We start from the raw sequence: 53,460 nt of genomic DNA on the forward strand, positions 1-53,460 counted from the left end.
GACCCGCCGGACCACACCCGGCTGCGCAAGCTCGTCTCCCGGACGTTCACGGTGCGCCGGGTCGCTGACCTGCGCTCCCGCGTGGAGGCGATCACCGCGGCGCTGCTCGACGACCTCGCCGCGGCCGAGGTACGCGCGTCCGGCGCCTCCGCTGTCGCCCTGACCCGCTCCGCGATCTCCGGGGCGATGGTCTCCGCCGGATCGGCCAGCAGCCGGCCGATGCTGCGGTCCAGCACGGAACGCGTCGTGCTGAGCTGCTCGAGGATCCGGTTACGTAGGGCAGTGAGCTCGGTGACGCGTCGCTCCGCGTCGGCCACGATGCGCTGCGCCTTGTCCTCGGCGGCCGCGATCTGGCGCCGGGCCTGCTCGGCGGCGTCGTCCAGGGTCCGCCTGGCCTGGCGCCGGGCCTGGTCGCGCTGGGCCGCCAGTTCGGAGAGGGCGTCCGACCGCCGGGCGTCCATGGCGATGGTGAAGTCCTCTTCGACCAGCGCGCATCTCGCCTCGGTCTCCGCCTGCAGCCGCTGACGCTCGTGCTGGGCCTCGCGCGCCGCACGGGCCAGCTCGTCCTCGGTCTCGGCCCGTCGCCGGGTGATCTCCTGCTGAGCGGCGGCGCGCTGCGCGTCGAGCTCGGCGCGCTGGGCCTCGGTGCGCGCGTCCATCTGCTGAGCCCGTGCGGTCGCCGCTCCGGTGATCGCCGCGGCCCGCTGCTCGGCCTCGCGCAGCCGCTCGGCGACCTCCGCGTTCGCCCGGCTGCGCATCTCGGCGATCTCCGCGTTGGCGCGGCTGCGCATGTCGGCGACCTCTTCCTCGGCCAGCCGCAGCATCGAGCGGAGTCGCTCGCTCATCCCCTGGATGTTCTGCGGGGGAGCGGACAGCTTGCGCACCTGCAGACGCAGGCTCTCGGCGCGGGCGCGGGCGTCGTCGAGCTCGCGATTGAGCTGGGCGGCCTGGGCGACCGCGGCGTCACGATCGGCGGCCAGGATACGGATCTGAGCGTCGATACGGCTCAGGTGACCGTCGACTTGGGCCTGGTCGTAGCCCCGCCGGACAATCGCGAAACCGGAGTCGGACGTGGACATGTCCAGTTTCCGGGCCATGGCGTCACCGTACCGTTCGGGGCCGGACCAGTCGTCTCGAGCACTGTGCGTGGTGGCTCTCGTCACCCGCTCGTATGGCGAGGTACCCGAAAAGAAGGGGGCGGACGGCTCTGCCGTCCGCCCCCTTCGGGCAGGGCTCAGACGCCGCGGAAGCGGTTGATCGCGTCGAGGTGCCGTTCACGCTTCTCGGTGTCGACGACGCCAAGGCCCTCCTGCGGGGCGAGGCAGAGCACGCCGACCTTGCCCTGGTGGGTGTTCTGGTGCACGTCGAGTGCGGCCTGGCCGGTCTCGGCGAGCGGGTAGACCCGCGACAGCGTCGGGTGGATGAGGCCCTTGGCGATGAGCCGGTTGGCCTCCCACGCCTCGCGATAGTTCGCGAAGTGCGAGCCGACGATCCGCTTGAGGTTCATCCACAGGTAGCGGTTGTCGTACTGGTGCTCGTAGCCCGAGGTGGACGCGCACGTGACGATCGTGCCGCCCTTGCGGGTGACGTAGACGCTGGCGCCGAAGGTCTCCCGGCCCGGGTGCTCGAAGACGATGTCGGGGTCGTCGCCGCCGGTCAGCTCACGGATCTTGGCCCCGAAGCGCTTCCACTCCTTGGGGTCCTGGTTGTGCTCGTCCTTCCAGAACCTGTACCCCTCGGCGCTGCGGTCGATGACCAGCTCCGCGCCCATCTTGCGGCAGATGTCCGCCTTCTCCGGCGAGGAGACGATGCACACCGGGGTTGCACCGCCGTTGAGGGCGAACTGGGTCGCGTAGGAGCCGAGGCCGCCCGAGGCACCCCAGATCAGGACGGTGTCGCCCTGCTTCATGCCGGCGCCGTTGCGGGAGACCAGCTGGCGGTAGGCGGTGGAGTTCACCAGCCCGGGGCTGGCGGCCTCCTCCCAGGTGAGGTGCTCGGGCTTGGGCATGAGCTGGTTCGACTTCACCAGCGCCAGCTCGGCGAGACCGCCGAAGTTGGTCTCGAAGCCCCAGATGCGCTGCTCCGGATCCATCATCGTGTCGGAGTGACCGTCGGGGCTCTCCAGCTCGACCGACAGGCAGTGCGCGACGACGCGGTCGCCGGGCTTCCACGCGTTGACGCCCGGCCCGGTGCGCACGACGACGCCGGCCAGGTCGGAGCCCACGATGTGGTACGGCAGGTCGTGCCGGCTGGCCAGCGGAGAGGTCCGGCCGTAGCGCTTGAGGAACCCGAACGTCGACAGCGGCTCGAAGATCGAGGTCCACACGGTGTTGTAGTTGATGGCACTGGCCATCACGGCGACGAGCGCCTCCCCGGGGCCGACCTCGGGGGTCGCGACCTCGTCGAGGTGCAGGCTCTTGCGCGGGTCCTTGTCCCGCGAGGCCAGTCCCTCGAACATCGTCACCTCGTCGGCGTGGACGGTGACGCCCTGGTAGTGCTCCGGGACGGGCAGCGCGCCTACGGCGTCGTACTGCTCGGCGAGGATGGCGTCGAGGATCTCCTGCACGGCTGGCCTCCGATGGCTGAAGTCGTGGTGTCCTGCTGCGTTATATACCAAACCCTACTGCTCAGTATGGTATCCGTGAAGTCTTAACGGACAGACAGCGGCCAGGTCATGGTGACCCATGCCACCTCAGGACACCCCGTCTGAACGGACTTGATTTCGCAGTTCACCGCATCAGGGTGAGCACCCGGGCGGAACCGGTCCGTCCCCGGCCGGCTGCGTGGCCGGGGACGGAAGGCACGTCAGTGTGAACCCGCGGCCGCCGGCTCGACGAGCTCGAGCAGGACGCCACCGGCGTCCTTCGGATGCACGAAGTTGATCCGTGAGTCGGCGGTGCCACGGCGCGGCTCGTCGTAGAGCAGCCGCAGCCCCTTCGCGCGCAGGGCGGCGCACGCGGCGTCGATGTCGGTCACCCGGTACGCCATCTGCTGGATGCCAGGGCCGTTGCGGTCCAGGAACTTGCCGATCGGCGAGTCGGCACGCAGCGGCGCCAGCAGTTGCACCGCGGCGCCGGCGTCGCCCGGTGCCGAGAGCATCGCCTCGCGGACGCCCTGCTCCTCGTTCGTCTCGGTGTGTGTGGCGACCAGGCCCAGGGTGTCGGAGTACCAGGCGATGGCCTCGTCCAGGTCCGCCACCGCGATGCCGACGTGGTCCACCGCCGTGACCAGCGAAGTCAGGGCGTTCTGATCAGCTGTCGTGTCCGTCATGGCCGGAAATGTAACCGCGGCGGGACGTGTGCGTGCTCTCACTCCACCTCTCCGCTCCGACGGGGCGTCGGACCTGCGTGCGCAGGTATGGTCACCGCGTTCCGCCGTCGCAGTCGCTGGAGGTCGAAGTGTCCGGATCCGTCATCGTCGCCGGTGCCCGTACTCCCATGGGACGGCTGCTCGGCTCGCTCAAGGGTTTCTCCGGGGCGCAGCTGGGCGGGGTCGCCATCAAGGCTGCGCTCGAGCGCGCCGGGGTCGCGCCCGAGCAGGTCCAGTACGTCATCATGGGCCAGGTCCTGACCGCCGGGGCCGGTCAGATCCCCGCCCGCCAGGCCGCGGTCGCGGCCGGCATCCCGATGAACGTCCCCGCGCTGACCATCAACAAGGTGTGCCTGTCCGGCATCGACGCGATCGCGCTGGCCGACCAGCTGATCCGTGCGGGCGAGTTCGACATCGTCGTCGCGGGTGGCCAGGAGTCGATGACCCAGGCGCCGCACCTGCTCGCCAAGTCGCGCGAGGGCTTCAAGTTCGGCGACGTCTCGATGCAGGACCACATGTCCTACGACGGCCTGTTCTGCGCGTTCGACCAGGTCGCGATGGGTGCGTCCACCGAGAAGTACAACGCTCGCTACGAGCTGACCCGCGCCGAGCAGGACGAGTTCGCGGCGCGTTCGCACCAGCGTGCGGCTGCCGCGGCCAAGAACGGCGTGTTCGCCGAGGAGATCGCCCCGGTGGAGATCCCGCAGCGCAAGGGCGACCCGGTCGTCTTCGATACCGACGAGGGCGTGCGCGGCGACACCACCGCGGAGAGCCTGGGCAAGCTGCGCCCGGCGTTCTCCTCCGACGGCACCATCACCGCCGGTTCGGCGTCGCAGATCTCCGACGGGGCCGCGGCTGTCGTCGTCATGAGCAAGGCGAAGGCCGAGGAGCTCGGCCTGAGCTGGCTGGCCGAGATCGGCGCGCACGGTGTCGTCGCCGGACCGGACGCGAGCCTGCACGAGCAGCCGGCGAACGCGATCGAGGTCGCCTGCAGCAAGGAGGGCATCAGCCCGTCCGACCTCGACCTCGTCGAGATCAACGAGGCGTTCGCCGCCGTGGGCGTGGTCTCGGCGCGCAAGCTCGGCATCGCCGACGACAAGGTCAACGTCAACGGCGGCGCCATCGCACTGGGGCACCCGATCGGCATGTCCGGTGCGCGGATCGCGCTGCACCTGGCCCTCGAGCTGCGTCGCCGCGGCGGCGGTGTGGGCGCGGCCGCGCTGTGCGGCGGCGGTGGCCAGGGCGACGCGCTGGTGCTCCGGGTCCCGGCGTCGGCGAGCTGACTCCGGCCGAGGAGCTTTCGACATGGCACCGCAGCTCGACCCGGGCGACCTCGTCGTCCGGGCCCAGCGCGGTGAGCCCCGGGCCGTCGCGCGGTTGATCTCGCTGGTGGAGAACGCCGGCCCGCAACTGCGCGACGTCGCCGCGGCGCTCGCCCCGCACACCGGCCGAGCGCAGGTCGTGGGGTTGACCGGTTCCCCGGGCGTCGGCAAGTCGACGTCGACGTCCGCCCTGGTCGGTGCGCTGCGCAAGCAGGGCAAGCGGGTCGGCGTGCTGGCTGTCGACCCGTCCTCGCCGTTCTCCGGGGGCGCATTGCTCGGGGACCGCGTGCGCATGCAGGAGCACGCCACCGATGACGGCGTCTTCATCCGGTCGATGGCCACCCGGGGGCACCTGGGCGGGCTGGCCTGGTCGACCCCGCAGGCGCTGCGGGTACTCGACGCAGCCGGATGCGACGTGGTGCTCATCGAGACGGTCGGGGTCGGCCAGTCCGAGATCGACGTCGTCTCGTTGGCGGATACGACCATCGTGCTGCTGGCACCCGGGATGGGCGACGGCGTGCAGGCGGCCAAGGCGGGCATCCTCGAGATCGCCGACGTCTTCGTCGTCAACAAGGCCGACCGGGACGGTGCCGACCAGACGGTGCGGGACCTGAAGTACATGATCTCGCTCGGCGACCGGCGCTCGCCGGACGGCGCCGCGTGGACGCCGCCGATCCTCAAGACCGTCGCGGCACGGGGTGAGGGCGTCGAGGATGTCGTGGCCGCGATCGACTCGCACCGCGACTGGATCGACCGTAGTGGTGAGCGGGACCGCCGCCGGCTGCAGCGGGCGGAGTCGGAGATCCAGGCCATCACCCTCGAGCAGGTGCGGGCCCGGCTGGGTGACGTCGGCGGCTCGGCCGCCCTGCCGGAGCTCGCAAAGCGCGTGGTCGCCGGCGAACTCGACCCGTACCGCGCGGCCGACGAACTGATCGCCGCCGTCGGCTCCGGCTGACCAGCTTCCACCGGCCGCTCCTCCCCGAGACCGCCGTCAGGCCGGGCCGGTCGCGGCCCGGTCGAGCCGGCTGTGCACGCGGCGCGAGCCGATCCGTTCGGCCAGCAGCCGCGCCGAACGGGCGTGCTCCGCCGCCTCGGCCGCTTCGCCGTGGGCCGCCAAGGCGATCGCCAACTCGGCCTGGAGAGCGGCGCGCTCCCGGACCGGGCCGGCGCCCCCCGCCACGACCTCGTCCAACTGCGTGATCGCCGCGGAGTCACCCAGGCCGGCCAGGGCGGCGCAGCGCCACCGGTGCACGCCGTCGTAGTCGAGCGCGAGGCCGGGCCGAACGACGTCGGGTGTCGCGGCGCCGCTGGTGCGCGCAGCCCGTTCGGCGGCGTCGAAGGCACGGCGCGAGCCGGCCAGGTCGCCGGCGGCAGCCCGGGCCCTGCCCAAGGCCGCGGCCGTCCACGCGGTGCCGGGCTCGTCCTGCGCCGGGTCGAGCAGCTCCGCCGCCGCGCCGGTTCGGCCCAGCTCGACGAGCACCGCCGCCAGGCCGGCGAGGGACTGTGCCAGCAGATCGGGCTCCTCCGCCTCCCGGGCCGCGGCGCGAGCGCGGTCGTGTTGCGCCCAGGCCTCGTCGGGCCGGTCGCGGTCGAGGGCCTGCCACCCGGCGAGCAGTGCCGCCTCGGCGAGCACCGCGGCGACCGCTCGTCGCCGGGGGGCCGCCGTGGTGTGCACGAGCAGCCGGTCCAGCTGCTCGACCTGGGCGCGTACGGTGTCGGCGGTGCCGGCGGCGCCCAGCCGGACGTCGAGCCGCCGGGTCGCCACGAGCTGGGCGCGCAGCAGGGACACGGCCGCCTCGTCCACGGCGTCGGCCTCGTCGAGCAGCGTGCGGAGCCTGCCGGCGGGCCCGGCGTCGTCACCCTCGCCCGCCGGCGTCGTGGGTTCGAACCCGAACGAGACCTCCGCGCGCCCGTAGAGCTCGGCGAGCAACCGCCGATACGGCGGCTCGGGGAGGGAGTGGCCGTTCTCCCAGCGGGAGAGCTGGGTCTTGAGGCTGGCCGGTGCGGCCGTCGGTGCTCCGCGGACCCGGCCGAGGGCGGCCAGCTCCCGGGCCGCGTCGGCCTGCGACCAGCTCTTCTCGAGGCGGGCCGCACGCAGGGCGGCGCCGGGGCCTGCGTCCTGCTCGGTGCTCATGCGGCCATGTTGTCGGTGCCCCGCCGTAGTGTCAACGGTGTTGACGCAACACATCGTCAACGCCGAGTGGTGGGAGCGGTGGATGGATCCGATGACGTGTTCGGTGTGCGTGATGGCGGGATCCGCAGGCGGCGGTCTCGCGGCCTACTGCGTCGGGCGACGACGAGCGGCCCGGAGGCGCCGACGGCGGGCGGGCCGGCGGTCCGGCCCGGGGCAGACGATGCGGTCCTGGCCGGGCGGCGGCGGCCCTGGACATCACCCGCACGACCGTGGCCGGCGGTGATCGGGGTGGCTCAGCCGAAGTCGCCTGCGGCCCGGCGGACCTTGCCCAGCAGGTCGGTGAGCTGGCCCTCCTGGGCCGGCGAGAGCCCGTGCAGGCCGAAGTTCACGTCGGTCACCGACTTGGTCGCGTCCTCCAGGAGGTTCACGCCGTCCTCGGTGATCTCGACCAGTGTGGCGCGGCGGTCCGTCGGGTGCGGGACGCGGCGCACGAGGCCGTCGGCCTGCAGCCGGTCGACGATGTTGGTGACGCTCGTCGGGTGCAGTTGCAGCCGCTCGCCCATCACGCGCATGGGCAACCGGCCGCTCCGGGAGAAGTTGAGCAGCACCAGCGCCTCGTACCGGGCGAAGGTCAGCCCGTGCGGCTTCAGCGCGCCGTCCACGGCGGAGAGCAGGATCTGCTGCACCCGCATCACGCTGGTCACCGCCGCCATCGTTCCGCTCGGTCCGATGCGCTCGGACCACAGCTGCGCAGCCCGGGAGATCGGGTCGAACGGCAGCGGGTCGTGGGACGCCATGGCACGGGACGCTAGCAGTGCGCCCGGGTGACCAGGGCGGGCGCGGCGGGTGACAGGGCCGTGAGGAGGCCCGCGGTGATCCACGTCGGGTCGCGCTCGGGGCGGGCGGTGCGGCAGGCTGCCCCCATGCTCGTTGCCTTCAGTGTCGCGCCTTCGGGCGGTGGGTCGGACAGCGTCGGGGACGTGGTGGCGGAAGCGGTGCGGGTGGTCCGGGAATCCGGATTGCCCAACGAGACCACCTCCATGTTCACCACGATCGAGGCCGAGACGTGGGACGAGGCCATGGACGTGGTGAAGCGGGCGGTGGAAGCCGTGCAGGCTCGCGCCCCACGGGTGAGCCTGGTGCTCAAGGCCGACATCCGCCCGGGATTCAGCGGCCAGTTGCAGGCCAAGGTGGAGCGCGTCGAGCAGGCCCTCGGCGAGGACGCGTGACCGGGCTCGTGGGGTCGCCGTCGGACACGGCGCCGTGGGGTACGGCGCCATCGGATACGGGGCCGGCGAGCGTCGGTGGGGAGGCTCCATGACCGGCTTCGTCCTGGTCCACGGGGCCTGGCACGCCGGGTCGTGCTGGGCGGGGGTGGCGGCGGAGCTCACCGCCCGGGGCCACCAGGCCCTCGCGGTGGACCTGCCCGCCGACAAGCCGGGCCTGGGTGCCGGCGCCTACGCCGACACGGTCCTCGACGCGGTCGCAACCCTGCCGGACGCCGAGCCGCTGGTGCTGGTCGGGCACTCGCTGGGCGGGCTCACCGTCCCGGTGGTGGCCGAGCGGCTCGGCCCGGAACGGGTACGGGCACTGGTGCTCGTCGCGGCCCTCGTGCCCAGGCCGGGGCTGTCCTACAACGACCAGCTGCGCGCCGATCGTTCGATCATGGCGCCCGGTTTCGGGGTGGGACAGGAGCGGCACGAGGACGGGACGACCTCATGGTCGGCGGCGGCCGCGGTGTCCGGGCTCTACCGGTACGTCGACGCCGAGGTCCCGGCCGACGAGGTGGGGGCCGCGGTCGGGCGGCTGCGCCGTCAGGCCTGGGACATCGGCAGGGAGATCACGCCCCTGACCGCGTGGCCCGCGGTCCGCACGGTGTCGGTGGTCTGCGCCGATGACCGTGTGGTCGACGCCGGTTGGTCGCGTCGGGCGGCGGCCGAGATCGGAGCCGAGGTGGTCGAACTGGCGGGTGGCCACTTCCCGATGCTCACCCGGCCCGCCGAGCTGTCCGACGTGCTGGTCGCCGCCGGCGGCTGAGCGCGCGGCCTCGCGGTCCGGGCCGGAGACGACGACGGCCGGCGCCACCCTGGACCGACATCCGGGGTGACACCGGCCGGCGCCGACGTCGTTGTGGCGTCAGCTCACCTCGTGGCGATGACCAGGGTGAAGAAGAAGGTCGCCACCACGAGGGCCGCGAAGCCCAGCACCATCGCGATCTTGGCGTGCTTGGCAGCGGCCGGTCGGCGAACGGCCGCCCCACCCAGGCCGAGCGCGGCCACGCCCAGGATCCAGCCCGCGAGCGAGATCGGGCTGGCGAGTACCGCGATGATGCCCACGATGAGTGCCGCCTTGCCCAGCGCCGGGCTCTCCTGCTTCGCGGTCTTCTTGCGGGCGTCTTCGAGCAGGCGGTCGGCGACGGTGTTCTCCGTGCTCATGTGGGGGGTCCTCCGGTTGGGGGCGGCCGCGCTGTGCGGCCTGTTGGTCGTTACACAGAGCGACGACTGCTCAGGTTCGGCGTCACTCCCAGATCTTCAACGAGCCGACGAGACATCTGGTGCTCCGCCAGACCGGTGATCAAGTACCCGTCGCGACCGGTCGGTCGGCTCCTGGGGCGTGCTCGCGCGGGAGTGGCCGGAGGCGGGGCACTGGTCGAATTTAGTTGGACGTCCTACTATCTGTGAGAGCGGTGGAGCCCGCGAGTGAGCGGTCGGCCACCCCTCGGGAGCCGGATGGAGGAGCGCAATGAGCGATCAGGACGACCACCGAGCGCGACGGATGTGGCGGGCTCTGGAGCCCGTCCATGCGGTGACCTACTTCGCTCCCGAGTCGAAGGCGGCCTGCGATGCGCTGGGCACCAAGGGCTACTGGATGAGCTACTGCGCTTTGCGGGGCGCGCCGCTCGGGGAGGCGTCGCCGCAGGTCGTGACCGCGCTGTTCTACAACTTCGCCCCCGGCCTGATCGCGCGGGCGCTGCCGGCGGCCTGGCAGGTGGCCTCCGCGGAGCGCTTCCGCGCGGTCCGCCTGGAAACGGTGGACGCGGCACTGCACCGGCTGCTCGGCGCCGACCTGCTCGCTTCGCCCGAGGTCGTGGAGGCCGCCGAGCTCGCGCGGGAGGCGGCGCTCGCGGCCCCGACCGCCGGCCGGGCCCTGGCCGCGGCCAACGCCGCCCTGGAGTGGCCGGACGCGCCGCATCTCGTGCTGTGGCACGCACAGACGATCCTGCGTGAGCACCGGGGGGACGGGCACGTCGCCGCCCTGCTCACCGCCGGCCTCGATCCCGTGGAGACGCTCGTCGCCTTCGCGGCCGGGGCCGGGCTCGACGCACAGTGGCTACGCGAACGTCGTGGCTGGTCCGAGCAGGAATGGGCGGATGCCGCTGACCGCCTCGTCGAACGCGGCCTGCTCGACCCGGCCGGGTCGCTGACCTCCGCCGGGGAGGACCGGCGCCGAGAGGTCGAGGCGCACACCGATGCATTGGCCGACGTGCCATGGGCGGCGCTGGGCGACGAGCGGGCTCAGCGGCTCACCGAACTGGTGGCGCCGGTGGTCTCGGCGATCCTGGCCGGCGACGGACTGCTGCTGACCAACCCGATGGGCCTGCGGCCGCTGGTCGCCCAGCCGTCCGCGGGAACCTCGTGACCTCGCGGTAGCGCTCCGGCCGCGGGGGTCGATCATCGGGGAGAACATCTGCTGGCGGTCATGAGCGCGTCATGTCCCAGGATCCCTATCAGCAGTGGCGCGAGGACGACGCCACGGGCGCGCAGATGTCCGGCACGGGGGAGCCGGCCCGGCCCGACCCGCCGACCAGCCGTTACCCGGCCGGGTACGACCCCGTCGACCCGGATCCGACGAGTGCGGTCCCGGCGGGCTCGGATCCGGCCGGACCCGATCCGACGGGGCCGGGCGCGGCCGGCTCGGGTCCGTCCGGTGGCGCGGTCCGCGACCCGAGCCCGAGGTACCCGGGGCAGTCGATGCGGGGGCGTCCTGCCCGGACGCAGGTTCGTAGGGCACGTCGTATCCCGGTACCGCCGATCCGGGAGCGTCGTACCCGGCTGCCGGTCGTCCGGGGACGCCGTACCCGTCGGCCGTCCCGCCGTCCGTGTCCTACCCGCAGCAGCCGGGCCACCCGTTCCAGCCGGGCCGTCCCGCCCCGTCCGGATACGACGTCCCGCCGGCCGGCTACGGGCCCTACCCGCCCTACCCGCCGGGCCCGCACGCTTGGTACGTCGGCCGGCCCACCAACGCGATGGCGATCGTCTGCCTGGTCTTCGGAGTGCTCCGGCTGTTCTGGCTGGGTAGCGTGCTGGCGCTGGTGCTCGGCTACGTCGCGCGCAGCCAGATCCGGCAGACGGGCGAGGGCGGCGACGGGCTGGCGGTCGCCGGCATCGTGCTCGGCCGGATCGGGATCGGATTCCTCGCGATCGGCATGTTCTTCGCCGCTCTCTGAGCCGCGGGGTGGATCACGCCGCAGCTCGGATCGGGGACCGCGCCCTCGACATCGGATCCACGCCGGGGGAGTCCTCAACGGGAGCCGGACCGTGCCAGGATGAAGAGCGTGTCCCGACCCGATCCTCGTCAGGCGGCCCAGTCGGCTGCGCTGTCCTCCGCAATGGCCGGAGCTGTCGATCTCTCGGCGCTCAAGGCCCGCTCGGAGGCGGCGGCCCGGCCGCAGCCCGCCGCCGGCGGCGGCAACGCGTCCAGCGATGGCCAGTGGGTCATCGACGTCACCGAGCAGACCTTCCAGTCCGACGTTCTGGAACGGTCGATGCAGGTCCCGGTGGTCGTCGACCTGTGGGCCACCTGGTGCCAGCCGTGCAAGCAGTTGTCCCCTGTCCTCGAGCGGCTCGCCGAGGCCGGCAACGGCGCCTGGGTGCTCGCCAAGGTCGACATCGATGCCAACCCGCGCATCGCCCAGGCCTTCGGCGTGCAGTCCATCCCGATGGTGGTGGCGGTGGTGGGCGGCCAGCCGGTCGACGCGTTCAACGGTGCCCTGCCCGAACCGCAGGTCCGGCAGTGGATCTCCTCGCTGCTCGACGCCCTGCGCGACCGGATGCCGGCCATCCGGGAGGCCGAGGAGCGCGCCGCGGGGCAAGGAGGGGGCGAGGAGGTCGAGGAGCCCGAGGACCCGCGCTTCACCGCCGCGGAAGACGCTCTCGAGCGCGGCGACTACGCCGCGGCCGAGGCCGCCTACCAGCAGATCCTCGACGTCGAGCCGGCCAACGACCAGGCCGCCGCAGCGCTGGCCCAGGTCCGGTTCCTCGCCCGCGCGGAGAACGTCGACCCGTCCGCGATCGCCCGGGCCGACGCCGACCCCGACGATCTGGACGCGCAGCTCGCGGCGGCCGACGCGGAACTGGCGGCTGACCGGGTGGAGGAGGCGTTCTCCCGGCTCGTCTCGGTCGCCGGCCGGACCTCCGGTGAGGACCGCGACCGTGCCCGCGAGCACCTGGTGGGCCTGTTCGACCTGTTCCCCCCCGACGACCAGCGCGTCAGCGCCGCCCGGCGGGCCCTGGCCCGCGTGCTGTTCTGACCCGCCTCGCCGGCTGAGGTCCGACTAGAGGCCACAGCTACCGGGCCCGCCCAGCAGCCCGGTGCGGAACCGCTGCACGCGCTCGTAGCCGTGCCCGGTGGTCTCCGGCTGCCCGCGGGCGTCGCGTTCGGCCCAGTCCCCGGCCAGCAGTACCTCGACGGCCTCGTCGAGGTCGCCCGGGGAAAGCCCGAACCCGCCCGTGGGGTCGATCAACCGCCCGGCGTACGCCCCGGCCAGGCACACCGCCGCGCGTCCCGCGGCCGGGCCCTCGGCCGGCGCGCCCAGGGCCCGTAGCGCCGCCAGGCCGTAGCGGCTCGCGATCAAGGTCGCCCCGGCATAGTCACCGAACTGCTCCTGCAGCGGCGTGAGCGTGTCGAGGTCGACCGACACCGAGCCGTCGGCCGCGCAGAACCGGGCGGGACCCTGGGCGGCGAGCTCGGCCGGGTCGCACTGCGCCCGGGTGGAATCGGCCGTCAGCTCGGGCGCCCGCCAGCCGTTGCCGGGTTCCTGTTGCGCCACCACCTCGCCGAACCACGCCGGGGCGTCCCCGCCGACGGACTGCAGCAGCCGGCCCAGCGGGAGGTTCCCGCCGCGGGCACGATCGGCCGCCGAGCCGAACCGGCGCTGGGTGAACTCACGGTTGTCGAGGGTCATGGCCGCGCACCGCACGGGCCCGTCGGCGAAACCGTCCTGGAACGCCGACACCCGGTCGAACGCGTTGCCGTGCGCGCTCCGGTCGCCCGACTCGATACCGAGTGGATCGCGGAAGCCGATGAGCGCCAGCAATGCGGAGTCCCGCCCGGCGGGACCGACCGGCAGCCGCGCCGAACCGTCCGTGGTCGTGTCGACGAGGTGGCGGACCGACGCACCCGCATGGCAGTCGGCCATCGCCTCCAGCAGGATCGTGGGATAGCGCGCCGGTTCGCGGCGCTGCGCCGCATCGATGCCGAGCCGGGCCGACACGGCGTGGCCGATCTCGTGGGCGAGCACCACAACCGGGCCCACCGGACCGAACCGGTTGCGCAGCGACGGCAGCAGACCTTCGGCATCCCAGACCACCGCGTCGGCGGCCGGGCAGTAGAACGCCTGCCCGCTGAGGTCGGCGGCCCGGCTGACGCACGGCGGCGCGGTGGCGCCGGCCTCGCCGGGGCGGACGGCTGCGAACTCACGGATGCCGGTCCAGGCCCGGCCGAAGTCGGCGGGGAACCGCGACCTCCAGTAGCCCTGCAGCGCCTCGACGGTCAGGGTCGCGACCTCATCGGTCGACAGGTCGTCGACCGGTGGGCCGGCCGGGCCGGGTGCGGCGGGTGTCCCGCCGGGCGGCACGGTCCCGTCCGGTACGGCCGAGGTGGGCGCAGCGGGAGCCGCGCCCGGCCGGCCGGGAAGCACCTGTGCACAGCCGGCCGCGACGACCAGCACCGTGACGACCAGCACCGTGACGACGACGGGCGCGACGATCCGGGCCGCGACGCGGGCGCCGCGCGGCGATCTCCCCCGAGCGGCCCGCACGTCGTCCATTCTGACCTGCGCCGGGTCGCCGGGGGAGTGGTTCACGACGGCCCTGCGCCGCGGGCTACGGTCGGGAGTCGTGTCGCACCCCTCGCCTGCCCCTGCTCGGTGCCCGCAGGCCGGGCGGCCGGTGCGCCGCCGGATGACGCCCGCGCAGCCGGTCGCCGCGCTGATCGTGCTCACCGCGCTCGCCGTGACGGCGTGGCTCACCTGGTCGTATCCCGGCGGGCTGCTCACGCTGCTGCCGTCGACGGACATGCGTGAGCTGCACCCGGACTTCGACACCTTCTGGCACTCGGCGGTCGCGCTGACCCAGGGGACCGACATCTACGAGACCCCGGCGAAGCTGACCAACCTCAACCCACCGCTGCTGTCGGTGCTGATGACTCCCCTGACGCTGCTCGATCCGCTGCCCGCCTACCGGCTCTTCGCCGTGCTCACCGCGCTGCTGGTCGTCGCCGTGGTTCTCGCGGTCGCTCGGGAGCTGCGGCTGTCCCGCGGCTGGACGGCCGCCGCGACGATCGCCCTGATCGTCTCCTCCCCGCTGCACGGGACGCTGCTCCTGGGCCAGATCTACGGACTGCTGCTCGCAGGCCTGGCCGCCGGGTGGATCGCCGAACGGCGGGGCCGGCCGGTGGTGGCCGCGGTGTTCTACGGCGTCACGGTCGCCCTCAAGCCGTCGCTGGCCCCGGTGCTGCTGCTGCCGCTCGTGCAGCGGCGCTGGCTCGCGCTGCGGGCGGGATTCGCCTCCGCAGCGGGCGCCACGCTGCTCGGCGTGCTCGTCGCGGGCCCGGCCAGTGGCCCGGAGTGGCTCCGGATCGCGCTGGCGGAGCCGGTGCCGGACGTCGTCGACAACGCCGCGTTGCCCGGGCTGGCCCTGCGGCTGGGCCTGCCCTCCGCGGCCGGCTCGGCACTCGGTGTCGTCGTGCTGCTGGGCACGCTCGCCTGGTTCGCGGCGCGGACCCGGCAGGGCCGTGGGGTCGACCCGGTGGGCACGGCACCGTGGGCCGTCGTCGCCGCGGGTCTGCTCCTCGCGCCGATCGCCTGGCACAACTACCTGCTGCTGCTCTGGCCCGGTGTGCTCGTGCTGGCCGGCCAGGGCTCCGGCCGGCGGGCAGCGGCCGCGGTGCTGCTCGCCCTGCCGGTGATCCCGGTGTCCTGGGCGGAGCTGTGGACGGCGGAGAACCCGTGGTCGCCGCTCGGCCGGTCGCTCTACTGCGCGATCCTGATCGGCTACTGGGTGGTGCTGCTGTCGTCGGCATCCACGTCGCGCGGCGGTTCAGGGGCGACCCCCGGCGCCGGGGCCGCCGGTGGCTGCGCCGGCGCGGGCGGCTCGGCCACCTCCGGTGACGGCGCGGCCGGGGACGCAGCGGCGGCGATTTCGTCGGCGGAGTCCGAGGTCGGCGCAGCGGGTCCGGGCCGGGACGGCTCGGTGTCTGCCGACGTCCGCTCCGCGGGTTTCTGACCTGCGATCGCCGTGGCCTCCGCGGCGGCGGCGTCGCCGGTCGGCGCGCTCGTCGCGGGCGCGGCCAGGCCCCGCCGATGTACCGGGCCGCCGGTGTCGTCGGGCGCCAGCCACAGCACACCCGACGGGGGCAGCCGCAGCGCCGCGGACGCCGGCCGGCCGTGCCACCTGGTCTGGTCCGCCTCGACCACACCGAGGTTGCCCACGCCCGACCCGCCGTAGCTCTCGGCGTCGGTGTTGAGCACCTCGCGCCAGCGTCCCGCGAACGGCAGACCGACCCGATAGTCCTCGTTGGGCGTGCCGGAGAAGTTCGCGATGCAGGCCAGCACGGTGGGCCGCCCCTCGGCGTCGACGCCGTGGCGCAGGAAGCTCAGCACGTTGCCCGAGGCGTCGTTGGCGTCGATCCAGGAGAATCCCTCCGGGGTGGTGTCCCGGGTCCACAGCGCCGGGTTCTCCCGGTAGGCGCGGTTGAGGTCACCGACGAGCCGGCGCAGCCCGCCGTGCAGCGGGTCGTCGAGCAGGTCCCAGTCCAGCGAGCGCTGCTCGGACCACTCCCGGACCTGCCCGAACTCGCCGCCCATGAACAGCAGCTGCTTGCCGGGGTGCGCCCACATGAACGCCAGCAGTGCGCGCACGCCCGCGGCCTTGTTCCAGTCGTCGCCGGGCATCCGGGTCCACAGGGAGCCCTTGCCGTGCACCACCTCGTCGTGGCTGAGCGGCAGCACGTAGTTCTCGCTGAACGCGTACATCAGCGAGAACGTCATCTGGTTGTGGTGGTAGCTGCGATGGATCGGGTCGTGCCTGGTGTAGCCGAGCGTGTCGTGCATCCACCCCATGTTCCACTTGAACCCGAAGCCCAGGCCGCCGAGATGGGTCGGCCGGGTCACCCCGGGCCACGCGGTGGACTCCTCGGCGATCGTCACCACGCCCGGGTGGTGGCGGTAGACGGTCGCGTTCATCTCCTGCAGGAACGAGACCGCGTCGAGGTTCTCCCGGCCACCGTGGATGTTGGGCAGCCACTGCCCTTCGGGGCGGGAGTAGTCGAGGTAGAGCATCGAGGCGACGGCGTCGACGCGCAGCCCGTCGATGTGGAACTCCTCGAGCCAGTACAGCGCGTTGGCGACCAGGAAGTTGCGCACCTCGGGGCGGCCGAAGTCGAACACGAGGGTGCCCCAGTCGGGCTGCTCCCCGCGGCGCGGATCGGCGTGCTCGTAGAGCGGGGTGCCGTCGAAGCGGGCGAGCGCCCACTCGTCGCGGGGGAAGTGCGCGGGCACCCAGTCGACGATCACGCCGTAACCGGCCTGGTGGAGCCGGTCGACGAAGTACCGGAAGTCGTCGGGGCTGCCGAACCGCGCGCTCGGCGCGTAGTAGGAGGTGACCTGGTAGCCCCAGGACCCGCCGAACGGATGCTCGGCCACGGGCAGCAACTCGACGTGGGTGAAGCCGGTCTCGTCCAGGTACTCGATGAGTTCGTCGGCGAGCTCGCGGTAGTTCAGACCCTGCCGCCAGGAGCCGAGGTGCATCTCGTAGACGCTCATGGGCTCCGCGTGCGGTTGACGCCGGGCGCGGGCGGCCATCCACTCGGCGTCGCCCCACTCGTGGCGCGAGGCGTCGACGACCGACGCGGTGGCCGGCGGGATCTCGGTGGCGAAGGCGAGCGGGTCGGCCTTGTCCCGCCAGCGGCCGTCGGCGCCGAGGATGCGGAACTTGTAGCGGGTGCCCGGCCCGACGTCCGGCACGAAGATCTCCCACACGCCGGAGCCACCCAGCGAGCGCATCGGGTGCGTCCAGCCGCCCCAGCCGTCGAAGTCGCCGGTGACCCGCACACCCTGCGCGGTGGGCGCCCAGACGGCGAAGCTGGTGCCGGTGACGGGGCCGGACGCGGTGTCGTAACGGCGTTCGTGGGCCCCGAGGACGTCCCACAGCCTCTCGTGGCGACCCTCGTTGATCAGATGCAGGTCGACCTCACCGAGGGTGGGCAGCCACCGGTACGGGTCGTCGACGGTGTCGATGCGGTCGCCGTAACGCACCGAGAGCTTGTAGTCCCCGGGCGGACCCGGGACCACACCGGACCACAGCCCCGCGTCGTGCACCTTCGCCAGCGGGTACGCGTTCTCCGGGTCACCGCCGAGCAGCACGTGCACCTCGTCGGCGTGCGGGCGCAGCGTCCGGACCACGGTGCCGTCCGGGTGGGGGTGGGCGCCGAGCACACCGTGGGGGTTGTGGTGGGCGCCGCCGAGCACCTGGTCGATCGTCGCCGGATCCGGCGGGCTGGCATCGACCGGGCGGGGGTTGATCGTCTGGGTCTGGTTCTCCTCGCGATCCACCCGTGAACCCTATTGCGACCGGGCCCGGATCGCCGACCCTGGTCAACCGTTCGGACCCGGATGGGCGCTTTCGGGGCGGCATCGGGATCCGGCTGTCGCGCTCCGCCGCTCAGCCCACGGCGTCGGTGTCGGTGTCGGTGTCGGAGGTGATGCGCGCGATCGAGGCCAGTGGGATCGGCACCCACGCGGGCCGGCTGCGGGTCTCGTAGAGCACCTCGTAGACGGCCTTGTCCAACTCGAACGCGCGCAGCACGAGGCTGTGCGCCCGTGGGTCCGTACCGGCCCGCTTGGCGTAGCCGTCGCAGAACGCCGACCGGTTGCGGGCCGACCACTCGTTGGCCCGCCAGGTCAGCTGTGCTTCCTGATGGGCCTCGTGATCGGGGTCGGAGAACCCGCCCGGCTCCCAGTCCGACACCTGGTGAAACGCCGCGTAGTCGAACGAGCGCAGCATCCCCGCGACGTCGCGCAGCGCGGAGTCCGGCCGCACCCGCTCCTCCAGCGGCTTGGCCGGCTCGCCCTCGAAGTCGATGAGAAACCAGCCCAGCGGCGTTCGCAGGGCCTGCCCCAGGTGCAGGTCACCGTGGATGCGCTGGACCGGCACCGGTGTGCCCCAGGCCGCCAGCGCGTCGTAGGCGGCCTGGATCCGGTCGACGTGCTCGGTGAGCTGGGGGACCTCAGCGGCGGCGGAGGCGAGCCGGGCGGTCATCCCCGCGGCCAGCTCGGCCGGGTCGGACTCGGACACGCCGAGGGCGCGGGCGAGCTCGTCGTGCACGAGCGCGACGGTCTCGCCGAGCCGGAACGACTCCCCGGCGAAGTCACCGCCGACCTCGTCGGCGCGCAGGTCGGCCTCGGCGAGCAGGTCCCGCACGCTGGCCAGGGCCATCGACCAGCCGTTGGCGGAGTTGGCGGCGAAGTCCTGCAACACGCCCAGGGTGACCGGCTCGCCGTCCAGGGTGCCCTCGACGGCGCCCTGCAGCGCGGCCACCTGCTCGCTGCCCACCGTCCGCAGAGCCCGGTGCAGCTCCAGGTCCGGGTTGATGCCCGGCGCGATCCGGCGGAACAGCTTGAAGATGGCCTTCTCGCCGTAGGCGACCGAGGTGTTGGACTGCTCGACGCCGAGCACCCGCCCGCTGACCCCCTCGGGGATCTCCGCGCCGGGCTCGGGCACGAAACGCACGTCACCGTGCTCACCGCCCACCGTGAGCCCGCCGCGGATCGCGTCGAGCAGCCAGTCGCTGACCTCGTGGTCCCAGAGCCCGTCGTAGGCGATCCGGTCGCCGACCCGGCCGATCGTCATGTGGTCGAGCTCGGTGCGCGTGTCGGAGCGCCGGGCCACGAGCAGCTGGTAGTACTGCACCGGCCCGCCGTCGGCGAACTCGACGGCGAGCACGGTGTGGTCGAGCAGCAGGTCGCCCGCGCCGTCGCCACCGATGAGCGGGGTGTTCGCAGCCACCCCGACCGAGCGCACCTCCCGGCCCTTGGCCGCGAACCACCGTTGCCGGGGCAGCCAGTCGGCCAGCAGCGCGGAGAGCTCCGAGGACGGCAACGCCAGACTCACGTGGTCTCCTCCGGGGGGGTGATCGAGAACCAGTAGAACCCGTGCCCGGGCAGCGTGAGCAGATAGGGCAGCTCGCCGATCTTCGGGAACGGCACGCTGCCGGTCAGCTCCCGCGGAGAACAACCCTGCCAGGGCGAGAGGTCCAGCTCCACCGGTTGCGGGAACCGGGACATGTTGTTCACGCACAGCACGGTGTCGTCACCGTAGGAGCGCACGTAGGCGAGCACCGACGGGTTCGAGCCGCCGAGCTCGTGGTACTCGCCCATCCCGAACGACGGGTGCCGCTTGCGGATCTCGATCATGTGCCGGGTCCAGTGCAGCAGCGACGTCGTGGAGTTGACCTGCGCCTCGACGTTGACGGCCTGGTACCCGTACAGCGGGTCCATGATGATCGGCAGGTACAGCCGCCCCGGGTCGGCCGTGGAGAACCCGGCGTTGCGGTCCGGGGTCCACTGCATCGGGCTGCGCACGGCGTCCCGGTCGCCGAGCCAGATGTTGTCGCCCATGCCGATCTCGTCGCCGTAGTACAGGACCGGCGAGCCGGGCAGCGACAGCAGCAGCGCGGTGAACAGCTCGAGCTGGTTGCGGTCGTTGTCCAGCAGCGGGGCCAGCCGGCGGCGGATGCCGATGTTGGCCTTCATACGCGGGTCCTTGGCGTACTCCGCGTACATGTAGTCGCGCTCTTCGTCGGTGACCATCTCGAGGGTCAGCTCGTCGTGGTTGCGCAGGAAGATGCCCCACTGGGCGCCCGACGGGATGGCCGGCGTCTGGGCCAGGATCTCCGAGATCGGGAAGCGGTTCTCCCGGCGCACCGCCATGAAGATGCGCGGCATCAGCGGGAAGTGGAACGCCATCTGGCACTCGTCGCCGCCGGTCTCGGGGTCGCCGAAGTACTCCACGACGTCCGACGGCCACTGGTTGGCCTCGGCGAGCATGACCCGGCCCGGGTACTCGTCCTCCATCACCTTGCGGCAACGCTTGAGGAACGCGTGCGACTCGGCGAGGTTCTCGCAGTTCGTGCCCTCGCGCTCGAACAGGTACGGCACGGCGTCGAGCCGGAAACCGTCGATACCGAGGTCCAGCCAGAACCGCAGGACCTCGAGCATCTCCTCCTGCACGGCCGGGTTGTCGTAGTTCAGGTCCGGCTGGTGGGAGAAGAACCGGTGCCAGTAGAACTGCCCGCGCACCGGGTCGTAGGTCCAGTTCGAGGACTCGGTGTCGACGAAGATGATCCGGGCGTCGGGGTAGCCGGAGTCGTCGTCGGCCCAGACGTAGTAGTCGCCGTAGGGGCCGTCGGGGTTGCGCCGCGACTCCTCGAACCAGGGGTGCTGGTCGGAGGTGTGGTTCATGACCAGGTCGGTGATGACGCGGATGCCGCGCTTGTGCGCCTCGTCCAGGAACGTCACGAAGTCCTCGACGGTGCCGAACTCCGGTAGCACCTCGCGGAAGTCGCGGATGTCGTATCCGCCGTCCCGCAGCGGGGAGTCGTAGAAGGGCGGCAGCCAGAGGCAGTCGACCCCGAGCCACTGCAGGTAGTCGAGCTTGTCGGTGAGGCCCCGCAGGTCGCCGGTGCCGTCGCGGTTCGAGTCCGAGAACGCGCGGACCAGCACCTCGTAGAAGACCGCACGTTTGAACCAGTCGTGGTCGACTTCCAGGGTGCGCGCGTGCGAGTACTCCTCCGAGGAGTGCACGGCCAGCGTGTGCTCGGTGGTGTCCTGGGTGGCGGGGTCCGTGGTCGAGTCCGGGGCGGAGCCGGCCGAGGTGTCGATCGACATGGAGGTATCGCGTCCTACACAAGAGGGATGAATGGCGGAGGGGGCATCGGGCAGTCGTACCGCTCCCGGTGTCCCTGGTCAAAACGTGAGCGGGCCCTTATCGAGGGTATCCGGATGAACGCCGGCCGGGACGGCCGCGCTCACCCGCGACGGGCACGGCCGTACCGGCTGGCACCGGTGTCGGCGAAACAGTGGGCCGCCGAACCTTTGCGCTGCTCAGCGGCCCGCTGGGGTGTCTAGACCGCAGCCGGTACCGCGGGCCTGTCGACCCGCAGGATGTGCGCGACCGCATTCCACGGCTCGAGGCGGACGTAGTTCCGCTCGCCCCAGTGGAACGTCGCACCGCTGACCTCGTCGTGGACCTCCACCGGGTCGCCCCAGTTCAGTCCGAGCGCGGGCAGGTCGAGCGAGACCATGCCCTCCGCCGCGTTGTACGAGTCCAGCGTGACGACCACGAGAACCGTGTCGCCCGTGGCCGGGTCGGTTCGTGAGTACGCCATGAGGTTGTCGTTGTCGACGTGATGGAAATGGATGTCGCGCAGCTGTTGCAGCGCCGGGTGCGAACGCCGGATCTCGTTGAGCCGGGTGATCCACGGCTCCAGCGATTCGCCCCGGTTCAGGGCCGCGTGGAAGTCACGCGGACGCAACTCGTACTTCTCGGAATCCCGGTACTCCTCGCTGCCCGGCTTCACCGGCTCCCACTCGAACAGCTCGAATCCGGAGTAGACACCCCAGGTCGGTGACATCGTGGCCGCCAACGTAGCCCGGATGGCGAACATTCCGGGGCCGCCGGTCTGCAGCGACTCGTGGAGGATGTCCGGAGTGTTGACGAACAGGTTGGGCCGGGCCTCGTCGGCGCGCTGGGCGTGCATCAGCGCGAACTCGGTCAGCTCCTCCTTCGTCGTCCGCCAGGTGAAGTAGGTGTAGGACTGGGTGAATCCGAGGCGGGCGAGCCCGAACAGCCGCGCCGGGCGGGTGAACGCCTCCGCCAGGAACAGCACGTCGGGGTAGCGGGCCTTGACCTGCCAGATCAGCCAGTGCCAGAAGTTCGGCGGCTTGGTGTGCGGGTTGTCGACCCGGAAGATGCGCACCCCGTGCTCGACCCAGTGCAGCACCACGCGCAGCACCTCGGCGTACAGGCCGGCCGGGTCGTTGTCGAAGTTGATCGGGTAGATGTCCTGGTACTTCTTCGGCGGGTTCTCCGCGTACGCGATCGTCCCGTCGGGGCGCACGGTGAACCACTCCGGATGCTCGGCGACCCACGGGTGGTCGGGCGCGCACTGCAGCGCCAGGTCCAGCGCAATCTCCATGCCCAGGTCCTGGGCCCGGGCCACGAACGCGTCGAAGTCCTCGAGGGTGCCCAGCTCCGGGTCGATGGCGTCGTGCCCGCCGTCGGCCGAGCCGATCGCCCACGGCGACCCGACGTCACCGGGCTCGGCGTGCACGGAGTTGTTACGGCCCTTGCGGTGCACCGTGCCGACCGGGTGGATCGGCGGCAGGTAGACCACGTCGAAGCCCATCGCCGCGATCCGGTCGAGCTCCTTGGCGGCGGTCACGAACGAACCGTGCACGGCCCGGCCGGTCTCGTCCCGGCCGCCGGTCGAGCGCGGGAAGAACTCGTACCAGGAGCCGTAGAGGGCGCGGGGCCGGTCGACGTAGACCTGGTAGGCGCGGCCGCGGGTGACCAGCTCCCGCACCGGGCGCTCGGTCATGATCGCGTCGACGGCGGGGAACAATGCCGGGGCGACCCGGGCGTGCAGGGGCAGGGCCGGATCGCGCAGCGCATTGGCGGCGCCGAAGAGCAGGTCGCGGTTGGCGCTCTCGGCCGGGCGCCGGCCGACCCGCTGCAGCAGCCGGGCGCCGGTCTCCAGGTCGTTGGCGAGTTCCTCGGCGCTCTGCCCGGCGTCGAGCTTGGCCTGCACGGCGTGGCGCCAGGTGGCCCACGGGTCGCTCCAGGCGTCGACGCGGTAGGTCCACAGGCCCGGTTCGTCGGGGGTGACGGTGGCCACGAACCGATCGGTGCCGACACCATCGGGGACCATCCGCACGTGCTCGCCGGCCCCCCGGCTGCCGAGCTTCTTCCAGACCACATTGGCCGCGACGGCATCGTGCCCTTCGCGCCACACGGTGGCCCGGATCGGGACCACCTCGCCGACTACGGCTTTACTGGGATGACGACCGTTTCCGACTACCGGGCTCACATCATCGATTCCGAGCCGACCGGTCATCGGCGCCACCCCCACTGCCCGCCCGTCGCCTGAGTCACAACGGTACCTACCCGATTCATCCCTGCTCATAACGGGTGCCGCGTTCCACGACACGTTTACGTGCAGTTCATCGATCGGTACCAACCGTTCGTCGTTCAGCAGCCGCTGAGGCGCCTTTCGACGTCTTCGAGCGGTGGACCGATCCCACCCGATCGTGCTCCAACTCGCACGTCGGCTTCCGCACTCCGGAAGTGGAACGCCGAAATGGCAGCGGGAATTCCCGGGCCCGGCTCCGCCGGCCGCCCGGCGACGAGAGGTGCGCCTCGGATGCGCCGCGTACCAGCCGGTCCGGCACCGGCGGGCCCCGGACCGGGCCTGACGGCCGGGACTGAAACGATCTCGGCACCGATTCACGTACGCTGCTTCCGCGTGAGAGCCCTGCGCCGCTTCACCGTCCGCGCCCAGCTTCCGGAGCAGCTCGCCCCGCTGCACGCGCTGGCCACCAACCTGCGCTGGAGCTGGCATCCGCCGACCCAGGACCTGTTCGCCCGTCTCGACCCCGACGCCTGGGAACGCTCCGGCCACGACCCCGTCCGGTTGCTGGGGGAGATCTCCAGCGCGCGGCTGGCCGAGCTCGCCGCCGACGCCGAGACCGTCGTGACGATCCGCGAGCTGGCCGACGACCTCGCCGCCTACCTCAGTGAGCCCCGCTGGTACCAGGGCGAGCGGGAGGACGACCCGTCGCTGCCCGCCGCGGTCGGCTACTTCTCCATGGAGTTCGGCGTCAGCGAGGTGCTGCCGAACTACTCCGGCGGCCTGGGCGTGCTCGCGGGGGACCACCTCAAGGCCGCGTCGGACCTCGGCGTCCCGTTGATCGGCGTCGGGCTGCTGTACCGCTCCGGCTACTTCCGGCAGTCGCTGTCGCTGGACGGCTGGCAGCTCGAGCACTACCCGGTCCTCGACCCGCAGGGGCTCCCGCTGCAGCTGCTCACCGACCGGTCCGGGGCGCCCGTGCTGGTCGAGGTCAGCATGCCCGAGGGCCGCACGCTCAAGGCCCGGGTCTGGCAGGCCGCCGTCGGCCGCGTCCCGCTGCTGCTGCTCGACTCCGACATCGAGGACAACGACCCCGACCTGCGCGGCGTCACCGACCGGCTCTACGGCGGCGACCAGGACCACCGGATCAAGCAGGAGATCCTCGTCGGTATCGGCGGGGTGCGCGCGGTGCGCGCGTTCTGCGCGGCCACCGGGCACCCGGAGCCGGAGGTCTTCCACACCAACGAGGGCCACGCCGGCTTCCTCTCGCTGGAGCGCATCCGGGAGCTGTCCGCCGCCGAGGGCCTGAGCTTCGACGAGGCGGTCACCGCGGTGCGCGCCGGCACGGTGTTCACCACGCACACGCCGGTGCCCGCCGGCATCGACCGGTTCCCGGTGGACCTGGTGCGGCACCACTTCTCCGACCGCCTCGTGCCCGGGGTGCCGATGGACCGGGTGCTGGCGCTCGGCGCCGAGGAGAACCCGAACACGTTCAACATGGCGCACATGGGGCTGCGGCTGGCCCAGCGGGCCAACGGGGTGTCGAAGCTGCACGGCGCGGTGTCGCGCGGCATGTTCGGCGGGCTGTGGAGCGGGTTCGACGCCGACGAGGTGCCGATCGGCTCGGTCACCAACGGCGTGCACGGCCACACCTGGGAGGCGCGTGAGGTCACCGAGCTGCTCGGTGACCCGACCCCGGGCCGCTCGGGGGCGCCGGCCACCGAGCCGGTGTCGGACGCGACGCTGTGGGCGCTGCGCGGTGCGCTGCGGTCCCGGCTCGTCGACGAGGTCCGCCGCCGGGTGCGCGCGGCGTGGCTGGAGCGGGGGGCGTCCGCCCCGGAGCTGGGCTGGACCGACCACGTCTTCGACCCCGAGGTGCTCACCGTCGGGTTCGCCCGGCGGGTGCCCACCTACAAGCGGCTCACCCTCATGCTGCGCGACCCCGACCGGCTGCGGGACCTGCTGCTCGACCCGCACCGTCCGGTGCAGCTGATCGTCGCGGGCAAGTCGCACCCGGCCGACGACGGCGGCAAGGCGCTGATCCAGCAGATCGTGCGGTTCGCCGACGACCCGGCGGTCCGGCACCGGATCGTGTTCCTGCCCGACTACGACATGTCGATGGCCCGGTACCTGTACTGGGGCTGCGACGTCTGGCTGAACAACCCGCTGCGCCCGCTCGAGGCGTGCGGCACGTCGGGCATGAAGTCGGCGCTCAACGGCGGGCTGAACCTGTCGATCCGCGACGGCTGGTGGGACGAGCTGTACGACGGCGCCAATGGCTGGGCGATCCCGACGGCCGACGGCATCGACGACCCGACCCGGCGCGACGACCTCGAGGCGAATGCGCTCTACGAACTGCTCGCCACCCAGGTCGCGCCCGCGTTCTACGAGCGCGACGGCGGCGTGCCGACCCGCTGGGTCGAACTGGTCCGGCACACGCTGGACACGCTGCGCCCGCAGGTGCAGGCGACCCGGATGGTGCGCGAGTACGTCCAGGACTGGTACGTCCCGGCCGCCCGCGCGGCCGCGGAGATCGTCACGGACGACTTCGCCGCGGCGAAGGAGCTCGCGAGCTACCGGGCGCGGCTCAACACCGCCTGGCCGCTGGTCAAGGTGGGCGGGGTGGACGCCTCCGGGCTGCCCGACACCCCGGTGGTGGGCGCGCCGATGACGGTGCGCGCGGCGGTCGACCTGGCCGGGCTGGATCCGGCCGACGTGTGCGTGGAGGTCGTGGTCGGGCGGGTGGACGACAGTGACGAGCTCGACGACTCGGTCAGCGCGCCGATGAAGCACGTCGGCACGAGCGACGGCCGGGACCGCTTCGAGGCGATCGTGCCGCTGCCGCACGCGGGCCTGACCGGGTACACGGTGCGGGTTCTGCCGGCGCACCCGCTGCTGGCCACGCACGGCCGGGTCGTCGGTCCGGGATGACCGGCTGTGGACGGACCGGCCGGGGCCGTCAGCCGCAGCAGCCGCCACCGCAGCAGCCGCCACCGGCCGGGGCGGCGGCGCGGGGAGCACTGCGCGAGCCGGCGCCGGCGATCGCCACCGTGCTGAGCAGCTTGACGGTGTCGTTGTGCCCGGTGGGGCAGGGTGCCGGGTCACCGGAGGCGCTCATCGGGCGGTTGACCTCGAAGGTCGTCGAGCATTCCCGGCAGCGGAACTCATAGCGAGGCACGCACCGCAGCGTACCGGCCTTCCACCCGGTCGTGAGTGGATGACGCCGTTCCGACGGCGTTGTGCACTCACGGGCGGCAAAGCCCCAGGAAGAGCACCGAGTGCGGGGGCAGGGTGATCGTGCTGCCGCCGGGCAGTGCGCGGGTCGAGACGGGCTTCCCGTCGCCGACGCTCGTGTCCAGCACCGGCCGGAACCGCCCGTCGGGCGGCAGCGTGTACGGCGTCGCGGTGTCGCCGGCGTGCAGCAGCAGCAACCCGTCGTTGACCAGCAGCCCTACCGTGCGGGCACCGCCGTCGTGCCAGTCGCCGTTGTCCATCAGCCGCCCCGACGGGTGCCACCAGGACGCCTCGGTGTCGGCGAAGAACCGGTCGCGGTGCAGGTCGGGGTAGGAGCGGCGCAGCTCCGCCACGCGCGCGGTGAACGCGGTCAGCTCGGCCCCCTCGGGGGAGTCCGACCAGTCCACCCACGAGGTCTCGTCGTCGAGGCAGTAGGCGTTGTTGTTGCCGCCCTGGGTGCGCCACCGCTCGTCGCCCGCGACGAGCATCGGGGTGCCGGTGGACAGCAGCAGGGTCGCCAGTATCGCCCGGGCCGTCGCCAGCCGCCGCGCCCTGATCACCGGTGAGCTCGTCTCGCCCTCGGCCCCGAAGTTCTGGGAGCGGTTGTCGTCGGTGCCGTCCCGGTTGTTCTCGCCGTTGGCCTCGTTGTGCTTGCCCTGGTAGGAGACGAGGTCGCGCAGGGTGAACCCGTCGTGGGCGGTGACGAAGTTGATCGACGCCCACGGTCGGCGGCCGGACAGCGCGTAGATGTCGGAGCTGCCCGTCACCCGGGACGCCAGTTCGCCGATCCGGCCGTGCCCGCGCCAGAAGTCGCGCACCGCGTCGCGGTAGCGGCCGTTCCACTCCGACCACGCGACGCCGAACCCGCCGACCCGGTACCCCTCGCCGGTCGCGTCCCACGGCTCGGCGATCAGCTTGACCGTCGACAGCACCGGATCGACGGCGATCGCCGTGAGCAGTGAGGCGTTCGGGTCGAACGCCCCGGAACGCGGACGGCCGAGCACGCTGGCCAGGTCGATCCGGAAGCCGTCCACCCCGAACGCGGTCACCCAGTGCCGCAGCGCGTCGCAGACCAGCCGGATCACGGTCGGGGAGCCGGAGTCGAGGGTGTTGCCGCAGCCGGTGATGTCGGCGTCGTGCCCGCTGCCGCCCAACGAGTAGTACGACCGCGCGTCGAGGCCGCGGTAGGACAGCGTGGTCCCGCCGACCCCGCCCTCCGCGGTGTGGTTGGGAACCATGTCGAGGATGACCTCGATGCCGGCGGCGTGCAGGGCGTCGACCATGGTCCGGAACTCGGTCAGCTCCGCCCCCGGGACGCTCGCGTAGCCGGCGTGCGGAGCCAGGAACCCGAGCGTCGAGTAGCCCCAGTAGTTCGTGGCACCCCGTTCGAGCAGCGACGGCTCGTCGGCGATGGAAGCCACCGGGAGCAGTTCGACCGCGGTGACCCCGATCCGGCGCAGGTGCTCGATGACCGCGGGATGGGCCAGCCCGAGGTAGGTGCCGCGGTGCTGCGGCGGCACCTCCGGATGCAGCTTGGTGTAGCCACGGACGTGCAGTTCCTGGATCACCGTCTCCGACCACGGCACGTCCGGACGGGCGCCGGGTGGCACGGCGAGCGGGGCCGTCACCACCGACAGCGGCACCGACCCCAGCGAGTCGACCGTGCTGGGCGGTCCGGTCATCGGGTCGTCGCACCAGCCGCGGGCGGCTGCGAGATCGGTGACCCGCCCGGTGATCTGCCGCGCGTGCGGGTCGACGAGGATCTTGGCGGGGTTGGTGCGCACCCCGTCCCACGGCCGGTACGGCCCGTGCACCCGGTAGCCGTAGCGCTGGCCGGCCCGTACACCCGCAACCGTGCCGTGCCACACCCCGAAGGTGTGCTCGGTCAGTTCGACGCGGCGCTCGGTCAGATCACCGTCCGGACCGTCCACGAGGCACACCTCGACAGCGTCCGCGCTGGTCGAGGCGACGGCGAAGCGGACCCCGTCGGCGTCGACATGGGCACCCAACGGGAAGACCGGCACGATCGGCCAGGATAGAGCTCGTGGCCTCGACCGGATCGCTCCCTGAGTCCATCGTCACCGACCCGTCGGGAGGCGGTGCCGAACCCGATCTCACCGACCTCGTCGTCCACATGGACGGCGTCGCGGTGCGCCGTGGCGCCACGAGCCTGCTCGCCGACGTCCACTGGGCCGTCGAGCTGGACGAGCGCTGGGTCGTCCTCGGCCCGAACGGCGCAGGCAAGTCGACGCTGCTGCGGCTCGCCGCCGCCGAGTTGCACCCGTCCGCGGGCGCGGTGCACGTGCTCGGCGAGCGGCTGGGCCGGGTGAACGTGTTCGAGCTGCGCACCCGGATCGGGCTGTCGTCGGCGAACCTGGGTCTGCGTGTCCCCGGCGACGAGACCGTCAGCGATGTCGTCGTCAGCGCCGGCTACGGGGTGCTGGGCCGCTGGCGGGAGCGCTACGACGAGACCGACACCGGCCGCGCCCGCTACCTGCTGGCCGCGCTGGGCGTCGAGCGGCTCGCCGACCGGGAGTTCCGCACCCTGTCCGAGGGCGAGCGCAAACGGACCCTCATCGCCCGCGCGCTGATGACCGACCCCGAGCTGCTGCTGCTCGACGAGCCCGCGGCCGGGCTCGACCTGGGCGGGCGCGAGGACCTGGTCGGCCGGCTCTCCGCGCTCGCGCTGGACGCGAGTGCGCCCGCCTCGGTGCTGGTCACCCACCACGTCGAGGAGATCCCACCCGGCTACACCCACGGGCTGTTGCTGCGCGAGGGCCGGGTGGTCGCCGCCGGGCTGCTCGATGACGTGCTGACCGACGAGAACCTGAGCACCACCTTCGGTCTGCCGCTGGCCGTGCAGCGCCGCCGCGGCCGCTACACCGCCTGGCTCCGCTGACCACGCACCCGGCGCCCCACGAACGGCACCTTCGTTCGAACCTGTTGATCGAACCTGTTGATCGAAAGTGCCGTTCGTGACAACACGGCGGGCGGGGTGGGGACGTTAGGGTCCATGGCGTGACTGAGTTCGTGAGCCTCGAGGTCGACAACGGTGTGGGCACGATCCGGCTGAACCGGCCGCCGATGAACGCGCTGAACCGCCAGGTGCAGGAGGAGTTGCTCACCTGCGCCGACGAGGCGACGCGGCGCGACGACGTCCGCGCCGTGATCGTCTACGGCGGCGAGAAGGTGTTCGCCGCCGGCGCGGACGTCAAGGAGATGGCCACCATGTCGTACTCCGACATGGCCCCGGTCGCGCGGCGGCTCTCCGCCGGGCTCGGTGCGGTCGCCTCGATCCCGAAGCCGACGATCGCCGCCGTCACCGGCTACGCCCTGGGTGGCGGCCTGGAGGTCGCGCTGAGCTGCGACCGGCGCATCGTCGGTGACAACGCCAAGCTCGGCGTCCCGGAGATCCTGCTCGGCGTGATCCCCGGTGGCGGCGGCACCCAGCGGCTGGCCCGGCTGATCGGCCCGTCCCGGGCGAAGGACATGGTCTACACCGGCCGGTTCGTCGGCGCCGAGGAGGCCCTGGCCATCGGGCTCGTCGACGAGGTCGTCGCGCCCGACGAGGTGTACGACCGCGCGGTGGCCTACGCCTCCCAGTTCGCCAACGGCCCGGCCCTGGCCTACGCCGCCGCCAAACGGGCCATCGACGGCGGTCTGGACACCGACCTGCGCACCGGGCTCGACATCGAGTCCGACGGGTTCGCGGGGCTCTTCGCGAGCGAGGACCGCACCATCGGCATGGAGTCCTTCGTCGAGAACGGCCCGGGCAAGGCGAAGTTCATCGGCCGCTGAGGCGGTCCGGCCCCGCCCTCGGGCGGTCGGATGCCGGTGTCGGGCCCGGGCCTCGGCCGTGCCGGGCCCGCCCCGGCATGCCGCGACGGCTGGCTACCCTTCCTACTCATGAGTACGGACCCGGCGCCCAACCCGCATGCCACCGCCGAGCAGGTCGAGGCAGCCCGGCACGACCCGAAGCTGGCCAACGTCCTCTACCACGACTGGGAGGCCGGCTCCTACGACGACAAGTGGTCGATCTCGTACGACGAGCGCTGCGTCTCCTACGCGGCCGACCGCTTCCGGCTCGTCGCGGGGGACACCGGCTGGCCGTACGAGCGGGCGCTGGAGCTGGGCTGCGGCACGGGGTTCTTCCTGCTCAACCTCATGCAGGCCGGGGCGGCGACGAAGGGCTCGGTGACCGACCTGTCGCCGGGGATGGTGCAGGCCGCACTGCGCAACGCGAAGGGCCTCGGGCTCGATGTCGACGGCCGGGTCGCGGACGCCGAGCGCATCCCGTACGACGACGACTCCTTCGACCTGGTCGTCGGACACGCCGTGCTGCACCACATCCCCGACGTCGAGGGCGCGCTGCGCGAGGTGCTGCGGGTGCTCGAGCCGGGCGGCCGGTTCGTCTTCGCCGGTGAGCCCACCATGATCGGCGACTTCTACGCCCGCCGCCTCGGTGCGCTGACCTGGAAAGCCACCACGACGATCACCAAGCTGCCTGCGCTGCAGGGCTGGCGGCGCCCGCAGACCGAGCTCGACGAGTCGTCGCGGGCGGCGGCGCTCGAGGCGCTCGTCGACATCCACACCTTCGACCCGGCGGACCTGGAGGCGATGGCCCGCCGTGCGGGGGCGCCGGACGCGCGGGTGGCCACCGAGGAGTTCGCCGCTGCCATGCTGGGCTGGCCGGTGCGCACGTTCGAGGCCGCGGTCCCCCCGGGCAAGCTCGGGATGGGCTGGGCGATGTTCGCCTACCGAAGCTGGCAGCGGCTGTCCTGGCTCGACCAGAACCTGCTGTCCCGGGTGGTGCCGCGGGCCTGGTTCTACAACGCTCTGATCACGGGAACGAAGCCGGTTCGGTAGTCCTACTGATCCGACGGCGCCCGGCCGGCCGCACGATGGCGTAGTGACAGGCACACTGTCCGACATGGACCGCCCGCTCGAACCCCTCTGGCGCGGGCTGCTGGTCTATCGCGTGCTGACGCTGATCAGCGTCTCGGTGCTCGCGCTCTTCCGGCTCGATGAGTACGCGGCACCGGCCGGTGCGCTCACCGTGATGGCGGTGATGGCGGTGTGGACGGCCGTCACGGCCTACGGCTACCTCGGCGGACCGCCCGACCGCCGCGGGCGACTGGCCGTCGCCGATCTCGTCGTCACCACCGGTGTCATGGCCACCACCCCGTTCGTCCTGACCCCGGCCCAGCTGGACGCCGGCATCCCCGGCATGGGCTCGATCTGGACCCCGGGCGCGGCCCTGGCGTCCGCGATCGCCTTCGGCCTCCGCGGCGGCGTGGCCGGGGCGCTGGTGATCTCCGCGGCGCTGCTGCTGTCGAAGGGACGCATCGGGACGGCCGAGCTGGGCGACGTCCAGCTGCTGGTGCTGGCCGGACTCACGATCGGCTTCGCCTCCACCGTGCTGCGACGCTGGGCCGAGCGGGTACGGCTGGCGGTGGCGGCAGAGGCCGCGGCGGCGGAGCGGGAGCGGCTGGCCCGCTCGATCCACGACGGCGTGCTGCAGGTGCTCTCCCACGTCCGGCGCCGCGGGGCGGAGCTGGGTGGTGGCGCCGCCGAGCTCGGGGTGCTGGCCGGGGAACAGGAGGTCGCCCTGCGCACCCTGTTGACCGGCGGGTCCGCCGCCGTCGACGGCGCGGGCCGCAGGGATCTGGCGGCGGCACTGCGGGCGCTCACGTCGTCGCAGGTCACGGTGTCCGCGCCCGCCCATCCGCTCGAGCTGCCCGCGGCGACCGTCGACGAGCTGGTCGCGGTGGTGCGCGCCGCGCTGGCCAACACCGCCGCGCACGTCGGTCCGGACGCCCCGGCCTGGGTGTTCGTCGAGGAGGGCGACGACACCGTGGAGATCAGCGTCCGCGACGACGGGCCGGGCATCCCGGACGGCCGCCTCGCGGAAGCCGAGCAGCAGGGACGGCTGGGGGTCGCCCGCTCGATGCGCGGCCGGGTGCACGATCTGGGTGGCACGATCGACTGCGACACCGGGCCCGGCCGGGGTACCGAGTGGATCATCCGGGTACCGACGGCGGGGGTGCGCACATGATCGAGCAGACGCCGGTGACCGTGATGGTCGTCGACGACCACCCGATCTGGCGCGAAGGCGTGGCCCGCGACCTCACCGAGCGTGGCTGCCGCGTGGTCGCCACCGCCCCGGACGCCGACGCCGCGATCCGGATCGCCCCCGCCGCGAATCCCCGCGTGGTGCTCATGGATCTCAACCTCGGTGCCACCTCGGGCGTGGCCGCGATCGCCGGGATCCTGGAGAAGCTGCCCGACACGAAGGTGCTGGTGCTCTCGGCCAGCGGAGAGCACGCCGACGTGCTGGACGCGGTCAAGGCGGGGGCGAGCGGCTACCTGGTGAAGTCCGCGAGCGCCGAGGAACTCCTCGACGCCGTGCACCGCACCGCTGACGGCTTCCCCGTCTTCACCCCAGGGCTGGCCGGGCTGGTGCTGGGGGAGTACCGCCGGCTGGCGGGGGAGCCGTCGCATCGGGACTCCCCGGCCGTGCCCGCACTCACCGAACGGGAGACCGAGGTTCTCCGGCTGGTGGCCAAGGGGATGACCGCCAAACAGATCGGGGAGCGGCTGGTGCTGTCGCACCGGACCGTGGAGAGCCACGTGCAGAACACGCTGCGCAAGCTGCAGTTGCACAACCGCTCGCAACTGGTCCGCTTCGCGATCGAGCAGGGGATCGCCGGCGCCGAATGAGGCTCCGGGAGGGTGGCCCGCGAAGGGCGAGGGGCTCTCATCATCACTCACAGTGTGCGAATGCTGACTTTCTGATGAGCAGAGAGGGTCTATCGAGACGGCGACCGAGTGAAGTCGGTGACTGAACGTTCAACACTGGGACGTGATCGTCGTCACTAGATATGGTGACGAGCATGGTCGTCGTCGGGCAGGAAGCGCCTCGGTGGGCCCCGTCCTTCGCCACGGTCCGCCGGGGCTACGACCCCGCGCAGGTCACCGCGCATCTACGCCAGATCGAGCTCGAGTTCGAGATCCTGGTCGCTGATCGAGACGCTGCGCTGGGGCAGGCCGCCCAGTTCCTCCGCGAGCTCGACGCAGCACGTCGGGAGATCGAGCGACTGCGCTTCCAGGTCCCGCGTCTGAGCCTTCCCCCCGAGAGCGTCGAGAGCATGAGCGAGCGGCTGCAGTTGATGCAGCGGCTTGCCCGCGACGAGTTCGGCACGATGCAGGCGGAAGCCGCCGCGTACACCGCCGAGATCATCGCCGAGGCCCGGGAAAGGGCCCGCCAGGACGCCGCCCCGGCAGAGCGGGAAGCCGGCAGTGCGCCCGGAACCGCCACCGGGACGCCGACCGCCGCTGCCGAGATGCCGACCGTCGCGGCCGCAGAGGTGTCGGCCGGCGCCGCCGGAACGCAGACGACCGCCGGCGGCGCCGGGACGCCGGCGACAGCCACCGCCACCGGGACCTCGACCGCTGCCGGGACCTCGACGGCTGCCGGGACCTCGACCGCCACCGTGACACCGACCGCCACGGCGACACCGACCACTCCCGGGTCGCCGAGGGCGGCCGGCGCCGCCGGGGGGCCGACGACCGGCACAGCCGAGGCGCGCACGGCTGCAGCGGCGCCGCCGATGGCTGCCGACGCGGCCTCGGCAGCCGAAGCCCAGCTGCATCCCGGCCGCGAGGACGACTCCGGGCCCGATGAGGATTCGTCGGCCGAGCCTCAGGCCGGTGAGGGTGGGTCTCATCAGGGCGTTGCGGAAGCCGAACGGACGGTGCGCCGGCTGCGCCGGGAAGCCGCCCGGGAACGGGCTCGGCTGCACGAAGTGGCGGTCGCCAAGCGGGCCGCGGCGGACGAGGAGTTCCGCACGACACTCGCTCTGCGGTGCCGCGAGGTGCTGGTGCAGCTGACCGCTCTGCAGGCCGAGAACCTGCGCACCGCGCAACGCCTGATCGCCGAGGCCAACGACGCCGCACGCCGCGTCGTCGAGGAGGCCCAGCGGCAGGTCGACGAGCTGCACTCGGTGCGGGCTCAGCTCGTCCAGCAGCTCACCCGCAGCCGGATGATGATCGACCGGACACTGCCCGAGCTGGTCATACCGGCACCGCGCGACAAGCATTAGACCGGCGGCCCGGGCCGCGACCTCCCCCGTCCAGGTGGTAGCCGCGCAACCGCGTCCCGGCGGTGATCATCGATGGGAGACTGCCCCTCGGGTGCCGGCACGGGCCGGCCGCGGGCGGTACCAGGAGGTCGCCGGAATGGGCGGGCCGGAGCGGATCGGATCAGGGCCGGCCGCGGTCGTGGTGGGCCCCGGGGCGGGCGGCGGCGACGGTCGGGGCGCCGACGCGGCGCTCCTGGTCGCGGCGGGGATCGACGTGGTCGGCACCGCCGTCGACGTGGACGAGGCGGTGACGTTGATCGTGGCCCGTCGGCCGCAGGTCGCCGTGGTCGATGTGGCAGGCCCGGACGCCGCGCCGCTCGTCGACGCGATCGTCTCGGCTGCCCCCGAGATCCCGGTGCTGGTCCTGGTGACGGGTGAGGACCACGGGGGCGTGCTGGCCGCGGTGCGGGCCGGGGCCGCCGGTGTGCTGGTCCACGACGGCGCCGGGGCCGCGCTCGCCGCGGCGGTGCGCCGCACCGCCGCGGGGGAGGCGGTGTTCAGTCCGGGCCTGGCCGAGGTGATCCTGGAGGAGTACGGCCGAGCGGGAGTGCAGGCAGGAACGACTCCGCGGCTCACCGAGCGGGAGGCCGATGTGCTGCGCCTGGTCGTGGCGGGGCTGACGGCACGCCAGATCGCGGTCCGGCTCGTGCTCTCGCCACGCACGGTGGAGAACCACATCCAGCGCACGCTGCGGAAGTTCCGGCTCCACGGGCGTGCGGCACTCGTCCGCTACGCGATCGAACACGGACTGGCCTGAGCTCCTGAGCGGCGATCGCCGCTCACGGCGGCGTCAGCCGAAGGAGACCAGGCGGCGCAGCACCTCGGCCAGGACCGCCTCGGTGTCGGCGTCCAGTGCGACGTGCACGGGCGGGCCCTGCGCCTCGGGGCGGCGGTCCGCGACCGTGGCGCCGCGGGCCGGGCCGAGGTCGCAGGCCACCTGGATCGGCAGCGCCGTGGTGCGCAGCGTCCCGGGCAGGATCGCCTCGAGCACCGCGAGAGCATCGTGCAGGGCCACCGCATCGATGCCGTAGCGCTCGAGGAACGCCTCGCGGTAGAGCGCGATCACGCCGGCCAGGGCGGCGCAGCGCGGCCCGCCGGCGATGAGCTTGGAGATCCAGGCGCCGTCGGCCAGGCAGCGCATCGTGATGTCCAGCGGCACCATGGTGACGGGCACCTCGAACTGGTTCAGCACCCGGTGCGCGGCCTCGGGATCGGCGTACACGTTGAACTCGGCCACGCCCCGGGTGTTGCCCGCCCCCAGCGAACCGGCCATCGCCACGATTCGGTCGATCTTGGTCACGAGGTCGGGATGCGCGCCCAGCAGCAGCGCGCTGTGGGTCAGCGGCCCGATCGAGACGATGGTGACCGGCTCGGTCGCCTCCCGGAGCACGTCGGCCATCAGCGCGACGGCGAACCTGGGGTCCGCCGCGATCGGCTCCGGGAACTCGGCCGCGCGGCCGCCCAGCCCGTCGGCCCCGTGCCACTGCGGCGCCCGCTCCTCCTGCAGGTGCACCAGCGGCCGGGCCGCCCCTGCGGCCACGGGGATGTCGGTCCGGCCGGCCAGCGCGAGGACGCGACGGGCGTTGGCGAAGGTCTTCTCGACGCCGACGTTGCCGAACGGCACCGTCACCGCACGCACGTCGACCTCGGGACTCTGCAACGCCAGCACCAGCGCTACGGCGTCGTCCACCCCGGTGTCGGTGTCGATGATCAGCGGGATGGGCACGGCGGGGCTCCCGTCGGTCGGTGAGGCGGGGATGCGGATCAGATCACGGTGTCGGTGGCCTCCCGATCGGCGAGGCGCGGTGGCGCCGACGATAGCTCGGCGGCGTCAGCGACAGCTCGATCGGGTTGCGGGTAAGCGACACCGTACTGCCGTCCTCCCGCGGGATGTCGATCACGGGTCGCAACCCGAGCTCGGTGGCCGGCCGGAAGGCGCCCGCCACGTCGTTGACGACCCCGGCAGGCACCCGCGCCGCGGTCAGGTCCGCCGCCCACCGCGGCCGGCCGGGCCGCGAGCAACCGTTCGAGCTCGGTCCGCAGCTCCGCCCGGTGGCCCGCCCGGCCGGTGTTGGTGGGCCCCGCCGGAGCGGCCGATGATCGGCTACAACCGGGTCGTCGCGACGCCGGACGCCACCGTCATCGCCGGCGCGGAGGACGACCCGTTGCTGGTGGTCGGGGAGTTCGGGGCCGGTCGTGCGGTAGCGTTCACATCCGATCTGTACCGCACTGGTCGCCGCCGGAGTTCGTCGGATGGGCGCATTACCGGGAACTGTGGGCGTCCATCCTCTCGTGGGCGGCCAACGCCCGCCCCTAGGGAGGTCGTCGCCATGACGGCGCGCCGTCGGCCCACCATGAAGGACGTCGCGGAGCACGCCCGCGTCTCGGTCAGCACGGTCAGCTACGTGCTGAACGACAGCGGCCCGGTCGCGCCCGAGCGGCGCAACCGGGTGCTCGACGCCGTCAGGGTGCTCGAGTACTCGCCCAACGAGTCGGCGCGCAGCCTCAAGCGCCGCTCGGCGTCGACGATCGGGCTGGTGGTCCCCGAGCTGACCAACCAGTTCTTCGCGACGGTGGCCGAGGGCGTGCAGAAGGCGGCGTCGGCGCGCGACGTGCTCGTGGTGCTCTGCGTGCCCGACGCGACCGGCCAGCCCGAGGAGAGCCACGCGAAACTGCTGCGCGGCCAGCGTCTGGACGGGGTGGTCTTCCTGTCGGGCACCGGGACGCTGCCGGCCTCGATCCTCGAGCTGTCCCGGTTCGGTCCGGTCGTGCTCGTCGACGAGCAGATCCCGGGGTTCGACCTGCCCGCGGTGGCGTGCGATTCGCGCCGGGGTGCTCGGGAGGTTGCTCGTCACGTGCTCGACCAGGGCCACCGGCGGATCGCGGTGATCAGCGGCCCGTCGGCGCTGTGGACGGCGCAGCAACGTCTGGCGGGCTACCGCGAGGCGGTGGCGGGCGCCGGGATGGATCCCGACGAGGTGCCGATCCTGGTCGGGGACTACCGCCAGGCCTCGGGTACGGCGCTGGCCGATCAAGCGCTCTCGAGGCCGGTGGCGCAGCGGCCGACGGCGCTGCTGTGCGCCAACGACCTGATGGCCATCGGCGCATTGGAGTACTGCAAGTCAGCGGGGATCCGGGTACCGGAGGACGTGAGCATCGTCGGCTTCGACGATCTCCCGCTCTCCTCGCTGATCACGCCGCGACTCACCACGGTGCGTCAGCCGGCGCACGACATGGGCTACAAGGCGGTGACGGCGTTGTTCGATCTGCTGGAGAACAAGGAAAGCGAGTTGCTCGGGTTGCTGCCCACCACCGTGCAGTTGCGCGACTCGGTGGCCCCGCCGCCGGCGGGGTCGCCGTGAGCGGCGCGGAGGGTGGCCAGGCCGGCGACACCGTCGTCGTGGTCGGCGCGATCAACGTCGACTTCGTGGTCCCCACGGACCGCCTCCCCGGGCCGGGGGAGACGGTCGTGGATGCCGGACTGGTGCGCCACGGTGGCGGCAAGGGTGCCAACGCCGCGGCCGACGGGACGGACCGTCGGCCGCGCCGGCGGCGCTGCCCGTGCCCGACACGGTGCTCGACCGCGCGCCGCCTCACGGTTCGGACCGGTGCCCGGGCGTCGTGACGCCGGGTGGGGACGGGGTGCTCATGACGACCACTGACGGGCAGGCCGCCCACGTGCCGCCCGGGAAGACGACGGTGCGCGACACGACCGGGGCCGGTGACACCTTCAACGGGGCCCTCGCGGCCCGCCTGGCAGCCGGGGACGATCTCGCCGGCGCCGTCCGTATCGCAACCGTTGCGGCCTCGCTGTCGGTGCCCCAGATCGGCGCGCGCGCCGGGCTGCCCTCCGTCGCGGCGATCGACGCCGCCCTACAGGACTGACCGACCGACTGCTTCGACACGTCGCAGCGGAGCGCATCGCCGGCGACGCCATAATGGCTTACACCCCTTCGACTTGCGATTCCGGCCGTAAGCGTTCCGTGTGTCCGGAGATGAAGCACGACGTTCACCCGGGTGGGCACTGTGCTGGATCAATGCTTCCCATCAGTCACCGTGCGATGGCGTCCAGGTGAACGGAAAGGCTGGGGCCTGGCCTTTCACAACCCGGTCGGGCTCGGGCCGGGATCGTCCGATTCCTGTGCGTCTGGGCTCCGAAAGCCCCTTCGGACGCTCCGGTCCGTTTCGATGATCGGCCGCCGGCATCGGAGCCAATGCGCCAACGAGGGCGAATCACTCGGTCGAATGCGTTGACCATCGCATTAGAATCGTTACAATCGTGCTGCTCCACCGCGGAACCTCTGGTGGCGATCGCCCCCGTAGGCCAAGGTGCTCGCAGTACGGAACGTCAGGTTTTACGGCCACGGCTCACGCAGGTCGAAAGACCTCGGACGCAGTACTTCCCCCCGTTAGAAACGACTCTCGAGACAAGGGCGGGCTCTTCATGGGGTATCTCGACAACCTGATCATCAACACGGACAACTACAAGCACTGCCACTACCCGCTGTACCCCCCGGGCACTGAGTACGTCTCCAGCTACATCGAGTCCCGTGGCGGCGCCTTCCCCGTGACGATGTTCGTGGGGCTGCAGGCCTACCTGCGCGAGTACCTGATGCGCCCGATCACGCTCGAGGACATCGACGAGGCCGAGTTCGTCGTCCGCGAGCAGGGCATGCACTTCAACCGCGAGAACTGGATGGGCATCCTCAACGACTACGACGGCTACCTGCCCGTCGAGATCGAGGCCGTGCCCGAGGGCACCGTGCTGCCGGCCAGCAACGTACTCGTCCAGCTCATCAACACCGACCCGAAGTACTGGTGGGTCACCAGTTTCTTCGAGACCGCCCTGCTGCGCGCGGTCTGGTACCCGACCACGATCGGCACCGTCAGCTGGCTGTCGAAGCAGGTCATCAAGGAAGCGCTGCACCGCACCTCCGACCACCCCGAGCTGCTCCGGTTCATGCTGCACGACTACGGCGCCCGTGGCGTCAGCTCGCAGCAGTCCGCGGCGCTGGGCGGTCTCGCGCACCTGGTCAACTTCAACCAGAGCGACACGGTTCCCGGCATCCTCGCGGCGAAGCGCTACTACAACGCCGGCAAGGTCTCCAACTCCGGGCCCAACTCCGAGCACGCCGGGTTCTGCGCCTGGGGCCGCGACGGCGAGGCCGCGGCGATGCGCAACATGCTGGAGACCATGGCTCCCGACGGCTGCGCGCTGCTGCTGACCGACACCTACGACCACGAGAACGCGGTCAAGAACATCATCGGCAAGGAGCTCAACGACCAGATCCGGAACTTCCCGGGCCTGGTCGGCATCCGGCCGGACTCCGGTGACCCGGTGCAGGTCACCGCGGACACCACCGAGTGGCTGATGGACGCGTTCGGCTACGAGACGAACAGCAAGGGCTTCAAGGTGTTGCCCCCGTTCATCCGGACGGTCCAGGGCGACGGCGTGACCTTCACCAGCCTGCGCGCGATCTTCATCGAGATGGAGCGCCGTGGCCTGTCCGCCGAGAACGCCGTGTTCGGCATGGGCGGTGGGCTGCTGCAGCACTGGAACCGCGACACGATGAACTTCGGCCAGAAGGCCAACGCGGTCCGGGTCAACGGCGAGTGGCGCGACATCGCCAAGTCGCCGACGGGTTCCACGTTCAAGCTGTCCAAGAAGGGCCGGCTCGCGCTGAAGTACGAGAACGGCGAGTACTCGACCGTTGCGCGCGACTCGATCCCGCCGGAGCAGAACGTGCTGAAGCCGGTCTTCCGCAACGGCAAGCTGCTCAAGAAGTGGGACTTCACCGAGGTGATCGCGAACAGCGAGCGCGAGGTGCCCGAGTCCTACTACATCGACATCGTCGGACCGATGCGCGCGGCCGACAACGGAGCCGTCGCCGCCGTCGTCTAGATGCGATGACACCACGCCGCGCCGCACCCGGCCCGTCCGGGTGCGGCGCGGCGGGCACCGTCGGCCCGTCTGCCCCGAACAGTCCCGACGCGAGGAGTGCGCCGCGAGATGACGCAGTTGCCGAGCACCGACGGCCGGAAGTGGGAACCGCGGACATGAGCAGACTGCACATCTTCGACATGGACGGCACGTTGTTGCGCGGCGCCGCGTCGGTCGAGCTGTCGCGCTACCTCGGCAAGTTCGATCTGGCCAACGCCGTCGAGGAGGCCTGGGTACGCGGCGAGATCACCGACATCGAGTTCTTGGACCGAGTGCTGCCGCTCTGGGAGGGGATCAGCGAGGAGCAGATCGACCAGGCCTTCGAGGCGTCCCCGTGGATCGACGGGGTGGCCGAGGTGATGGCCGACATCGCCGTGCGCGGCGAGTACAGCACGGTGATCTCGCAGTCGCCGCGGTTCTTCGTCGAGCGCCTCATCCGATGGGGAGTGGGATCGGCCCACGGGGCCGGTGTGGTCCCGGGCGGGCGTTCCGGACACGACCTGCTGCTCACCGCGGAGGACAAGGTCACCATCGCCGATGTCCTGATGGCCGACTACGGGCTGACCGCGGCCGAGTGCGTCGCCTACGGCGACTCCACCTCCGACGTGCTGCTGTTCCAGCGGCTGCCGCACACCGTCGCGGTCAACGGCAACGCGAAGATCCGTGGGCTCGCCGCGGTGTCCTACGAGGGCACGGACCTGCGCGAGGCGTACGCGGCCGGGCGGGCGTTGTTCGAGTCCGCGAACGGGGCCGGAGCGGGCGGTTCCCCGCTGCGACGGCAGCAGGCCCGGTCGTGACGGCCACGGTCGACGCGGCGATCGGTGCCAGCGCGCACCGGGTGATCGCGGTGGGCCGATCGATCGCGGCCTCCTGCGCGGCCCGCAGGATCCCGGTCCAGGCCGAGATGGACGGCAAGAACGCCTCGGTGGTGCTCGCCGACGCGGACCTGAAGCTCGCCGCCGAGCAGGTGCTGCTCGGGGCCTTCCGCTCGACCGGGCAGAAGTGCACCGCGACCTCGCGGCTGATCGTGGAGCGCGCGGTCGCGGACGACCTGGTTTCGTGGCGCCGATGGTGCTGGAGTTGCCGTCGCGCGAGGTCGACCTCTGGCGTGACGAGCTGTTCGGCCCGGTCCTCGGTGTGCTGCGGCCGACGACTCCGGCGCCGCGTTCGCGCTGGCTGACGACAGCGCCTACGGCCTGTCCGCGGCGGTGTTCACCAACGACCTCGACCGGGCACTGCGGCCGTCGACCACCTGGACGTCGGGGTGCTGCACGTCGACTCCGAGCCCGCCGGGGCCGATCCGCACGTCCCGTTCGGCGGCGCCGAGCACAGCGGCTACGGGCCCGAGGAGCAGGGCCGCGCCTCGCGCGAATTCTTCACCCGCAGTACGACGGTCTACCTGCGGGGCGGCCGGGCGAGTCGGCCGAGGGGCCGGCCCGGCCTCATTCCGAGCGGCTGGGCTCGCTGTCGTCGTCGTCGGCGAGCTCGCGGCCGGCGCGTTCGGTGGTGCCGCCGCTCTGCTCGCCGTCCGTCCGGGTCGAGGTCGCAGCGCGGTCGTCGGGCTGGACCGGGCTCCCGGGCTCGGCCGGTCCGGTACCGGCCGCGGGGTCCGCCGCCCGGTACGCACGCCGGTCCTCGTCGCTCGCGGTGGTGCCGTGGTCGACCCGGCGGGAGACGACCCGGTCCTCCTCCTCGAGGTTGTCGGTCCGGGAGCTCTCGGTCGTCATGGGGTCCTCCGGTGGTCGGGTCGCTGCCGCGGACGGCCGGGCCGGCTCTGACCCCGGTGCTTGCCCACCGTTACCGCCGGGCAAACGTGGGCGATCACGCGCGGCATAAGGTGCCTGTCCATGACCAGCATGTGGGGCGCTCCGCTGCGGCAGCGCTGGGGCCGACGGGCCCGCAGGGACCCGCGGCAGGCCCGATTCCTCACCCTCGCCTCGCTGCGCTGGGTGCTGCGCAACCGGGCCTTCACACCCTGGTACCTGGTCCGCTACGCGCGGCTGCTGCGGTTCCGGCTCGCGAACCCCCATGTGGTCCTGCGGGGCATGGTGTTCCTCGGCAAGCGCGTGGAGCTGCACGCCCGGCCCGGCTACGGACGCCTCGAGATCGGCCGGTGGGTGCACATCGGTGACGGCAACTCGATCCGCTGCCACGAGGGCTCGCTGCGGATCGGTGACAAGGTCGTCTTCGGCAAGGACAACACGGTCAACTGCTACCTCGACGTCGAGATCGGTGCCGCGTCGATCATCGCGGACTGGGTCTACGTGACCGACTTCGACCATGTGACGAGCGACGTGCACCGGCCGATCAAGGACCAGGGCATCGTGAAGACGCCCGTGCGGATCGGGCCGGACTGCTGGCTCGGGGCCAAGGTCACGGTGCTGCGGGGCACCCGCGTCGGGCGGGGCAGCGTGCTCGGTGCGCACGCCGTCGTGCGGGGCGACATCCCTGAGTTCTCCATCGCCGTCGGTGCCCCGGCGCGGGTGGTGCGCAGCCGGATCGCCGACTACGAGGCGGACGCGGAGCGCCGCGCCGCGCTGGCCGACATCGCCCGCAAGACCGAGGCCGCCGTCCAGGAGCGGCTGGAGCGGGCCTGACCGGCGTGACGCGGGCCCGAATCGGAAACACCGTTGATCGCGACCGCGTTCGTATGGATGGGCGGGTGCGATCGGCGCCGTCGTCCACGGAGGACGAGGAAAGGACCGACCGTGTCGCGGGAGATCGAGAAGCGCCTGCGGATGCTCGCCGACGACTACGCCGAGGCCCTCAACCGGGCCGTCGCCGAGGGCCGTGAGGACCTCGTGGAGCAGCTCGCCGCGGAGTACCCCGACGCCGCGCTGCGCGTGCTGACCGAGGCCGCCTGACCGCGATCAGTCCGCCGGGCCGAACACGTTTCCCGTCGGGATCTTGGGCCGCTCCAGCTCGAGCGGGCCGCCGGCCGGCGTCTGCGCATAGACCGCGGCGGTCCGGGACGCGATGACCGACCAGTCGAAGTCGCTGCCCAGGCGGGAGCCGGCCGCGCGGGCCCGCACCGTCGCGGCGGCGGGGTCGTCGAGCACGGAGCCGACCGCCCGGGCCAGCCCCGGCACGTCCCCCGGAGTGAACGACACCCCCGTGATCCCGTCGAGGACGACCTCGCCCAGCCCTCCCGCCGACGACGCGACGAGCGGTGCGCCGGCTGCGGCGGCTTCGAGCGCCACGATGCCGAACGGCTCGTAGCGGCTCGGCAGCACGACGGCGTGGGCGGCGGCCAGCAGTGCGGCGAGCTCGGTGTCGGGCAGGTGCCCCACGAAGTCGATGCTGCGCCGTACCCGGTGCCGCCGGGCCTCGCCGACCAGGAACTCCTCCTGCGTGCCCCGCCCGGCGACGACCAGCCGGGTGCCCGGATGGCGGCGACGGATCCGCGGTAGCGCCGCGATCAGGTCCTGGACGCCCTTCTCGTACTCCAGACGTCCGAAGTAGAGCAGCAGCGGCTCGCCGGTGGGCGCGTACCGCTCGCGGGTGGCGGCCACCCGGCCCGCGCTCACCCGCCAGCCGCGCGGGGTGATCCCGTTGTGCACCACCGCGATCGCGTCGGGGTCCAGCTCGAACAGCGTGGCCACCTCGTCACGCATCGAGCGCGAGCACGTGATCACGGTGTCCGCCCGGTGGGCGAGCCACCACTCGATCGAGTGGACCTGCCGGTTCAGCGGTGCGGACAGCCATCCGGCGTGGCGGCCGGCCTCGGTGGCGTGCAGCGTAGCCACCAGCGGGGCGCCCAGCACGTCGGCCAGTGCGATGGCCGGGTGTGCCACGAGCCAGTCGTGGGCGTGCACGACGTCGGGACGCCAGTCCCCGAGCCGGGTCAGCGCGGCGCGGACCATCGCGTGGCCCATCGCGAGCGTCCAGGCGATCATGTCCCGCTCGAACTCGAGGTGCGCCGGATCCTCGGCTGCGCGCAGCACCCGGATCCCGTCCACCCGTTCGTCGACGGTGGGGTGCGTGGCGGCGTCGGAACCGGCGGGCCGCCGCGACAGCACGACGACCTCGTGGCCCGCCTCCGCCAGCTCGCGGGCCAGCTCATGGACGTGCCGGCCGAGCCCGCCGACCACGACCGGGGGGTACTCCCACGACACCATCAGCACCCGCATCCCGATGATCCTCGCAAACCCACGCCCTCCTGTTACCCGCGGGTAGGTCTTGATCCTCACGGGGAACGACCGCTCCGGCTGGGAAGCGCTAGCGCAACCCGCGGGCGTCGAGGTGGCCGAAGACGGCATCGCCGTCGCCCCAGCGCGCCACCCGTCGCGCGGCGGCGGTGCGCCGACCGGCGGTCAGCAGCCCGCTGAGCTCGGTGACCCGCGCGGCGTGCTGCTGTGCCCGTGCGCGGGCGTAGTCGGCGGCGGAGTCCTTGCTGACCATGAACGCCCAGTCGCTGGACAGCGCGAGGAGCGCCTGCCCGGCGACCGCGTCGAGCAACGGGTCCCGAACGGCCGCCCGGGTAGTGTGGTCGACCGCGGCGAGCAGCGCCCGCTGCACCCCGGCGTTCAGCTCCACCAGGTCGGAGACCTGCGCCCCCGCCCACACCCGCCAGTCCTTGCCCGATCCCCACGACGACGCGTTCAGCTCCACCGGCGCGCCGACCAGCCCGGCGTCGATCGCTCCGGCCAGCGTCGTCACCCGCACCCCGGCCTCCGGAAGTGCCCGCAGCACCGCCTCCAGCCACGCCGGGCCCTCGTGCCACCAGTGCCCGAACAGCTCCGTGTCGAACGCGGCGACGGTGAGTCCGGGACGGCCCAGTTGCGCGCGCAGGTCCAGCAACCGGTCCCGGACCGTCGTCACGAAGTCGGTGGCGTCGCGCTCGACGGCCGCTGCCGCCCGCGCCGGGTCGTAGGGCCGCTTGCGTTCCGGGGAGACCGTGCGCCCGGTGACCCGCGCCGGCTTGAGGCCCGACGGGTGGTCGTAGGTGTGGAAGTCCCGGTAGTCGCGCCCGCCCGGGTAGCCCTTGCGTGGCGACCACACGCGGTACGTGACGTCGAGGTCGCGGCCGAAGCACACCACGTCGGAGTCTCCGACGGTCCTCCCCAGCCCGGTCTCGCCGCGCAGCGCGGGCCCGTCCACCAGGAAGCGCCGCACCCCGGCCGCCGCGTAGCCGTGCTCCATCCCCGGCGCGTACCCGCACTCGGGCGCCCAGATCCCCTCGGGCCGGTCGCCGATCCGCCACCCGGTGTCGGCCAGCCCGGTCTCCAGCGCGAACGCGCGCACCCGCTCGTCGAGCAGCGGGCTGAACGGGTGGGTCGCCGGGCCGCCGATCAACTCCAGCGCGCCGGCATCGGTGAGCTCTCGCAGCACCGGAGATCCGCCGTGCCGCCATCGGTCCTCGAACTCGCTGAGCGCGGCGGAGGCGAGGCGGTGCTCGTGCGCGGCGAGGTCGGGCAGCCGCGCCGACGCCCCGTGCGCCCGCAACTGCCAACCGCCCAGCCAGTCGTGCATGCCGCGCAGGCAGTGCGGGTCGTCGAGCTGGGCGGCGAGGACAGGGGTGACCCCGAGGGTGAGCAGGTCGCGGCGGCCCTCGGCGGCCAGCCTCCGGACGACGTCGAGCACCGGCAGGTACGAGTGTGCCCACGACTGGTAGAGCCATTCCTCGCCGACCGGCCAGCGCCCGTGGTTCGCCAGCCAGGGCAGGTGGCTGTGCAGCACCAGGCAGAACGTGCCGACCGGCTCCGATCGGGTCGGGACCGCCCCGGGCGTCGGTCCGGACGGCTCCGGAAGCCTGCGCGCGCCTACCACCGGAACGGCGTCGATGCCCACCGCTGCCGTCCCCTCGTCACCCGATCCGAACCCGATCCGAACCGCGGCCCACGCTAGCCCGCGTGCCACGGGGCCCGACCGGCGCCCGCCGTGGCGTTGTTTCACTGCTGCGGCCCGGGCCACCCTCACCGGTCCGTCGCGGCAGCTGATCGGGGAGGAACGATGAGTGGTCCGGGTGCGCCGATGGACCCGACGACACGGTGGCTGGCCGGCCTGGCTGCGGCGCTCGTCGGGCTGCTCGCCATCGGGCTGCTGGGCACGGGCGCCCTGCTGATGTGGGCGCAGAACCTGCGCGAGGACGACGGCTTCTTCACCACCCCCATCCAGCGGTTGGGCAGTGACGGTGTCGCCGTGAGCAGCGGCGAGGTGAAGCCCGAACTGAGCGCCCTACCCCTCGGTGTCGCCGACCTGGCCGGCGACAGCGGCACGGTCCGGCTCCGGGTCACCGCGCTGCTCGGGGACCCGGTCTTCGTCGGCATCGGCCCCCGGCAGGTTGTCGCCGACTATCTCCGGGGCGCGCGCTACGACGAGATCGTCGAGATCGGCACGGAACCGAACTCGGCCGTCACCCGGCAGCACGACGGCACGACGGTCGTCCCGCCACCTGGCCGCCAGCTGTTCTGGGTGGCCGCGGCGGAGGGGCTGGGGACGCAGACCGTCCTCTGGCCGGTGCAGGGGAGCGACTACTCGCTCGTGGTCATGAACGCCGACGGCGAGCGCCCGGTGAGCGTCGACGCGATCGCCGCGAGGCGGGTCCCGTTCCTCACCCCCATCGCGGTCGCGCTGATGACCTTCGGCATGCTCCTGCTCGGTGGGAGCCTTCTGCTGGGCCTCAGTGCCTGGACCGGACGCCCCCTCGTGCAACCCGCCGGGCGGCCGCCCGAAGCGGCCGGCTGGGCCTACCCGGCCCGCGTGGAGGCGCGGTTGGACGAGCCCCTCAGCCGATGGTTGTGGCTGGTCAAGGGGTTGCTGCTGATCCCGCACCTGATCGTGCTCGCCGTGCTGTGGAGCGTTTTCGTCGTGCTGACGCTCGTGGCCGCCGTCTCGATCGTGGCCACCGAGCGCTACCCCAGACCGATCTTCGACATCAACGTGGGCGTGCTGCGCTGGACCTGGCGGGTCGCCTACTACGGCTACTGGGCCCTGGGCACGGACCGGTACCCGCCGTTCACCCTCGCCCCGGTCGACTACCCGGCGATCCTCGTGATCGCCTACCCGCCACGGCTCTCGCGCGCGCTGGCGATCTTCGCCTGGCTGCTGGCCGCTCCGCACGTCCTGGTCGTGGCGTTCCTGGTGGGCCTGTGGGGGCCGTTGAGCAGCGGCGTCCCGCCGTTCGGGGTCGGGGGCCTCGTCATCCTGCTGACCCTGGTGGCCGGCGGCGCGCTGATGGTGCATGGCCGCTACCCGCGGGATCTGTTCGACCTGAACGTCGGGTTCGACAGGTGGACGTTCCGGGTGCTCGTCTACCTCGCACTGATGACCGACGAGTACCCGCCGTTCCGGCTGGACGGCGGCGCCGTGGAACCGGCCGCGGTGGGGATTCCCGCGCAGCGGCGGTCCGCAGAGCCGGCACCGGGACCGTCCCGGGGGGTGCCGCGCTCGTCCCAGGCCGATCCGCGGCGGTCCGGGACCGGGCCGCGAACCCAGGCCGACCGGTAGCGCGGTCAGGGCCGCACGGCCAGCGCCACCAGATCCAGGCTCGCGTCGAGGTCGTCGGCCCTCAGCTCGAAGTCGTCACAGCGCACCGACGCGACGTCGAGGCACAGCGCCTCCGGCCACGGCGCACCGGCCACCGCCAGCTGCACCTGGGCGTCGATCAGCGACCCGCCGTGCCGGGCGTCGAGCTCGCGCAGCCGCGGCCCGTGGTGCAGCCCGAGCAGTTCGATGTCGGCGAACCCGGCGTCATGCACCAGTCCGGCGAGCTCGGCCGGGTCCAGCTCCCGGGTGTGGAACGGGTTCAGCGGGGTGTCCCGGCCGGGGGAGAAGGTGATCCGGTTCGGGGTGCTGATCAGCAGCGCGCCGCCCGGCCGCAGCGCCCGCGCGCACTCGCGCAGGAACCGGTCCTGCTCCCAGAGGTGCTCGATGACCTGCAGGGACACCACGGCATCGACCGAGGCGGTGCCGACCGGCAGCGCGACGAGGTTGGCCCGGGCCACCGCGACCCGCGGGTAGCGGTGGGCGACATGGGTGGCGGTGAGCGCGTCGTAATCCAGCCCGAGGACCCGGCGCGCGACGCCGGCGAGCCGGTCGGCGCCGTAACCCTCCCCGCAGCCGGCCTCGAGCACGGTCGCTCCCACGCACCGCGGCGCGAGGGCGTCGTAGACGACCTCGTGGCGGCGGAACCAGTAGTTCTCCTCGGCGATGCCGGGGACCGTCCGCTCACCGGTGAGCGGGAGCCCGTCGGTGTGGCCGTCGTGGACGCGGGTCATCGCCACCACGTCCGGGCGCTCGGTACGACTCTCACCGGCAGGGAACCTACCGGCGGCTCGCGGCCGGCCCGGGCGGGCCCCGGGGACGGCCGGGCGGCTACTCCGGGTCGGGGGCGCCCTCGACGGTGATGACGCCGCCCACGTTGTAGCGCAACCAGTCCAGCACCGTCGGGTCCTGCAACGTCAACGGCACCTCCGGTCCCGACCAGCCGAGCAGCGCTACGGGCCGGTGGGCCAGCGCGTCGCGCAGCATCGCGGCCAGTTCCGGGGTGGCCACCACGCTCAGCCCGTCGTGGCTCACGGTCTGCGTGCCCGGTGCGTCCGCGTCGGCGTGCGGGCCGGTGCGCACCACGTAGCCGCATCCCTGCCGGTCGTCGTATCCGGTCACCAGCACGGTCGCCTCCTGTCCGGCGACGGGCCGCTGCTGCAACCCGGGTGCGCTCGGGCTCTGCCGCGCAGGTGCACGCCGCTGGGGCGACCCTATCCAGCCCACCGGCGGTGTCCAGTGGAGCCGGGTCGCCTCCGGTGGCCGCCGGGCAGTCCCGCTGCGGGGCCCTGTTCGCGATGGTCAGCGGCGGCCCCGGAACCGGGCGAGCAGGCTGCGGGCCCGCTGCTGGTTGCGCGGGTCGCTCGCGAGCCGGCGCCCCTGCTCGGTGAGCCGGCGACCCTGGGGGCTGCTCAGGAACCTCGTGATCCGGCCGAGGAGTGGCACGACATCCTCCGCTGTTCTCGTGCGCATGGGCGTGACCGACCAGCCAAACACGTGCCGGCGACGACCGCAGGACGGGCGAACAGTTCCATCATCTGACGGATACGGTGAGGACTCTCACCTCCACCCCGATTGCCGTGCGGATACCCCCCGGTAACAATGCTCCAGAGGTCGCCCGCCCCGCCGCTCCGCGGCCGTGGCTGGCAGAGTCGACACATCGACGGGTGCCGTGCGACACGCCCCGGGGCAACCCGGGGGCCGGGCCGCGATACCCGGAACCCGTGCGACAAGGTTCGACAGACGAGAGCGGCGCGCCCGCCCGGGCGTCGCCGGCACCGGCAGGAGGTCGAAGAGGTCCGATGAACATCGTCGTGCTGGTCAAGCAGGTGCCGGACACCTACTCCGAGCGCAAGCTGTCCGACTCCGACCACACACTCGATCGGGATGCCACCGACGCGGTGCTCGACGAGATCAACGAGCGGGCGGTCGAGGCGGCGCTGCAGCTCAAGGAAGCGAACGGCGGCGAGGTGACCGTCGTGACGATCGGCCCGGACCGGGCGACGGACGCGATCCGCAAGGCGCTGTCGATGGGCGCGGACAAGGCCGTGCACCTGTCGGACGAGGCGATCCACGGGTCGTGCGCGGTGCAGACCGCGAAGGCGCTGGCCAAGGTGATCAGCACTGCGGTCGGCGCTCCGGGTGAGGGGTTCGACCTGGTGCTGGCGGGCAACGAGGCGTCGGACGGGCGCGCGGGTGCGGTGCCGGCGATGGTGGCCGACGTGCTCGGGCTGCCGGCCCTGACCCACGCCCGGGAGATCACGGTCTCCGGTTCGTCGGTGTCGGTGAAGCGGGAGACCGACGACGGGGTGACGCACCTGACCGCGGAGCTGCCCGCCGTGGTGAGCGTGGGCGAGAAGATCAACGAGCCGCGGTACCCGTCGTTCAAGGGGATCATGGCGGCGAAGAAGAAGCCGGTGACCACGCTGTCGCTGGCCGACGCCGGGATCGACGCCTCCGAGGTGGGGATCGCGAACGCGCTGACGTCGGTGACGTCGTCGCAGCCCAAGCCGCCGAAGAGCGCGGGCGAGAAGATCGAGGACGAGGGCGACGCCGGTGCCAAGATCGCCGCGTTCCTGGTGTCCCAGAAGCTGATCTGACCAACCCCCGACGAGAGTTCAAGGAGAGACGGCAATGGCAGAGGTGCTGGTCCTCGTCGACCACGTCGAGGGTGAGATCAAGAAGGTCAGCTACGAGCTGCTGACCGCGGCGCGTGCGCTGGGTGAGCCGGCGGCGGTCGTCGTCGGCCCGGCGGGGACGGCGGGCAAGCTGTCCGACGGGCTGAAGGCGCACGGCGCGGCGAAGATCTACGTCGCGGAGACCGACTCGACCGACTTCCTGAGCCCCGAGGTCTCGGTGCTCGAGTCGCTCATCGGTTCGGTGAACCCGGCGGCGGTGCTGATCGGGGTGTCGGCGGACGGCAAGGAGATCGCCGGCCGGGTGGCCGTGCGGACGAACTCGGCGCTGCTGGGCGACGTCGTCGGCGTGTCCGGCGGAGATGCTGTCGGGGTGACGCACTCGGTGTTCGGTGGGGCCTACATCGCCGAGGCGAAGGCGAACACCGAGCACCCGGTGATCACGGTGCGGCCGGGTTCGGTGGAGATCGAGCCGGTCGACGGTGCGGGTGTCGAGGAGTCGGTGCAGGTCGGCGCCGCGTCGGGCCGGTCGGCCGCGGTGACCAGCCGGGAGCCGATCACCGGTGGTGACCGTCCGGAGCTGACCGAGGCGAGCGTGGTCGTGTCCGGTGGTCGTGGTGTCGGGTCGGCCGATGACTTCGCGCTGGTCGAGGGCCTGGCCGACTCGCTGGGTGCGGCGGTGGGCGCGTCGCGCGCCGCGGTCGACTCCGGCTACTACCCGCACCAGTTCCAGGTCGGGCAGACCGGTAAGACCGTGTCTCCGCAGCTCTACATCGCGCTGGGCATCTCGGGTGCGATCCAGCACCGGGCCGGGATGCAGACCTCGAAGACGATCATCGCGGTGAACAAGGACGCCGAGGCGCCGATCTTCGAGATCGCCGACTTCGGTGTCGTCGGGGACCTGTTCAAGGTCGCCCCGCAGCTCAAGGACGAGATCGCCAAGCGCAAGTCCTGATCTGCTCGACGCTCTACCCGGTGCCCCCGGCACGGCCTCCCGCCGTCCGGGGGCACCGGCGTTCTCGGGCCCTGTCGCCGATTGCCGACCCCACCGGGTGACACGGGCCGGCACACCCGGTGATGTCCGGTCGCGTTCACCGACCTGCCATCCCGGCGTCGTCACCGTCCCGTCCACGCGTTTCCCGGACCCCGTACCAACTGCGGGTGTGACCTCCTCACAGGTACTGGTCCGGACGCCGGAGGCCGCCGCGTCCCGGTACTCCCTGTTGCTGACCACCGACTCCGACGAGGTGTGCGCCGCCCAGCGGCTGCGCCACCGCGTCTTCGCCGACGAGCTGGGCGCCACCCTGCACAGCCCGATCGCCGGGCTCGACGCCGACCGTTTCGACGAGTTCTGCGACCACCTGGTCGTCCGCGACGACCACACCGGTGAGATCGTCGGGACCTACCGGATGCTGCCGCCGGCCCGGGTCCGGGCCGCGGGCGGACTGTACGCCGAGAGCGAGTTCGTCGTCTCCGCCCTCGACCCGCTGCGGTCCTCCCTGGTGGAGGCGGGCCGGTCGTGCGTGCATCCCGAGCACCGCGGTGGCGCCGTCGTCGGCCTGGTGTGGGCCGGCATCGCCCGCTACATGCTGCTGACCGGTAACCGGTGGCTGGCCGGGTGCGCGAGCGTGCAGCTCGGCGACGGCGGCGCACTGGCCGCCGGCGTCTGGGACCGGGTGAGCGCCCGGCACCTGTCCCCGCAGCGGTACCGGGTCCGGCCGCTGAACCCCTGGGACCCGGCGGCCACCCGGCACCGCCGCACCACGATGCCGCCGCTGCTGCGCGGCTACCTGCGGCTCGGCGCGTGGGTCTGCGGGCCGCCCGCGCACGACCCGGGCTTCGGTGTCGCCGACTTCCTCGTGCTGCTCGGCCTGGACCACATGGACGAGCGGTACCTGCGGTTCTTCCTCGGGGACGAGCGATGAGCGCCGAGCGCGCTCGCGTGACCGCGCCCCGGGCCGGGATCGTGCACCCCACCCATCCCGGGGTGCCGGCCCTCGCGCACCGGCCCGGCGGGCCGTGGGCGCCGTGCTCGCCGTGCGGACCGGACTGCCTCCCGGCCCCGGCCCGCCCGGGTGTCGCGGCACGGCTGCGGGTGTCCCGCCGGCTGGCTGCGCTGTCCTGCTGGGTGCTCGTCGCGGTCCCGCTCGTGGCCGTGCTGCCGCTCTGCCGGACACGCGGGCGCCGTCGGGTGACGAGCGGGCTGTTCCGGGGCGTCCTCGGCGCGACCGGGGTCCGCCTGCGTGTCACCGGGTCGATGTCCCACGAGGGGTCGTCGGGCGTGCTCGTCGTGGCGAACCACCTGTCCTGGATCGACGTGCTCGCGCTCGGAGCCGTGCAGCCGGTGCGGATGCTGGCCAAGCGCGAGGTGCGTGACTGGCCGGTCATCGGGTGGCTGGCGCAGCGCAGCGGGGCGCTGTTCGTGGACCGTTCCGGCCTGCGCGGGCTGCCCGAGGTGGTCGCCGACGCCGCGGCGGCGCTGCGGGCGGGGGCGAGCATCGGGGTGTTCCCGGAGGGCACGACGTGGTGCGGGTCGGCGTCCGGGCCGTTCCGCCGGGCCGCGTTCCAGGCCGCGATCGATGCCGGGGTACCGGTCCGGCCGGTGTCGATCGACCTCCGGCTGCCCGACGGGCGCCCCACGACCGAGGGCGCGTTCGTCGGGGATCAGACGCTGTTCGACTCGCTGCTGCGGGTACTGCGGCTGCCCGCATTGGTGTGCGAGGCCACCGTGCACCCGCAGATCACCCCGCTACCCGGGGAGGACCGGCGTGCGCTGGCCCTGCGGGCCCAGGACGTCGTGGCGTCGGTGACAGGTGTCCGAGCCGGCAGCCGGGAGCGCACCGCCCCACCCGCC

The 53,460-nt window shown here is 72.6% G+C and carries 47 protein-coding genes and 3 pseudogenes; 31 read left to right on the forward strand and 19 right to left on the reverse strand.

Annotation, left to right across the window (positions count from 1 at the left end; translation table 11 throughout):
* Positions 1-120, forward strand: a pseudogene (locus HF519_RS33525) (cytochrome P450); the annotation flags it as partial.
* A 1,114-nt stretch (positions 121-1,234) separates the two neighbouring features.
* Here HF519_RS33525 and ccrA read toward each other — a convergent pair.
* Both ccrA and mce read right to left on the reverse strand, forming a co-directional pair.
* Positions 1,235-2,566 (reverse strand): crotonyl-CoA carboxylase/reductase, encoded by a 1,332-nt coding sequence (ccrA, locus tag HF519_RS09450; RefSeq protein WP_169412260.1) that lies wholly within the window; start codon positions 2,564-2,566, stop codon positions 1,235-1,237.
* 239 nt (positions 2,567-2,805) lie between these two features.
* Positions 2,806-3,270, reverse strand: a complete 465-nt coding sequence (gene mce, locus HF519_RS09455; RefSeq protein ID WP_169412262.1) for a methylmalonyl-CoA epimerase — start codon at positions 3,268-3,270, stop codon at positions 2,806-2,808.
* Between the two features lie 128 nt (positions 3,271-3,398).
* Between mce and HF519_RS09460 the strand changes: the two genes are divergently transcribed.
* On the forward strand, positions 3,399-4,592 hold the full coding sequence (locus HF519_RS09460) for an acetyl-CoA C-acetyltransferase (RefSeq protein WP_169412264.1): 1,194 nt from the start codon (positions 3,399-3,401) through the stop codon (positions 4,590-4,592).
* Between the two features lie 22 nt (positions 4,593-4,614).
* Positions 4,615-5,586, forward strand: coding sequence for a methylmalonyl Co-A mutase-associated GTPase MeaB (gene meaB, locus HF519_RS09465; protein ID WP_169412266.1), 972 nt, complete (start codon positions 4,615-4,617; stop codon positions 5,584-5,586).
* Between the two features lie 36 nt (positions 5,587-5,622).
* On the opposite strand, the gene HF519_RS09470 is transcribed toward meaB, so the two are convergent.
* A complete protein-coding gene (locus HF519_RS09470; protein WP_169412268.1) occupies positions 5,623-6,765 on the reverse strand; it encodes a helix-turn-helix domain-containing protein in 1,143 nt (380 codons plus the stop codon).
* Between the two features lie 293 nt (positions 6,766-7,058).
* Complete coding sequence (locus tag HF519_RS09475; protein WP_169412270.1) at positions 7,059-7,562, reverse strand: MarR family winged helix-turn-helix transcriptional regulator; 504 nt, start codon at positions 7,560-7,562, stop codon at positions 7,059-7,061.
* Positions 7,563-7,688: 126 nt separating this feature from the next.
* On the opposite strand from HF519_RS09475, the gene HF519_RS09480 reads away from it, so the two are divergent.
* Both HF519_RS09480 and HF519_RS09485 read left to right on the forward strand, forming a co-directional pair.
* Positions 7,689-7,994 (forward strand): thiamine-binding protein, encoded by a 306-nt coding sequence (locus HF519_RS09480; protein ID WP_169412316.1) that lies wholly within the window; start codon positions 7,689-7,691, stop codon positions 7,992-7,994.
* Between the two features lie 88 nt (positions 7,995-8,082).
* Complete coding sequence (locus HF519_RS09485) at positions 8,083-8,802, forward strand: alpha/beta fold hydrolase (RefSeq protein ID WP_169412272.1); 720 nt, start codon at positions 8,083-8,085, stop codon at positions 8,800-8,802.
* Positions 8,803-8,906: 104 nt separating this feature from the next.
* On the opposite strand, the gene HF519_RS09490 is transcribed toward HF519_RS09485, so the two are convergent.
* Positions 8,907-9,200: a hypothetical protein gene (locus HF519_RS09490; protein WP_169412274.1), complete on the reverse strand. Its 294-nt coding sequence runs from the start codon at positions 9,198-9,200 to the stop codon at positions 8,907-8,909.
* Positions 9,201-9,507: 307 nt separating this feature from the next.
* Between HF519_RS09490 and HF519_RS09495 the strand changes: the two genes are divergently transcribed.
* The 3 genes from HF519_RS09495 to HF519_RS09505 all read left to right on the forward strand — a co-directional run bounded on the left by HF519_RS09495 (position 9,508) and on the right by HF519_RS09505 (position 12,295).
* Positions 9,508-10,404: an SCO6745 family protein gene (locus HF519_RS09495; protein ID WP_169412276.1), complete on the forward strand. Its 897-nt coding sequence runs from the start codon at positions 9,508-9,510 to the stop codon at positions 10,402-10,404.
* Between the two features lie 460 nt (positions 10,405-10,864).
* Positions 10,865-11,212 carry a DUF4190 domain-containing protein gene (locus HF519_RS32775; protein WP_169412278.1) on the forward strand — a complete coding sequence of 116 codons (348 nt, stop codon included), beginning with the start codon at positions 10,865-10,867 and terminating at the stop codon, positions 11,210-11,212.
* A gap of 99 nt (positions 11,213-11,311) precedes the next feature.
* Positions 11,312-12,295 carry a tetratricopeptide repeat protein gene (locus tag HF519_RS09505; RefSeq protein WP_246242940.1) on the forward strand — a complete coding sequence of 328 codons (984 nt, stop codon included), beginning with the start codon at positions 11,312-11,314 and terminating at the stop codon, positions 12,293-12,295.
* A 24-nt stretch (positions 12,296-12,319) separates the two neighbouring features.
* On the opposite strand, the gene HF519_RS09510 is transcribed toward HF519_RS09505, so the two are convergent.
* Entirely contained in the window at positions 12,320-13,804 is a 1,485-nt protein-coding gene (locus HF519_RS09510; RefSeq protein ID WP_312860011.1) for a neutral zinc metallopeptidase, read from the reverse strand.
* A gap of 256 nt (positions 13,805-14,060) precedes the next feature.
* On the opposite strand from HF519_RS09510, the pseudogene HF519_RS32780 reads away from it, so the two are divergent.
* Positions 14,061-14,831 (forward strand): annotated as a pseudogene (locus HF519_RS32780) (glycosyltransferase family 87 protein); the annotation flags it as partial.
* A 206-nt stretch (positions 14,832-15,037) separates the two neighbouring features.
* Here HF519_RS32780 and glgB read toward each other — a convergent pair.
* The 4 genes from glgB to HF519_RS09530 form a co-directional block, all read right to left on the reverse strand.
* Positions 15,038-17,566, reverse strand: coding sequence for a 1,4-alpha-glucan branching protein GlgB (gene glgB / locus HF519_RS09515; RefSeq protein ID WP_169412318.1), 2,529 nt, complete (start codon positions 17,564-17,566; stop codon positions 15,038-15,040).
* A gap of 139 nt (positions 17,567-17,705) precedes the next feature.
* Positions 17,706-19,154 (reverse strand): maltokinase N-terminal cap-like domain-containing protein, encoded by a 1,449-nt coding sequence (locus HF519_RS09520; protein ID WP_312860012.1) that lies wholly within the window; start codon positions 19,152-19,154, stop codon positions 17,706-17,708.
* Complete coding sequence (gene treS, locus HF519_RS09525; RefSeq protein ID WP_211169787.1) at positions 19,151-20,929, reverse strand: maltose alpha-D-glucosyltransferase; 1,779 nt, start codon at positions 20,927-20,929, stop codon at positions 19,151-19,153. Before treS ends, HF519_RS09520 begins: the two co-directional genes overlap by 4 nt.
* Positions 20,930-21,165: 236 nt before the next feature.
* The gene (locus HF519_RS09530) at positions 21,166-23,157 is read right to left on the reverse strand and encodes an alpha-1,4-glucan--maltose-1-phosphate maltosyltransferase (protein ID WP_169412281.1); all 1,992 of its coding nucleotides are present in this window, start codon (positions 23,155-23,157) and stop codon (positions 21,166-21,168) included.
* A gap of 408 nt (positions 23,158-23,565) precedes the next feature.
* On the opposite strand from HF519_RS09530, the gene glgP reads away from it, so the two are divergent.
* Positions 23,566-26,100, forward strand: coding sequence for an alpha-glucan family phosphorylase (gene glgP / locus HF519_RS09535; RefSeq protein ID WP_169412283.1), 2,535 nt, complete (start codon positions 23,566-23,568; stop codon positions 26,098-26,100).
* A gap of 28 nt (positions 26,101-26,128) precedes the next feature.
* Here the strand turns inward: glgP and HF519_RS09540 are convergent, their stop codons facing one another.
* Together HF519_RS09540 and glgX are read right to left on the reverse strand one after the other, a co-directional pair.
* Positions 26,129-26,347, reverse strand: a complete 219-nt coding sequence (locus HF519_RS09540; RefSeq protein WP_169412285.1) for an FmdB family zinc ribbon protein — start codon at positions 26,345-26,347, stop codon at positions 26,129-26,131.
* Positions 26,348-26,414: 67 nt separating this feature from the next.
* Entirely contained in the window at positions 26,415-28,427 is a 2,013-nt protein-coding gene (gene glgX, locus HF519_RS09545) for a glycogen debranching protein GlgX (protein ID WP_312860013.1), read from the reverse strand.
* Between the two features lie 110 nt (positions 28,428-28,537).
* On the opposite strand from glgX, the gene HF519_RS09550 reads away from it, so the two are divergent.
* From HF519_RS09550 to HF519_RS09580, 7 genes are all read left to right on the forward strand, one after another.
* Positions 28,538-29,302, forward strand: coding sequence for an ABC transporter ATP-binding protein (locus HF519_RS09550; protein ID WP_169412323.1), 765 nt, complete (start codon positions 28,538-28,540; stop codon positions 29,300-29,302).
* 119 nt (positions 29,303-29,421) lie between these two features.
* Entirely contained in the window at positions 29,422-30,201 is a 780-nt protein-coding gene (locus HF519_RS09555) for an enoyl-CoA hydratase/isomerase family protein (RefSeq protein ID WP_169412287.1), read from the forward strand.
* A gap of 108 nt (positions 30,202-30,309) precedes the next feature.
* Positions 30,310-31,269 (forward strand): class I SAM-dependent methyltransferase, encoded by a 960-nt coding sequence (locus tag HF519_RS09560; RefSeq protein ID WP_169412289.1) that lies wholly within the window; start codon positions 30,310-30,312, stop codon positions 31,267-31,269.
* A gap of 43 nt (positions 31,270-31,312) precedes the next feature.
* Positions 31,313-32,458, forward strand: a complete 1,146-nt coding sequence (macS, locus tag HF519_RS09565) for a MacS family sensor histidine kinase (protein WP_312860014.1) — start codon at positions 31,313-31,315, stop codon at positions 32,456-32,458.
* Positions 32,455-33,123: a response regulator gene (locus HF519_RS09570; RefSeq protein ID WP_169412291.1), complete on the forward strand. Its 669-nt coding sequence runs from the start codon at positions 32,455-32,457 to the stop codon at positions 33,121-33,123. Before macS ends, HF519_RS09570 begins: the two co-directional genes overlap by 4 nt.
* 173 nt (positions 33,124-33,296) lie before the next feature.
* The gene (locus HF519_RS09575) at positions 33,297-34,505 is read left to right on the forward strand and encodes a DivIVA domain-containing protein (RefSeq protein WP_169412292.1); all 1,209 of its coding nucleotides are present in this window, start codon (positions 33,297-33,299) and stop codon (positions 34,503-34,505) included.
* Positions 34,506-34,641: 136 nt separating this feature from the next.
* Positions 34,642-35,301, forward strand: coding sequence for a response regulator transcription factor (locus HF519_RS09580; RefSeq protein ID WP_169412294.1), 660 nt, complete (start codon positions 34,642-34,644; stop codon positions 35,299-35,301).
* Positions 35,302-35,334: 33 nt separating this feature from the next.
* Here HF519_RS09580 and HF519_RS09585 read toward each other — a convergent pair whose 3' ends face one another.
* Positions 35,335-36,270 carry a nucleoside hydrolase gene (locus tag HF519_RS09585; RefSeq protein WP_169412296.1) on the reverse strand — a complete coding sequence of 312 codons (936 nt, stop codon included), beginning with the start codon at positions 36,268-36,270 and terminating at the stop codon, positions 35,335-35,337.
* Positions 36,271-36,640: 370 nt separating this feature from the next.
* On the opposite strand from HF519_RS09585, the pseudogene HF519_RS33250 reads away from it, so the two are divergent.
* The 7 genes and pseudogenes from HF519_RS33250 to HF519_RS30365 form a co-directional block, all read left to right on the forward strand.
* Positions 36,641-36,706 (forward strand): annotated as a pseudogene (locus HF519_RS33250) (hypothetical protein); the annotation flags it as partial.
* Between the two features lie 168 nt (positions 36,707-36,874).
* Positions 36,875-37,906 (forward strand): LacI family DNA-binding transcriptional regulator, encoded by a 1,032-nt coding sequence (locus HF519_RS09595; protein ID WP_246242945.1) that lies wholly within the window; start codon positions 36,875-36,877, stop codon positions 37,904-37,906.
* Positions 37,903-38,169 carry a hypothetical protein gene (locus tag HF519_RS31165; protein WP_246242946.1) on the forward strand — a complete coding sequence of 89 codons (267 nt, stop codon included), beginning with the start codon at positions 37,903-37,905 and terminating at the stop codon, positions 38,167-38,169. Before HF519_RS09595 ends, HF519_RS31165 begins: the two co-directional genes overlap by 4 nt.
* Before the next feature lie 23 nt (positions 38,170-38,192).
* A complete protein-coding gene (locus HF519_RS31170) occupies positions 38,193-38,429 on the forward strand; it encodes a PfkB family carbohydrate kinase (protein ID WP_246242952.1) in 237 nt (78 codons plus the stop codon).
* A gap of 559 nt (positions 38,430-38,988) precedes the next feature.
* Positions 38,989-40,446, forward strand: coding sequence for a nicotinate phosphoribosyltransferase (locus HF519_RS09605; RefSeq protein ID WP_169412298.1), 1,458 nt, complete (start codon positions 38,989-38,991; stop codon positions 40,444-40,446).
* 155 nt (positions 40,447-40,601) lie between these two features.
* On the forward strand, positions 40,602-41,282 hold the full coding sequence (locus HF519_RS09610; RefSeq protein ID WP_169412300.1) for an HAD family hydrolase: 681 nt from the start codon (positions 40,602-40,604) through the stop codon (positions 41,280-41,282).
* The gene (locus HF519_RS30365; RefSeq protein ID WP_312860015.1) at positions 41,279-41,665 is read left to right on the forward strand and encodes an aldehyde dehydrogenase family protein; all 387 of its coding nucleotides are present in this window, start codon (positions 41,279-41,281) and stop codon (positions 41,663-41,665) included. Before HF519_RS09610 ends, HF519_RS30365 begins: the two co-directional genes overlap by 4 nt.
* A gap of 262 nt (positions 41,666-41,927) precedes the next feature.
* Here HF519_RS30365 and HF519_RS09620 read toward each other — a convergent pair whose 3' ends face one another.
* On the reverse strand, positions 41,928-42,212 hold the full coding sequence (locus HF519_RS09620) for a hypothetical protein (protein ID WP_169412302.1): 285 nt from the start codon (positions 42,210-42,212) through the stop codon (positions 41,928-41,930).
* A gap of 120 nt (positions 42,213-42,332) precedes the next feature.
* On the opposite strand from HF519_RS09620, the gene HF519_RS09625 reads away from it, so the two are divergent.
* The gene (locus tag HF519_RS09625) at positions 42,333-43,082 is read left to right on the forward strand and encodes an acyltransferase (RefSeq protein ID WP_169412303.1); all 750 of its coding nucleotides are present in this window, start codon (positions 42,333-42,335) and stop codon (positions 43,080-43,082) included.
* Between the two features lie 111 nt (positions 43,083-43,193).
* On the forward strand, positions 43,194-43,349 hold the full coding sequence (locus HF519_RS09630; RefSeq protein ID WP_169412305.1) for a hypothetical protein: 156 nt from the start codon (positions 43,194-43,196) through the stop codon (positions 43,347-43,349).
* A gap of 6 nt (positions 43,350-43,355) precedes the next feature.
* Here the strand turns inward: HF519_RS09630 and HF519_RS09635 are convergent, their stop codons facing one another.
* Complete coding sequence (locus HF519_RS09635; protein WP_169412307.1) at positions 43,356-44,615, reverse strand: glycosyltransferase family 4 protein; 1,260 nt, start codon at positions 44,613-44,615, stop codon at positions 43,356-43,358.
* Positions 44,616-44,703: 88 nt separating this feature from the next.
* The gene (locus HF519_RS09640) at positions 44,704-46,164 is read right to left on the reverse strand and encodes a 1,4-alpha-glucan branching protein domain-containing protein (protein WP_312860017.1); all 1,461 of its coding nucleotides are present in this window, start codon (positions 46,162-46,164) and stop codon (positions 44,704-44,706) included.
* Between the two features lie 294 nt (positions 46,165-46,458).
* Here HF519_RS09640 and HF519_RS32785 point away from each other — a divergent pair, with 294 nt between their 5' ends.
* The gene (locus HF519_RS32785) at positions 46,459-47,934 is read left to right on the forward strand and encodes a DUF4389 domain-containing protein (RefSeq protein WP_312860016.1); all 1,476 of its coding nucleotides are present in this window, start codon (positions 46,459-46,461) and stop codon (positions 47,932-47,934) included.
* Between the two features lie 5 nt (positions 47,935-47,939).
* Here HF519_RS32785 and HF519_RS09650 read toward each other — a convergent pair whose 3' ends face one another.
* The 3 genes from HF519_RS09650 to HF519_RS09660 all read right to left on the reverse strand — a co-directional run bounded on the left by HF519_RS09650 (position 47,940) and on the right by HF519_RS09660 (position 49,416).
* Complete coding sequence (locus tag HF519_RS09650) at positions 47,940-48,704, reverse strand: class I SAM-dependent methyltransferase (protein ID WP_169412308.1); 765 nt, start codon at positions 48,702-48,704, stop codon at positions 47,940-47,942.
* Positions 48,705-48,801: 97 nt separating this feature from the next.
* Positions 48,802-49,098 carry a hypothetical protein gene (locus HF519_RS09655; protein ID WP_169412310.1) on the reverse strand — a complete coding sequence of 99 codons (297 nt, stop codon included), beginning with the start codon at positions 49,096-49,098 and terminating at the stop codon, positions 48,802-48,804.
* Positions 49,099-49,272: 174 nt separating this feature from the next.
* A complete protein-coding gene (locus tag HF519_RS09660; protein WP_169412258.1) occupies positions 49,273-49,416 on the reverse strand; it encodes a hypothetical protein in 144 nt (47 codons plus the stop codon).
* Positions 49,417-49,772: 356 nt separating this feature from the next.
* Between HF519_RS09660 and HF519_RS09665 the strand changes: the two genes are divergently transcribed.
* From HF519_RS09665 to HF519_RS09680, 4 genes are all read left to right on the forward strand, one after another.
* The gene (locus tag HF519_RS09665; protein WP_169412312.1) at positions 49,773-50,570 is read left to right on the forward strand and encodes an electron transfer flavoprotein subunit beta/FixA family protein; all 798 of its coding nucleotides are present in this window, start codon (positions 49,773-49,775) and stop codon (positions 50,568-50,570) included.
* A gap of 34 nt (positions 50,571-50,604) precedes the next feature.
* Positions 50,605-51,561 (forward strand): electron transfer flavoprotein subunit alpha/FixB family protein, encoded by a 957-nt coding sequence (locus HF519_RS09670; protein WP_169412313.1) that lies wholly within the window; start codon positions 50,605-50,607, stop codon positions 51,559-51,561.
* A 208-nt stretch (positions 51,562-51,769) separates the two neighbouring features.
* Positions 51,770-52,531, forward strand: coding sequence for a GNAT family N-acetyltransferase (locus HF519_RS09675; protein WP_169412314.1), 762 nt, complete (start codon positions 51,770-51,772; stop codon positions 52,529-52,531).
* The coding region (locus HF519_RS09680) for a lysophospholipid acyltransferase family protein (protein WP_169412315.1) at positions 52,528-53,460 on the forward strand (933 nt) is incomplete at its 3' end. The genes HF519_RS09675 and HF519_RS09680, both read left to right, overlap by 4 nt.

Origin of the sequence: Pseudonocardia bannensis, from assembly GCF_012911875.1 — a bacterium.
Lineage (GTDB): Bacteria > Actinomycetota > Actinomycetes > Mycobacteriales > Pseudonocardiaceae > Pseudonocardia > Pseudonocardia bannensis.

Excerpts from the sequence above, each read along its gene's own strand:
- mce (WP_169412262.1), bottom strand. The coding sequence starts at position 3,270 with ATGACGGACACGACAGCTGATCAGAACGCCCTGACTTCGCTGGTCACG.
- meaB (WP_169412266.1), top strand. The coding sequence starts at position 4,615 with ATGGCACCGCAGCTCGACCCGGGCGACCTCGTCGTCCGGGCCCAGCGC.
- HF519_RS09470 (WP_169412268.1), bottom strand. The coding sequence starts at position 6,765 with ATGAGCACCGAGCAGGACGCAGGCCCCGGCGCCGCCCTGCGTGCGGCC.
- HF519_RS09475 (WP_169412270.1), bottom strand. The coding sequence starts at position 7,562 with ATGGCGTCCCACGACCCGCTGCCGTTCGACCCGATCTCCCGGGCTGCG.
- HF519_RS09480 (WP_169412316.1), top strand. The coding sequence starts at position 7,689 with ATGCTCGTTGCCTTCAGTGTCGCGCCTTCGGGCGGTGGGTCGGACAGC.
- HF519_RS09485 (WP_169412272.1), top strand. The coding sequence starts at position 8,083 with ATGACCGGCTTCGTCCTGGTCCACGGGGCCTGGCACGCCGGGTCGTGC.
- HF519_RS09490 (WP_169412274.1), bottom strand. The coding sequence starts at position 9,200 with ATGAGCACGGAGAACACCGTCGCCGACCGCCTGCTCGAAGACGCCCGC.
- HF519_RS09495 (WP_169412276.1), top strand. The coding sequence starts at position 9,508 with ATGAGCGATCAGGACGACCACCGAGCGCGACGGATGTGGCGGGCTCTG.
- HF519_RS09505 (WP_246242940.1), top strand. The coding sequence starts at position 11,312 with ATGAAGAGCGTGTCCCGACCCGATCCTCGTCAGGCGGCCCAGTCGGCT.
- treS (WP_211169787.1), bottom strand. The coding sequence starts at position 20,929 with ATGTCGATCGACACCTCGGCCGGCTCCGCCCCGGACTCGACCACGGAC.
- HF519_RS09530 (WP_169412281.1), bottom strand. The coding sequence starts at position 23,157 with ATGACCGGTCGGCTCGGAATCGATGATGTGAGCCCGGTAGTCGGAAAC.
- HF519_RS09550 (WP_169412323.1), top strand. The coding sequence starts at position 28,538 with ATGGACGGCGTCGCGGTGCGCCGTGGCGCCACGAGCCTGCTCGCCGAC.
- HF519_RS09560 (WP_169412289.1), top strand. The coding sequence starts at position 30,310 with ATGAGTACGGACCCGGCGCCCAACCCGCATGCCACCGCCGAGCAGGTC.
- HF519_RS09570 (WP_169412291.1), top strand. The coding sequence starts at position 32,455 with ATGATCGAGCAGACGCCGGTGACCGTGATGGTCGTCGACGACCACCCG.
- HF519_RS09575 (WP_169412292.1), top strand. The coding sequence starts at position 33,297 with ATGGTCGTCGTCGGGCAGGAAGCGCCTCGGTGGGCCCCGTCCTTCGCC.
- HF519_RS09580 (WP_169412294.1), top strand. The coding sequence starts at position 34,642 with ATGGGCGGGCCGGAGCGGATCGGATCAGGGCCGGCCGCGGTCGTGGTG.
- HF519_RS09595 (WP_246242945.1), top strand. The coding sequence starts at position 36,875 with ATGACGGCGCGCCGTCGGCCCACCATGAAGGACGTCGCGGAGCACGCC.
- HF519_RS31170 (WP_246242952.1), top strand. The coding sequence starts at position 38,193 with ATGACGACCACTGACGGGCAGGCCGCCCACGTGCCGCCCGGGAAGACG.
- HF519_RS09605 (WP_169412298.1), top strand. The coding sequence starts at position 38,989 with ATGGGGTATCTCGACAACCTGATCATCAACACGGACAACTACAAGCAC.
- HF519_RS09610 (WP_169412300.1), top strand. The coding sequence starts at position 40,602 with ATGAGCAGACTGCACATCTTCGACATGGACGGCACGTTGTTGCGCGGC.
- HF519_RS09620 (WP_169412302.1), bottom strand. The coding sequence starts at position 42,212 with ATGACGACCGAGAGCTCCCGGACCGACAACCTCGAGGAGGAGGACCGG.
- HF519_RS09625 (WP_169412303.1), top strand. The coding sequence starts at position 42,333 with ATGACCAGCATGTGGGGCGCTCCGCTGCGGCAGCGCTGGGGCCGACGG.
- HF519_RS09635 (WP_169412307.1), bottom strand. The coding sequence starts at position 44,615 with ATGCGGGTGCTGATGGTGTCGTGGGAGTACCCCCCGGTCGTGGTCGGC.
- HF519_RS32785 (WP_312860016.1), top strand. The coding sequence starts at position 46,459 with ATGGACCCGACGACACGGTGGCTGGCCGGCCTGGCTGCGGCGCTCGTC.
- HF519_RS09650 (WP_169412308.1), bottom strand. The coding sequence starts at position 48,704 with ATGACCCGCGTCCACGACGGCCACACCGACGGGCTCCCGCTCACCGGT.
- HF519_RS09665 (WP_169412312.1), top strand. The coding sequence starts at position 49,773 with ATGAACATCGTCGTGCTGGTCAAGCAGGTGCCGGACACCTACTCCGAG.
- HF519_RS09670 (WP_169412313.1), top strand. The coding sequence starts at position 50,605 with ATGGCAGAGGTGCTGGTCCTCGTCGACCACGTCGAGGGTGAGATCAAG.